The sequence below is a fragment of the Variovorax rhizosphaerae genome (assembly GCF_037889975.1).
Lineage (GTDB): Bacteria > Pseudomonadota > Gammaproteobacteria > Burkholderiales > Burkholderiaceae_C > Variovorax > Variovorax rhizosphaerae.
On record NZ_JBBKZT010000017.1, the window covers coordinates 1 to 57,671 of the forward strand.

General features: G+C 64.5%; 48 protein-coding genes (1 of these 48 running past the window's edge). 26 read left to right on the forward strand and 22 right to left on the reverse strand.

Translation table 11 applies throughout. From position 1 onward, the window contains the following. A partial coding sequence (locus WKW82_RS29110; protein ID WP_340346166.1) for a Bug family tripartite tricarboxylate transporter substrate binding protein occupies window positions 1-454 on the forward strand: 454 nt, incomplete at its 5' end. Between the two features lie 119 nt (window positions 455-573). On the opposite strand, the gene WKW82_RS29115 is transcribed toward WKW82_RS29110, so the two are convergent. Beyond that, on the reverse strand, window positions 574-1,785 hold the full coding sequence (locus WKW82_RS29115) for an ABC transporter substrate-binding protein (RefSeq protein ID WP_340346167.1): 1,212 nt from the start codon (window positions 1,783-1,785) through the stop codon (window positions 574-576). Window positions 1,786-1,992: 207 nt separating this feature from the next. Here WKW82_RS29115 and WKW82_RS29120 point away from each other — a divergent pair, with 207 nt between their 5' ends. Beyond that, window positions 1,993-2,379, forward strand: coding sequence for a DUF2255 family protein (locus WKW82_RS29120; protein WP_340346168.1), 387 nt, complete (start codon window positions 1,993-1,995; stop codon window positions 2,377-2,379). Here WKW82_RS29120 and WKW82_RS29125 read toward each other — a convergent pair. Continuing rightward, the gene (locus WKW82_RS29125; RefSeq protein ID WP_340346169.1) at window positions 2,367-3,146 is read right to left on the reverse strand and encodes an SDR family NAD(P)-dependent oxidoreductase; all 780 of its coding nucleotides are present in this window, start codon (window positions 3,144-3,146) and stop codon (window positions 2,367-2,369) included. The genes WKW82_RS29120 and WKW82_RS29125 overlap by 13 nt on opposite strands. Before the next feature lie 247 nt (window positions 3,147-3,393). Between WKW82_RS29125 and WKW82_RS29130 the strand changes: the two genes are divergently transcribed. From WKW82_RS29130 to WKW82_RS29145, 4 genes are all read left to right on the forward strand, one after another. After that, a complete protein-coding gene (locus WKW82_RS29130) occupies window positions 3,394-5,142 on the forward strand; it encodes a carboxylesterase/lipase family protein (RefSeq protein WP_340346171.1) in 1,749 nt (582 codons plus the stop codon). 202 nt (window positions 5,143-5,344) lie between these two features. Further along, window positions 5,345-6,613: an IS21 family transposase gene (istA, locus tag WKW82_RS29135; protein WP_340346173.1), complete on the forward strand. Its 1,269-nt coding sequence runs from the start codon at window positions 5,345-5,347 to the stop codon at window positions 6,611-6,613. Beyond that, on the forward strand, window positions 6,613-7,431 hold the full coding sequence (istB, locus tag WKW82_RS29140; RefSeq protein WP_340346174.1) for an IS21-like element helper ATPase IstB: 819 nt from the start codon (window positions 6,613-6,615) through the stop codon (window positions 7,429-7,431). The genes istA and istB overlap by 1 nt, the downstream gene beginning before the upstream one ends. A gap of 681 nt (window positions 7,432-8,112) precedes the next feature. Then, the gene (locus WKW82_RS29145) at window positions 8,113-12,066 is read left to right on the forward strand and encodes a DUF4365 domain-containing protein (RefSeq protein ID WP_340346175.1); all 3,954 of its coding nucleotides are present in this window, start codon (window positions 8,113-8,115) and stop codon (window positions 12,064-12,066) included. A 66-nt stretch (window positions 12,067-12,132) separates the two neighbouring features. Here the strand turns inward: WKW82_RS29145 and WKW82_RS29150 are convergent, their stop codons facing one another. The 5 genes from WKW82_RS29150 to WKW82_RS29170 all read right to left on the reverse strand — a co-directional run bounded on the left by WKW82_RS29150 (window position 12,133) and on the right by WKW82_RS29170 (window position 18,935). Next, window positions 12,133-13,887, reverse strand: coding sequence for a hypothetical protein (locus WKW82_RS29150; protein ID WP_340346176.1), 1,755 nt, complete (start codon window positions 13,885-13,887; stop codon window positions 12,133-12,135). Beyond that, a complete protein-coding gene (locus WKW82_RS29155; RefSeq protein ID WP_340346177.1) occupies window positions 13,797-14,987 on the reverse strand; it encodes a hypothetical protein in 1,191 nt (396 codons plus the stop codon). Before WKW82_RS29155 ends, WKW82_RS29150 begins: the two co-directional genes overlap by 91 nt. Before the next feature lie 57 nt (window positions 14,988-15,044). After that, window positions 15,045-16,478: an NACHT domain-containing protein gene (locus WKW82_RS29160; protein ID WP_340346178.1), complete on the reverse strand. Its 1,434-nt coding sequence runs from the start codon at window positions 16,476-16,478 to the stop codon at window positions 15,045-15,047. A gap of 136 nt (window positions 16,479-16,614) precedes the next feature. Beyond that, a complete protein-coding gene (locus tag WKW82_RS29165) occupies window positions 16,615-17,628 on the reverse strand; it encodes a Bug family tripartite tricarboxylate transporter substrate binding protein (protein WP_340346180.1) in 1,014 nt (337 codons plus the stop codon). 5 nt (window positions 17,629-17,633) lie between these two features. Continuing rightward, the gene (locus WKW82_RS29170; protein WP_340346181.1) at window positions 17,634-18,935 is read right to left on the reverse strand and encodes a Bug family tripartite tricarboxylate transporter substrate binding protein; all 1,302 of its coding nucleotides are present in this window, start codon (window positions 18,933-18,935) and stop codon (window positions 17,634-17,636) included. 102 nt (window positions 18,936-19,037) lie between these two features. On the opposite strand from WKW82_RS29170, the gene WKW82_RS29175 reads away from it, so the two are divergent. The 5 genes from WKW82_RS29175 (at window position 19,038) to WKW82_RS29195 (ending at window position 24,943) form a co-directional block, all read left to right on the forward strand. After that, window positions 19,038-20,858, forward strand: a complete 1,821-nt coding sequence (locus WKW82_RS29175; RefSeq protein ID WP_340346182.1) for an NAD(P)-dependent oxidoreductase — start codon at window positions 19,038-19,040, stop codon at window positions 20,856-20,858. A gap of 21 nt (window positions 20,859-20,879) precedes the next feature. Continuing rightward, window positions 20,880-21,566, forward strand: a complete 687-nt coding sequence (locus tag WKW82_RS29180) for a 2,3-bisphosphoglycerate-dependent phosphoglycerate mutase (RefSeq protein WP_340346183.1) — start codon at window positions 20,880-20,882, stop codon at window positions 21,564-21,566. Window positions 21,567-21,601: 35 nt separating this feature from the next. Next, window positions 21,602-22,351 carry an alpha/beta fold hydrolase gene (locus WKW82_RS29185; protein WP_340346184.1) on the forward strand — a complete coding sequence of 250 codons (750 nt, stop codon included), beginning with the start codon at window positions 21,602-21,604 and terminating at the stop codon, window positions 22,349-22,351. Window positions 22,352-22,426: 75 nt separating this feature from the next. Next, window positions 22,427-23,614, forward strand: a complete 1,188-nt coding sequence (locus tag WKW82_RS29190; protein WP_340346186.1) for an ABC transporter substrate-binding protein — start codon at window positions 22,427-22,429, stop codon at window positions 23,612-23,614. 306 nt (window positions 23,615-23,920) lie between these two features. Then, window positions 23,921-24,943 (forward strand): Bug family tripartite tricarboxylate transporter substrate binding protein, encoded by a 1,023-nt coding sequence (locus WKW82_RS29195; RefSeq protein WP_340346187.1) that lies wholly within the window; start codon window positions 23,921-23,923, stop codon window positions 24,941-24,943. A gap of 49 nt (window positions 24,944-24,992) precedes the next feature. Here the strand turns inward: WKW82_RS29195 and WKW82_RS29200 are convergent, their stop codons facing one another. The 9 genes from WKW82_RS29200 to WKW82_RS29240 all read right to left on the reverse strand — a co-directional run bounded on the left by WKW82_RS29200 (window position 24,993) and on the right by WKW82_RS29240 (window position 35,096). Further along, a complete protein-coding gene (locus WKW82_RS29200; RefSeq protein ID WP_340346189.1) occupies window positions 24,993-25,982 on the reverse strand; it encodes an aldo/keto reductase in 990 nt (329 codons plus the stop codon). 39 nt (window positions 25,983-26,021) lie between these two features. Then, a complete protein-coding gene (locus WKW82_RS29205; RefSeq protein WP_340346191.1) occupies window positions 26,022-27,464 on the reverse strand; it encodes an NAD-dependent succinate-semialdehyde dehydrogenase in 1,443 nt (480 codons plus the stop codon). Beyond that, window positions 27,457-29,103, reverse strand: coding sequence for a GMC family oxidoreductase (locus WKW82_RS29210; protein ID WP_340346192.1), 1,647 nt, complete (start codon window positions 29,101-29,103; stop codon window positions 27,457-27,459). Before WKW82_RS29210 ends, WKW82_RS29205 begins: the two co-directional genes overlap by 8 nt. Window positions 29,104-29,123: 20 nt before the next feature. Further along, window positions 29,124-30,308 carry an ABC transporter substrate-binding protein gene (locus WKW82_RS29215; protein ID WP_340346193.1) on the reverse strand — a complete coding sequence of 395 codons (1,185 nt, stop codon included), beginning with the start codon at window positions 30,306-30,308 and terminating at the stop codon, window positions 29,124-29,126. Between the two features lie 8 nt (window positions 30,309-30,316). Then, on the reverse strand, window positions 30,317-31,234 hold the full coding sequence (locus WKW82_RS29220) for an SMP-30/gluconolactonase/LRE family protein (RefSeq protein WP_340346194.1): 918 nt from the start codon (window positions 31,232-31,234) through the stop codon (window positions 30,317-30,319). Between the two features lie 43 nt (window positions 31,235-31,277). Further along, on the reverse strand, window positions 31,278-32,354 hold the full coding sequence (locus WKW82_RS29225) for an amidohydrolase family protein (protein ID WP_340346195.1): 1,077 nt from the start codon (window positions 32,352-32,354) through the stop codon (window positions 31,278-31,280). Beyond that, on the reverse strand, window positions 32,355-33,680 hold the full coding sequence (locus WKW82_RS29230) for an NAD(P)-binding domain-containing protein (protein ID WP_340346196.1): 1,326 nt from the start codon (window positions 33,678-33,680) through the stop codon (window positions 32,355-32,357). A gap of 10 nt (window positions 33,681-33,690) precedes the next feature. Next, window positions 33,691-34,020, reverse strand: coding sequence for a carboxymuconolactone decarboxylase family protein (locus WKW82_RS29235; protein ID WP_340346197.1), 330 nt, complete (start codon window positions 34,018-34,020; stop codon window positions 33,691-33,693). Window positions 34,021-34,094: 74 nt separating this feature from the next. Then, on the reverse strand, window positions 34,095-35,096 hold the full coding sequence (locus tag WKW82_RS29240) for a Bug family tripartite tricarboxylate transporter substrate binding protein (protein ID WP_340346199.1): 1,002 nt from the start codon (window positions 35,094-35,096) through the stop codon (window positions 34,095-34,097). Between the two features lie 474 nt (window positions 35,097-35,570). Here WKW82_RS29240 and WKW82_RS29245 point away from each other — a divergent pair, with 474 nt between their 5' ends. From WKW82_RS29245 to WKW82_RS29255, 3 genes are read left to right on the forward strand one after another with little or no spacing between them, the layout of a single operon-like run. Further along, window positions 35,571-37,049 carry an aldehyde dehydrogenase gene (locus tag WKW82_RS29245; RefSeq protein ID WP_340346200.1) on the forward strand — a complete coding sequence of 493 codons (1,479 nt, stop codon included), beginning with the start codon at window positions 35,571-35,573 and terminating at the stop codon, window positions 37,047-37,049. Then, window positions 37,049-37,687 (forward strand): glutathione S-transferase N-terminal domain-containing protein, encoded by a 639-nt coding sequence (locus tag WKW82_RS29250; RefSeq protein ID WP_340346201.1) that lies wholly within the window; start codon window positions 37,049-37,051, stop codon window positions 37,685-37,687. Before WKW82_RS29245 ends, WKW82_RS29250 begins: the two co-directional genes overlap by 1 nt. Window positions 37,688-37,710: 23 nt before the next feature. After that, window positions 37,711-38,898 (forward strand): MFS transporter, encoded by a 1,188-nt coding sequence (locus WKW82_RS29255; protein WP_340346202.1) that lies wholly within the window; start codon window positions 37,711-37,713, stop codon window positions 38,896-38,898. Window positions 38,899-38,985: 87 nt separating this feature from the next. Here the strand turns inward: WKW82_RS29255 and WKW82_RS29260 are convergent, their stop codons facing one another. Next, entirely contained in the window at window positions 38,986-39,840 is an 855-nt protein-coding gene (locus WKW82_RS29260; RefSeq protein ID WP_340346204.1) for a shikimate dehydrogenase family protein, read from the reverse strand. Between the two features lie 326 nt (window positions 39,841-40,166). Here WKW82_RS29260 and WKW82_RS29265 point away from each other — a divergent pair, with 326 nt between their 5' ends. Continuing rightward, window positions 40,167-41,138 carry a Bug family tripartite tricarboxylate transporter substrate binding protein gene (locus tag WKW82_RS29265; RefSeq protein ID WP_340346205.1) on the forward strand — a complete coding sequence of 324 codons (972 nt, stop codon included), beginning with the start codon at window positions 40,167-40,169 and terminating at the stop codon, window positions 41,136-41,138. Between the two features lie 38 nt (window positions 41,139-41,176). Here WKW82_RS29265 and WKW82_RS29270 read toward each other — a convergent pair whose 3' ends face one another. The 5 genes from WKW82_RS29270 to WKW82_RS29290 all read right to left on the reverse strand — a co-directional run bounded on the left by WKW82_RS29270 (window position 41,177) and on the right by WKW82_RS29290 (window position 46,830). Continuing rightward, window positions 41,177-42,787 carry a GMC family oxidoreductase gene (locus tag WKW82_RS29270; protein WP_340346206.1) on the reverse strand — a complete coding sequence of 537 codons (1,611 nt, stop codon included), beginning with the start codon at window positions 42,785-42,787 and terminating at the stop codon, window positions 41,177-41,179. 69 nt (window positions 42,788-42,856) lie between these two features. Further along, on the reverse strand, window positions 42,857-43,855 hold the full coding sequence (locus tag WKW82_RS29275) for a Bug family tripartite tricarboxylate transporter substrate binding protein (RefSeq protein WP_340346207.1): 999 nt from the start codon (window positions 43,853-43,855) through the stop codon (window positions 42,857-42,859). 41 nt (window positions 43,856-43,896) lie between these two features. Then, window positions 43,897-44,706 (reverse strand): alpha/beta fold hydrolase, encoded by an 810-nt coding sequence (locus tag WKW82_RS29280; protein ID WP_340346208.1) that lies wholly within the window; start codon window positions 44,704-44,706, stop codon window positions 43,897-43,899. 87 nt (window positions 44,707-44,793) lie between these two features. Then, the gene (locus WKW82_RS29285) at window positions 44,794-45,804 is read right to left on the reverse strand and encodes a Bug family tripartite tricarboxylate transporter substrate binding protein (RefSeq protein ID WP_340346209.1); all 1,011 of its coding nucleotides are present in this window, start codon (window positions 45,802-45,804) and stop codon (window positions 44,794-44,796) included. Window positions 45,805-45,927: 123 nt separating this feature from the next. Beyond that, entirely contained in the window at window positions 45,928-46,830 is a 903-nt protein-coding gene (locus WKW82_RS29290) for an NAD(P)-dependent oxidoreductase (protein ID WP_340346211.1), read from the reverse strand. 427 nt (window positions 46,831-47,257) lie between these two features. Between WKW82_RS29290 and WKW82_RS29295 the strand changes: the two genes are divergently transcribed. From WKW82_RS29295 to WKW82_RS29345, 11 genes are all read left to right on the forward strand, one after another. Continuing rightward, window positions 47,258-48,220 (forward strand): LysR substrate-binding domain-containing protein, encoded by a 963-nt coding sequence (locus WKW82_RS29295; protein ID WP_340346213.1) that lies wholly within the window; start codon window positions 47,258-47,260, stop codon window positions 48,218-48,220. Between the two features lie 237 nt (window positions 48,221-48,457). After that, window positions 48,458-49,330 carry an SMP-30/gluconolactonase/LRE family protein gene (locus WKW82_RS29300; RefSeq protein WP_340346214.1) on the forward strand — a complete coding sequence of 291 codons (873 nt, stop codon included), beginning with the start codon at window positions 48,458-48,460 and terminating at the stop codon, window positions 49,328-49,330. A gap of 83 nt (window positions 49,331-49,413) precedes the next feature. After that, a complete protein-coding gene (locus WKW82_RS29305) occupies window positions 49,414-50,604 on the forward strand; it encodes an ABC transporter substrate-binding protein (protein ID WP_340346215.1) in 1,191 nt (396 codons plus the stop codon). A 55-nt stretch (window positions 50,605-50,659) separates the two neighbouring features. Continuing rightward, window positions 50,660-51,520, forward strand: coding sequence for a branched-chain amino acid ABC transporter permease (locus WKW82_RS29310; protein ID WP_340346216.1), 861 nt, complete (start codon window positions 50,660-50,662; stop codon window positions 51,518-51,520). Window positions 51,521-51,546: 26 nt separating this feature from the next. Beyond that, the gene (locus tag WKW82_RS29315; RefSeq protein ID WP_340346217.1) at window positions 51,547-52,521 is read left to right on the forward strand and encodes a branched-chain amino acid ABC transporter permease; all 975 of its coding nucleotides are present in this window, start codon (window positions 51,547-51,549) and stop codon (window positions 52,519-52,521) included. Between the two features lie 2 nt (window positions 52,522-52,523). After that, entirely contained in the window at window positions 52,524-53,360 is an 837-nt protein-coding gene (locus WKW82_RS29320) for an ABC transporter ATP-binding protein (RefSeq protein WP_340346218.1), read from the forward strand. Between the two features lie 2 nt (window positions 53,361-53,362). Then, window positions 53,363-54,097, forward strand: a complete 735-nt coding sequence (locus tag WKW82_RS29325) for an ABC transporter ATP-binding protein (RefSeq protein WP_340346220.1) — start codon at window positions 53,363-53,365, stop codon at window positions 54,095-54,097. Between the two features lie 49 nt (window positions 54,098-54,146). Beyond that, the gene (locus tag WKW82_RS29330) at window positions 54,147-54,473 is read left to right on the forward strand and encodes an NIPSNAP family protein (RefSeq protein ID WP_340346221.1); all 327 of its coding nucleotides are present in this window, start codon (window positions 54,147-54,149) and stop codon (window positions 54,471-54,473) included. Window positions 54,474-54,608: 135 nt separating this feature from the next. Next, complete coding sequence (locus WKW82_RS29335; RefSeq protein WP_340346223.1) at window positions 54,609-56,438, forward strand: NAD(P)-dependent oxidoreductase; 1,830 nt, start codon at window positions 54,609-54,611, stop codon at window positions 56,436-56,438. A 1-nt stretch (window position 56,439) separates the two neighbouring features. Continuing rightward, the gene (locus tag WKW82_RS29340) at window positions 56,440-57,498 is read left to right on the forward strand and encodes an amidohydrolase family protein (RefSeq protein WP_340346225.1); all 1,059 of its coding nucleotides are present in this window, start codon (window positions 56,440-56,442) and stop codon (window positions 57,496-57,498) included. A 32-nt stretch (window positions 57,499-57,530) separates the two neighbouring features. Continuing rightward, window positions 57,531-57,671, forward strand: the start of a protein-coding gene (locus WKW82_RS29345) for an amidohydrolase family protein (protein ID WP_340346227.1). The gene runs 936 nt beyond the window's last position; only the first 141 of its 1,077 coding nucleotides appear in the window; it begins with the start codon at window positions 57,531-57,533; the stop codon falls past the right edge of the window.

The following is a 57,671-nucleotide window of genomic DNA, read 5'->3' on the forward strand; positions in this document are numbered from 1 at the left end:
GACCGGCACCAGCATGCAGCACGTGGTCTACAAGGAGACCTCGCAGCTCTATACCGCGGTCGCCACCGGCGAGTTGCCGGTCACGCTGGGCACGGCCGGCACGACCGGGCCCATGTACAAGGCCGGCAAGGTTCGCTTCCTGGCTTCGGGTTCGCCCCAGCGCCTGGTCGCCTATCCCGACGTGCCGACCGTGGCCGAGGCCGGCGGCCCCAAGGACTACGAAGTCAGCGGCTGGAATGTCATCGCCACACCGAAGGGCCTGCCGCCGGCCGTCAGGGACAAGATCCGCCAGGACATCGCCGAAGCCGTGGCCAGCACCGACGTGCAGGATCGCTATGCGACCTTGGGCTATGTCTCGCTGTCGCTGGATCGCCCCAAGATCGAAGCGTTCATCCAGGCCGAGTCCAAGCGCTATGAAGCCATCATCAAGCGCGCCAAGATCGAAATGCAATGACGAAAGTAGCGTAGGCAGATCGTTGGCGGCACGGTCCGAGACGCCGGCATGCCGTCATCGGTTCCCGATCCGACCGCCATGAGGTGCGCCACGCAATAGGGGAGTTCGCGCGTACCGCACTAGCTCTTCGATACAAGCGGACAGGTGCTCGCCGACAGAGGCTGGAAGGCCTCGTCGCCCGCGATGGTGCGCTTGATCCTGATGATGTCCCACTCGCTCTTCGACTCGGCCGGAGACTTGACTTGGGCCAGGTACATGTCGTGCACCATGCGGCCATCAGCCCGGATCTTTCCGTTGCTGGCGAAGAAGTCCTTTACCGGCGTCTGGCGCATCTGCTTGACGACGGCATCCGCCGCATCGGTCTTCTGATTGTCGATGGCCTTGAGGTAGTGCATCGTCGCGGAATAGGCGCCGGCCTGGATCATCGTCGGCATCGCCTTGTGGACCTCGAAGAATCGCTTCGAGAAGTCGCGCGTCTCCTGGTTCATGTCCCAGTAGAAGCCCGTGGTGAAGAGCATGCCCTGCGCCGCCTTCAGGCCGAGCCCTTTGACATCGGTGTCGAACACCAGCAGGGTCGCCAGCGTCTGGTTCTTCGTGATGGCGAACTCGGCAGCCTGCCGCACGGCGTTCTGCGTGTCCTTGCCGGCGTTCGCAAGGCCCACGACCTTGGCCTTGGAGGCCTGCGCCTGCAGCAGGAACGACGCGAAGTCCGACGCGTTGAGAGGATGCTTCGACGTGCCCAGCACCTTGCCGCCCATGGCCTGGACCACATTGGTCGTGTCCTTCTCCAGAGAATGGCCGAACGCATAGTCCGCCGTGATGAAGTACCAGGACGTACCACCCTCCTCCATCACGGCGCGTGCCGTCCCGGTGGCCAGCGCGAAGGTGTCGTAGACCCAGTGAATGCCGTAGGGAGAGCATTCCTTGTTGGTCAGCGCCGTGGACGCGGAGCCGGCGAAGATGATCGGCTTCTTCTTGTCCGCGGCGATCTTCTGCATCGCGATGGCGGCCGCCGAATCCGTCGACTCGATGACGAGGTCGACCTTGTCCACGTCGAACCATTCGCGGGCCTTCGATGCGGCGATGTCCACCTTGTTCTGGTAGTCGGCGCTGACCACTTCGATCGGCTTGCCTTGCACCTTGCCGCCAAAGTCCTTGACCGCGAGCTCGACCGCGCGCACGGCCCCACGCCCTCCGTTGGCAGAGTACACGCCGCTCATGTCAACGATGACGCCGATCTTCACGACGTCGTCAGAGATCTGTGCGGCGGCGGGGCCGCAGGCTGCTGCGATGGCGGTCGCGAGCGCTGTGAGTCGAAGTCCGAGCTTCATGGTCTTGTCCTTGATTTGATGGTGTCCGATGGCTGTCTCGACGACAGATCGGCAATATGCGTGCCACTCGAGACTCGAGCGCGCGCAGCGTTCGCATTGGTGAAGCTGGCTCATGGGTTCATCCCGAATACGACACCCATCGGCGAGCCGGGAGGACCCATACTGGTTCGCAACATCGCGATGGAGCAAGCCGTGCCTCAATGGACCTTGAATGAACTTCAAGCGCTGTCGGTCGCCGACGATCTGCGCATCTCACCTTTTCGCGAGGACGGCGCCACCTACGGCACGCCGACATGGATCTGGTCCGTGGTGTTGGGTGATGCGTTGTACGTGCGCGCCTACCATGGCCAGGCCTCGCGCTGGCACCATGCAGCGATGCAGCAGAAGGCCGGGCGTATCAGCGCAGCAGGCATGACGCGCTCAGTGCGGTTCGACCCTGTCGATGGCACCGTCCTCGATGCGATCGACAACGCTTATCGCGCCAAGTACGCCGGCAGCCGCTACCTGGAGTCGATGATCGGCGCGCGAGCGCGATGGGCCACCGTGCAGATCACCCCCAGCGAAGAGCGAGACGTCGGAGGTCAGCTCTTGTAGATGGTGGCGCCACCATCCACTGCCAGCTCTGCGCCAGTGACGAAGGACGACGCATCGCTGGCCAGGAACAGGGCCGCGGTCGCGACCTCGTCAGGTCTTCCGAGGCGCTTGAACAGTTGCCGGTCGAGCGACGACTTCTTCTCCGCTTCCGTACGACCTTGCTGGCGGTAGCCGATGCGCACGGTGTCGACCGGGCCGGGCGAGAGGATGTTGACACGCACGCCCTGGGCCGCGTGGTCTACAGCCATCACGCGACCCAGTTGAAGCAGCGCGGCTTTGGTCGAGGCATACGACACTCGACCCGGCGAGGCGACATGGGCATTCATCGACGAGACGTGGATCACCGATCCCCCACCAGCCTCGATCATTGAGGGCAGGACGGCGCGCGACATCAGGAACGAACCGGTCAGGTTGACGCGGTGCACCCTCTCCCACTCCGCCAGGTCGATCTCGAGGATGCTGCCACTGCGGTCGAGTGCTGCGATGCTGTTGACCAGCACCGTCGGCCTGCCCAGCTCCGCCACCACGCGCTGCACGGCCGCCACCGTCTGTTCCTCCGAGCTGACGTCGCAGGTGAGGGCAATCGCACGGCCACCCTCGGCCTCGATGGCGGCCGCCGTCGCATTGACGCGCTCTGTGTCGAGGTCGACGCAGGCGACGCTGGCCCCGACGTTCGCGAAGAGCTTGCAGATCGCTGCTCCGATGCCTCCGCTCCCGCCCGTGACCACCGCGACGCGATTGTCCAGGCGGAAAATCTTCTCGTCCATCTGCGCTCCTTCAGCGTTTGAGTCTTGCATTCCAGTTCTGTTGCGCATCGAGGATGCAAGGGCAGTGCCACGGTTGTCGTCCCTCAGAAAGTCACTGCCGCGGTGTATCGACGTCGTTGCCGAGGACACGTGTCTTCGTCAAACACAGCACACGCCTTTCGACGGGCGCAAATCGAGTGGCACGGAACCTGCCCTTTTCGCCTCCTCGCGCCAACGGGCCGAGGCAATCCATAAGAACGGCGACAACATGATTTCTTCAAGAGGCACCCTAGTTCCGCGCGAACCGATCCACAAGACGAGGCTTGTCCGCAGCGCATCGACAGTCGCGTTGCTGGCGCTGACGGCCCTCAGCAGCAGCCTCGCTGCCGCTGCAAGCCCTGGCCAAGACAGCGCTGCCGCTCCCGTCGTCACGACCGCGGACGGCGCCGTGCGCGGCGTGACGGAAAACGGGGTCAACGTCTATCGCGGGATTCCGTACGCCGCGCCCCCGGTCGGCGACCTGAGGTGGATGCCGCCGCAACCTGCGCAGCCTTGGCGCGGTGTGCGCGAGGCATCGAGGCCGACGGCCAGTTGTGCGCAAGTCACCACGCTCGGTCCGTTCGCGGGCCCGGCGAGCATCCAGGAGGATTGCCTCTACCTCAACGTCTACTCGACCGGCAAAAGCGTGGGCAAAGGCCCGAAGCCCGTCATCGTGTGGATCCATGGCGGAGGAAACTTCACCGGTGCCGCGAAGGACTATGACGCGACCCGACTGGCCACCGGCGGCCCGGATGGCGTCGACACGATCGTCGTCACCTTCAACTACCGCCTGGGCCTGCTGGGCACCTTCTCGCATCCCGCGCTCAATGCCGAGGGCCACCCCTGGGGCAACTACCAGACGCTCGATCAGCAGGCCGTCTTGCGCTGGGTTCAGCGCAACATCGCGCGCTTTGGCGGGGATCCCTCCAAGGTGGCGCTCGGTGGCCAATCGGCGGGTGCCTATGACGTGGGTGCCAACGTGATCTCTCCCGCGGCCAAGGGCCTGTTCAACCGCGCGATCCTGCAGAGCTCGCCGGCCTTCTTCGCCTGGACTACGACGGCCGCCGCTGCGCTGACGGCTGGCACCGGATTCGCCGCAGCGGCCGGATGCACGGGCACGGATGCCGAGACGGCGAAGTGCCTTCGCAGGCTGCCGGCTGCGCGCATCCTCCAGTTGCAAGGCACGCCGAATGCCGGTGGCCCCTACGTGGTCGGCCGCCCGTTTGTCGACGGAACGATCGTGCCCATGCAACCCGAGGAGGCATGGACGTCCGGGAACTTCAACCGCATGCCTGTCATGGGCGGCTCCGTGCGGGACGAAGTGACCTTCTTCACGGGGATCAACGAGTACTTCTCGGGACCGCCCCTCGCACCGATCTCCGTCGCGCAATACCCGGCGTTGATCGCGCCCGGCGCGTTCTGCATCTTTTGCAATGCGGCTCGCAAGATGCCCGAGGGCATCGCGGAGAAGTATCCGTTGTCGGATCACGGCGTTGACCCGATGACCGCCTACCAGCGCATCAGCACCGACGGGGCCAAGTGCACCGAGCTTCACGTCCTGCAACGGTTGTCATCGCAAGTCCCGACGTATGCCTACGACTTCGCCTATCGCAACGCGCCCTTCTACATGCCGAAGATGCCCGGCTACAAGCCGGGCGCGTCACACACGATCGACATCCAGTTCCTGTTCGCCGGCTTCCATGGCGGCGAACTGGGCGTCAACCTGGATCAGGAGTCCGGCATGCCGCGCGGTCTCAATGCCGACGAAATGAAGCTGTCCGACCAGCTGATCGCGGCCTGGACGCATTTCGCGGACACGGGCAATCCCAATGGGAGCGGCGACGCGCCCTGGCCGCGCTTCGCGGGCGGCAGCGACGCGCGCTACTTGATCCAGGACATTCCGTTGTCGACAAAGACGGTGTCGGAATTCCGTAGCGGCTACAAGTGTGATTTCTTTGATCCGCAGTTGAAGTACTGAGCTTGGGGCATGCAACGACAAGGCGGAGCTAGGACCGACACAACAAGGGGGCGCCGCGACCGGATACCAGCCTGTGAGGCGACACGACAAACTGACCCCCTGACGACATGAGGAATTGCCCCCCTCATGCCAGGAGGCCAAGATGGAAGTCGACGTGTTCGAGCAAGCTCCACGATCCGAACGGATCGATTGGAGACAGGCGATGCAGGCACCGGAGGATGTGGAGGCGATGCTCAAGCTGGCGTCGCTCGGATGGGGTGCCAAGCGCATTGCCAGTGAGCTGGGTTGCAGTCGCAATACGGTGCGGCGCTACCTTCGCCAAGGTGGCTGGCAGCCTTACGAGTCTCCCGAGCGTCCTGGCCGGCTGGACGCACATGCCGAGTGGCTCGCCGCCCAGTTCCGCCAGCACCGAGGCAACTGCGATGTCGTGCGTCAGGAACTGGCTCGGGTCCATGGCGTCGAGGTCAGCCTGCGCACCGTCGAACGCTCGGTGGCGCATCTGCGGCGAGAAGTCCTGGCGCAGAGCGTGGCGACTGTGCGTTACGAGACGCCCCCAGGCCATCAATTGCAGATCGACTTCGGCACGGTGCGCGTGCCCGTGGCCGACGAGCCCCTGAAGATCCATTTGTTCGTTGCAACGCTGGGCTATTCGCGGCGCACCTTCGTCGCGATGTTCCTGCACGAGCGCCAGTCGGCGTGGCTGCAGGGACTGGAAGGGGCCTTCCGGCACTTCGGAGGCACGACGCAGGAAGTGCTCGTGGACAACGCCCGGGCGCTGGTCAACGAGCACGATGTGAAGACCCGAGAGGTGCGCTTCAACGACCGCTTCCACGCCTTCTGCCGGTATTGGAAGGTGACCCCGCGGGCCTGCGCACCTTATCGGGCCCAGACCAAGGGGAAGGACGAACGCGGAGTCGGCTACGTCAAGCGCAATGCCATTGCCGGCCATCGCTTCACGTCGACTGAACACCTGGAGGCTCACCTTGCGCGCTGGATGCGGGAGGTGGCCGATGTGCGCGTGCACGGCACAACCGCAGAGCCACCGGTACAGCGCTTCGAACGCGATGAGCGGCACACGCTCATGCCGATCGCGGCAAGGGCCCCGTTCCTGCAGGTGCGCGAACTGACGCGGCGCGTGCACAGCGACGCCTGCATCGAACTCGACACCAACCGCTACAGCGTGCCGTGGAAGTTCATCGGCGAGAGCGTGACTGTCGTCGTGGCCGAGCGCCAGGTGCACGTCCACTACGCTGGCCAGGAGATCGCATGCCACGCGCAGAACACTGATCGACGCATGACCGTGATCGATCGCGCGCACCTGGTCGGTATCGTTGGCTCGAACCTGGTGGGCGTCAGCTGGCTTGGCAGGCCATCGGTGGATCACTCGCTCCCACCAATCCAGACACCGGTGCCGGCCGAGTTGTTGAGACCCCTTGCCGAGTACGAGAGTGCGCTGGGAGGGCGCTGGTAATGGCCGCCGCCAAGAAGGCCAAGGCGCCAGCGCTGGAGGTGTCTGGTGACCTGGAGCCCATGCTCACGCGATTGAAGTTGACGGCCATCCGCGATCAGCTTGATACGCTGCTGGACCAGGCAGGCCGCGCGGAATTGAACCTGCGCGAGGCGCTGTCCATGCTGTGCGCGGCGGAAGTCGCGCGCAAGGACGAGCGACGAATCCAGATGGGCATGTCGATCGCCAAGTTCCCATGCGTGCGCACCTTGGAAGGCTTCGAATACGAGGCGCAGCCGTCGGTCGACCCCAAGCAGATCCGGGAGCTTGCAACCTCGCGCTGGATCGGCAATGGCGATAGCCTGCTGTTGCTCGGACCACCGGGCGTGGGCAAGACGCATTTGGCCGTGGCACTCGGGCGTGAGGCCATCGTGCGCGGTTACTCCACTCTGTTTGTGCCAGCCACGGCGCTGGTCACTCAACTCGCGCGTGCGCACGTCGACGGCAGGCTCGAAGAGAAACTCGTGCACTTCACCAAACCCAAGTTGCTGGTGGTTGATGAGCTGGGGTACCTGCCGTTCGAGGCGAACGCGGCACACCTGTTCTTCCAGCTGGTCAGCCGGCGCTACGAGCGCGGCTCAATGCTGGTGACCAGCAACCGCTCAGTCGCCGAGTGGGGAACGGTGTTTGGCGACGCGGTGGTGGCCACCGCCATCCTCGATCGCCTGCTGCACCACAGCCACGTGATCACCATACGCGGCGACAGCTACCGGCTCAGATCGAAGCGCCGCGCTGGCCTGGTTAACCAGGCCAGCGCGAAAGACGCACTCACGACAGATTGATCAACAACCCCGGGGGTCAGTTCTTCATGTCGCCAGGGGGGCAGTTCCTGATGTCGCTTGACAAGCCGGCCAGAACCGCACTTTCATTTTGGATGCCGGAAGTGGCCGCTCTACGCCGGTTGTGCACTGGCCGTAAGTCGAGATCTCGCCCTTCATCGCCGCCTCTATTCCGTGGGTCTATCCTATGTTGGCCAGATGAGTCGCGATCTTCGGAAGTCTTTGCACATGCACTTCTTGCAAGACTGGTGTGACGGTTGAGCGTCTAACAGCGAATGCCTTGTTGAGTGGGTCTAGTCGGCATGGTGCCTCACGGGGCTGATATGACGAAGGCAGGGCGCATCACATCACGCTCCTAATCATGAACGGTCCACTGGATCTCTCGGCGACGTGCCGTTCTGGCTACAGGCTTGTTGCCTTCCGCGGTGGCCCACCTGCCTTTCTCAATGGATGGGGAGGCAATTGCTACGCATGCGGGTCAATGAGTGGAAGGTGCCTGCGCTGCAAACGCCTACCGTCATGCTGAGGCGTACCAGGTTTCAATTCTTCAAACCGAGCATTCGAGCACTGGCACCGGGGCCCGTCGGGCAGCGCCGAAAGGGTCCGTCGGCGTGCTCTAGTAGAGTGATGCTACGCGTCTCAGAACCAAGCGCAACGCAAGAACATTAGTGACGGAGAGAGCCAATGCCAGACCTGGGACTACCGAAAACGAGCGACGCCCAGGACATCGGTGCGAACGCCGTGAAGTGCATGCACGTGAACCTGCCAACCAACTGGCGGCCACCTCAAAGCATGGAAGGCACAGACGACTTCGGATTCGACTTTCACGTTCAGTTTGTCGAAGACCACCAGGCCAAAGAAGTCTTCCGCGTTCAGCTCAAGGGGACCACCGATCCGAAGAAGAACGCCAGCGGGGAATACATTTCAATTGAGCTGTCCGCCTCGACGCTTCGCTACTACGCGGGTGTCGCCGAACCGATCTTGCTCGTTCTTTGCGACTTGAGCGTCGATTCAAACCCGAAACGCTGCCCTGCGTACTACGTATGGCTGCGCGAGGAGCTGTTGCGCGTCGGCATTCAGGCCATCCCGCCGGATCAGAAGGGTGTGACGTTGCGCGTGCCCACCAGCAACAAGCTCGACGACGACGCGGACTTGCGCGAAGACGTCCGCAGAGCCAATGCACTCGCGGAAGTGGGCCACGCGCTCGATGTCGGAATCGCGAAGATCGGCCCTAACCTAAATGACAGCAAGCGGCTTGCTCTCGCCCAAGGCGTTGGCGGCGCGGTGGAAGGCCGCAGCCTTGCCTTTGTTGAAGCGCTCGCAGCGCCTCCTAAGGGATTCTGGATCGAGCCACCGCGAGGCACCATTGACTGGCACCTTTGGTCGGCCCGAAAACGTCTCGACTCGGGGCAGCTCACCAAAGCACGGACGGAGCTCGACGCGGCCGCTTCGATGTTGAGTGACGCTGCGGCGCTCGCGGTCGCCGAATATTGGTTGCTACGCGGCAGGCTCGCGACTGCCGAGGACGACAGCTCCACAGCTACCTCCGCCTTCAAGACAGCCGCCGAGACACACAGCGATCCGCGTTTCTTGTCCGCATGGGCGGAAAGCGAACTGCGTCGGCGCTACCACCCCGACAAGGACGACGACTACTCTGACGTTGTCGCCACACTTCCTGGCGACGATCCCTCCATCCTTTCCGTCAAGGCCAGACTGCTTGCGGCGAGCGGCAAATACGACGACGCCATGCGCGTCGTCGAATCCTTCGACGGTCCAGATAGCCTCGCCGCTCGGGCCGTGATCGAGACGATGTTCTCGAAGATTGAGAACGCCTTGGCTGCCTGCGAGAGCGGTTTGGCAAGGAGTGATGCTCCGGACTCGACGCGTCACTTGTTTCAAATCCTGAAAGCCCGAGCGCGCTTCAATCTCGCATTGCAGGGCACCCCGGTGCCGAACGGCGATCTAGTTTCGCCTGCGGGGCCCAAGGGCATCGATGCTTCTCTGTTGCGCGAAGCATGGACCGACATCCAAGTGGCCGTGGAGATCATGGACGAGTCGAATTGGTCGAGCAACGCAGATTTTGTCGTGGACATCTGGATCGCAGCGGCGGCGATGCTGGGCATACAGAGAGAAATTCTTCCCGCGCTGGTGACAGCCGCCGCCAAAAGGCCGCATACGGAGTCGGTCCAAAGTGCCTGCGCCTCGCTTGCCGCGCAGTGCGGCGAGTTTGAGACTGCGTTGGCGGCGAACTCCAGGTTGCCAGACGGAAGCACCAAGTTCCTGCGGGAGATCGCGTTCTTGCACGAGAAGCGGGCGCACACCGAATGCGTCTTCGCGATGGAGCTCCGCGAGAAGGATTTCGACCCCAAGCATCAACTCTTCGCAGACGCGATAGCGTGCGCAGCGCTTTCCGCCGCTATTTTGGTTCGATCGGAACTGGTTGATCATTGGTCCTCGCTGCTCGATCAACTCGGGCTCGAAGCGGAGCGGGCTGCGCTCGACTACCGGATCGCCGAGTTGACCAAGCCCTTCGATCGGGGAGTAGCGCTTAAGAAGCTCGAAGGCAAGGATCAGGAGTTGGCGCACCCGCTGCCGACGACGATCAGGCTTCTGGAGGCCTACGACCCGCACACGTCAACAGACGAGGCGCAGCGGCTACTTGACGTTGCTCGCCGCCTGCTGGAGAAGAACCGGCTTTTTCCTGCGCTCGCGCTACGCATTGCCTCACCCATGATGGTTTTGAATGATTGGAATGGGCTCGTCGCGCTTGGAGCCGAGGCGGAACGCGAGTTTGGATCGAATTCGCGTATTGACGCGCTCAAGGCATTCGCCCTAGATCACCTCGGCGAAGCCGAAGCGGCTAAACAAATTCTCGAACGGCTTCTGGACGATGGAACAGCCGATACCTTCGCCCTGAACACCTACGTCAACATTGTCGTTAGGTGGGGACAGGACGACAAAGCCATAACTGCTGTCGAGAAGCTGCTCGCCCGTTCGACTGATCAGAGGCAACAGCTCGAATGCTTCCAGCTCCTCTTCAAGCTGGTACAGAAGAGGGACTCCAGTAGCCCTCGGTTGGTCGATCTCGCCCAGCGGGTGGGGCAACTGGCGAATCAGCAGAACGAGATCGAAGAAGGCGTGTTCCTGTCCATGATGATGCTGGCGACGGCATCTGGAACGGCCAAACTCTCTAGCGAGCATTCAGAGGCCATATCCTCCCGGATGCAGGCTTTTTTCAAACGGTTTCCCGAGTCACGCGTGTTCAAAAGTGTCGAGGTTCCGCACGACGTCGACGGCGACGAACTTCTCACGGGGCTCAAGCGGGCCCTGGGAATCACTGAGGACAGGGAGCGATTCTTGTCACGCGCGGAGCGCCTGCTTCAGCAAGGACTCCTTCCGCTTCCGTACTCCTGGCGGCCGACTCACTTGCTGTCGAACGTGCATGACCTTGTCTACCTTTGGGAGCTAACGAAGAAGTCTGGCATCGATGACCGCAAGTATCATCTATCGATGGCGGGCGCCGATTGGGTGGCTAAGCCAGTCGAGGAGGTTCGAAAGCGAACACCCCTCATCGACCTCGTCACGTTCCTGCTACTGCGCGATCTAGGTCTTCTCGACAAGGTTTTCGAGTTCTTCGGGAAAGTGGCTGTCGCGCAAAGCACGATCGAGTTGCTAGAGGAATTGACTCAGCCGCTTGGGGGAAGTCTTTTTCCTTTAGTGGCTACTTCGCTGCAGTCCGACCTGCGCGCGCGTAGCGCCCTGTTGCTCCAGCCCAGGGCCGAGTTTCAAGTCGCCAACCCGCCATTCTCACGAGACTCACATGAAACCAAGGCGCTGGCGGCGGACGCGCGATACCAGCTGTATTCGGATGACGCCAGCTTTCGCACGTGGTGCCTCGAAGGCCGAGAAGCCGGAATCTGCACGCTCGATGTTCTGTACAGCCTGACGGCCGCGAAGCTCATCACGGGAGAGGATGCCGCGCGCAAGGTCGCCCAACTATGCCGGTGGCGTGTCGGCCTGCAGGTCACGCTCAACGATCAGCTCGCTTTGCTCCCGGCGGAGCTCGGGACCGCCTCGAACATCGAAGAAGGAGTCGGCGTGCTCCACGCGGCACAGGACTTCATGGCCGTGGCGAACGCGATCTGGGACTTTCGTCTGGACCTCAATCGCACCATGCGACACGTGAGCGAAGTTGCGCGCGAACTGGTCGCTAGCGCGCAGATTCCCGAAATAGTGATTGGCTCCTTTGTCGGTGTCTGGTATGTAAAAGCCAAGCTGCGCAAAGATGCCCCGCACCCCGCAAGGAACATGCTGCCGAAACTCCTCTTGCTAACCGCAAATATTCGACCCATGCAAGTTTTGGAGGCCGCGCGATTGTGGATGGTCTTCATCGACCTATTCGCATTTGAGGTCGGCGACTCCTTTACTGAAAGCAGCGTTGGGGCTCTGGTTCGCCAAGTCGCGGAAGAGGCCGCGGATTCAGATGCACTCTTGAATCGACAAGGGATTCGGGGCACGCTCTTGCACGACCGGCTCCGAATTGGGCTTGCTCAAAGCCCCGCTTCGACAGAATTTGATCGCTCCTACGCGACACGAAGGCGCTTGAACGCGGCTGCCGGCACTACGGGTCGTCCTTGAGCGTCTTGATCTCATGAGACCCTGATCGCCACGCCCCCCCGAGCGTTGCCATACGCACGTTGAGCTTCAGGCCGAAGACCTTGTCTTGCCCAAACGTTTCGAGGCCTTCTTGACACCCGACTCATTCGGCAACCGAGGCGTCAGGTCCAAGACGCGCGCCATGACCCGTGCGTCGCCACCGAGCCTCTGTTGCGCGAGCTGCGCGGCCTCCGTCAGCATCTCTTGAAGCTGGTGCTGGTCCATTGACTCGCCGGTGTCTGGATGGTCCCACCGCTTGTCCGGGTTCGCCACTGTAACCAACAGGCAGCCCGTCCTCGCGTTACGGGCGGCCATGTACTTCCAGACCAACTGCGTCTCAATGGTGTCTCTCAGCTGCCTGCCCGACCTCGGCTTCTCACCGACCTTGAGCTCGATCGATGCCTGATAGCGTGAAAGCGCGCGAAACCTGATGTCAGTCTCCTTTCCATCGACGGTGACTGCTTCCTGGTCCACGGTGTACGCACCCTTGGACATTAGGTCGAGTTCGTGAGCAATTGCAGGACGAAGCGTGATTTCATCGGACACCTTGGCCCAAGCAGCTTTGGGGCTCGCATCAATTCCCATTAGGTCCTGCAGGTCGTCCAGCCTGTCACTGAGCAGATGCGCCATGTCGGTGCTCGTCATCGGCGCGAGTTCGCCGCCTTGGAAAAGCCTCGCGAGCTCGTCCATGGAGATCACGCTGGCGTCGGTCTCTTCCGCCAAGCGTTCATGTGCCAAGGCCGCAATGCGATCCTTGGCGTGGGCGAATAGCGGATCTGCGGACAGCGCCAGTTTCGCTTGATAAGCCTGCGCGCCCACCGCTTGGATCAGAGCATCGAACACCAGACGTCGACCGCTCTCCGCGTTGTCTCGGGGGCCCGGAGAATACGAGCCCTCGTGTCTTTCATCGGACTCCGGCACGACATGTCGATAGATCTCCTGGTTCAGGCGCAGCAGTGTCTCCGGCGCGAGCGTCGTGCTCCAGCTCGCGCCACCTTCGGCGCGTCGCTCGCTGAACAGGCAGCCGACCGCCTTGACGGCGGCACCTTTGCGCTCGACCGGTAGTCCCTTCAGCCCACGCAAAAGTAGCTCGGCACCACGCAGTGGATTGAGCAGCATCAACACGGGCAACCAGAGGAACAGGAACGGCCCCTGCCCTGCCGAGATGGCCTCGCGCGTGGCGAGTTCCATCAGACACCATTTCGATGAAGGACTGCCATGGGCAAGCAGCGTGCGCACGACTTGGTCAAGCTTCGCTTCGGTCACGGCGTTATGACGGGCGCGCATCAGCGTCCTGCCAGGGCCTCTGAGCCACACGACCAGACGGCGTTCCAGTACCCGGGCGATTTCGAAGCGGCCATATCGCAGGCTCTGCAAAAGCATCGAGTGCCAGCCGCCATCACCGCCCTTGGCATTGAGCTCGCTTTCAATTTCACCGCCAAGCACGCGCTCGACGACCTGAGGGTGGGCAACCGCTAGAGCTGCGAGCCAATCTGGCAAGCCGTTCAGTTCCACAAGCGCGTACCGGACTGCAAGCTCAGCCTCACTTGCCGTGACTGAGCGCGTCCACCGCGGATCCTCTGCTTCGGCGTACAGCCCCATCAAGCCGAACGTCCACACCACCAGGTAGGTGTTCTTCTCTTTGCGCTCGGACGGCAGCGTGGGCCGCATGTCCCGCCAGTACGCCATGAGGCTTCGGCGCACCGCATCCGTCACCGGTCCGCCAAAAGACCGCTCAAGGAATTCACGGTCCCAGCGTACGTTTTCGTTGCCGCGCGACCGCTTGCTGAGGACTGTTGACAAATTCCAGATGGTGCGTCTGACGCGACCGGGCGCCAAAGCCAGCGCAGGTCGTTCTGCAAGCTCCTTCCAGAAGGCAGCCCATTTAGCCCGGTAGCCGGCTTGCTTGAGGACGTCGCGCTCAGACCGCTTGCGCTCTTGCGCTCTTGCTCCCGCGCTTCCAGAATCTCGCGCGTCGGCACACTCGGGTTGACCAGTTCATCCAACTCTGACAAGAGCGCAGGCGAGTCATTCACCGCGACTCGCGCTAGATCGATCTCAGCCGGAACGTCCCTTCGCATCAAGTAGGTTGTCATTCGCAGCAGCAGGGACCGGCGCGCCTGGTCCATCGTGACATCGGCCAAGTCACGTAGCAGCCATGCTCCATCCTTCTCGATGCTGTAGCGCAGTGGCCCCCGGGAAATCAGGCGACCGAACAGCGCCTGCGTTGATCGCCGCGGCTCCAGACGGGCGACGCACACGAAGTCAGCGTAGAAGACGGCTCGACGCTCATCCGCCGGCAATTGGTCAATCAATTCTCCAAGCTTGTGTTTGCGCTCATTGTCCAGTGATGAGTACTCAGCCGCCCTGTAGCCAAGTACCGCAGCTTCGATTAGCTCGGGCGCCCGACTCCCCTCCTGAAGAAGGCGAACGCTCAGGCCCCGCAGGATGTAGGAGGCTTGTAGGCGCCCTTTTTGGTCGTTGAGGCTGTCCAGTTCCTTGTCCACGACTACTAGGCTGTGGGTCAGCGCGAGCAGCCCGGGAAGCAAGCGCTCCAATCGGTCTCGGTTGACTGATACGCGTTCGATCATGGCGGCCATGCCGCTTGGGAAGAAGTCGTCCCGGACAGCGGCGCTCGGCGCGGCAGTCAGCAGTCGAACAAGCTGGTCTTCCGTGACGTTGTTCGGGTAGAAATTCTGAGCGACCCACCTCACAATGCGCCGGCCCCAGCCCGCCTGGGATGAGGCCAGCGCTTCGATCAGTTCATCGATGCGGTAGTCGTCCAACTCGACCAGCGCGTTCAAGGCCTCGAAACGCTCGCGGTCTTCGCAGGCCTTGTTCTCGGCGACTGCCATCGCCAGATCGGCACACTGCTTGTATCGACCGACCGCAATCAGTTGCAAGAGGATCTGGCGGACTTCCGGGTTCTCGATACCCGCCGACCAAGCGTCGAGTACAACCTAATGCAGCGGCTTGCGAGCCAGCCGTTCCAGCTGAAGGGCCGGCATCTCCAGGCCACGCCATTGCCCGGCGCCGTGAAGTTGCACGTACGCTCGGAGCGCCTGAGCGCACTGATCGTCACTTAGCGCCTCGGGGTCGCCATACAACAGCAGCGTGCTGGGTTCGACCTTCAACACCGTGTCGAAGATCTCTGGACGCATCTTCGCAAGCCAACCGGCCACTGGCCTCATGGATGGCTTCGGCAGTAGTGCTTCTGTATCGGAGAGGCTGAACAGCATTCGCTTGGCCGCAGACACGGCAAGCGCCCCAGAACTGACCAAGTGATCGATTTCGGTAGCGGCCAAGTACTCGAGCACCGACCTGTGATGAAAGCGAACCCGGCCGTAGCCACCTTCCACGAAGATCGGCCGCTGCAGCAGCGTATCCATCTCGCTGGGCGTAAAGTCTGAAAGTAGGTCGTCCGGCACGAGGGGAGCGTCGCCCGAGCCTTCAACATCTGCGCCGGCGCTGCATCGGATCGTGAGGCGACGACCGAGCATGGCGGCGAGCGCCAGGCGCTGGACGCCGATTCGCGCCTTGTTCAAGGTCAGCTCTGCCGGCTCCTTGCGCTTGGGGCGCGCGCGCAGCCTCGCCTTGATGTGACTCTTCAGCTGATCACAGTGCGAGCGAATCTTGCCGAAGTCCCGCCAGCTATCGCACAGTTCGATCAGATCCTGCGGGCGGCGCGCGAAGTCTTCTGCGTGTCGGGCGCGGATTTCAGCCAGCAAATGATCAGGGTTGGTGACGCCTTGGCCTCGAGCAAACTCAACGATCTCCTCATCAGAAAACGACAGAAGCGTCACTTCCCGGAACGGGGGTGACCGACGCTTGTCTTCGTCGGTCGGCCCCTGCAGCGCCATGCGGACGAATGACTCTCCGTGCCGTTCTTCGATCGCAGTCTGGGGCACCGGCAGCACGTCCGCAAATGCCCGTCGGTCAATGTCGACGGGGCGCGAGGTCACAACGACCGTTGCTCGACCCAGTGCGCCTTCCATATCCTCGTGCACGCGCTTGAGCGCATTGCGAAAATCCCCATGCGTGAGTTGCAGCTCGTCTATTGAGTCAAAGAAGAAGTAGCCGACCTGTGACGAAGACGCCCGCCACTCGTCGAACCGCTTCTTCAACCCCTCACCGAACAGCGACGACCGGATGCCGTTGGCGGCCACCGCCTCCAGCCGCAGGAAGAAAGCCGCCTCACCACGCTGGAAGAGGTCCTCAGCCTGCGCATCGCACTCATGCGTCTTACCTGCTCCGGCTTCAGCGACCAGCAGCACGCGCTGGGACTCCAGTAGGGTGGACCATCCGATGGTCTTGCCGAGGTAAACGTTGCCACGGCTGTCGATGGATGCTTCTGATGACGCGTCGCTGGCGTTTACGCCAAATTTACGTTCCATCGCCTCAGTTTAAGCATGATCCCCGCTACTCGTTAGGTGGGTCGACCTCTTCAGGGCCCATGCGGTTGGCCTCCGGCTGGGGCCAGCGGGCTCGTTCGCGAGACCATGTCGCAGCGACGATCAGCCAGTTCAACGCCTAGTCCATCACGATGCCCTTGTCCTTCAACAGCTTCCCCCAACGCTGGTACTCGGAACTCACGAACTTTGGAAAGGCCTCGGGGTTGGCCATCGGGCTCGTGTCGACAGCACTCTTGCGAAACTGCGCCTGCACATCGGTGCGGGCGAGCACCTTGAGCATCGCAGCATTCAGCTGGTCGATCACGCTCTTCGGCGTCTTCGCGGGAACGAAGATGCCTTGCCAGCTCACCATGACGAAGCCCGGTATGTCCTCGACGGCGGCCCGCACGTCGGGCAGCACGTCCAGCCGCTTTTCCGAGCTGACGGCGATGATGGTCAGCGTCCCCTCCTGGTGAAACGGAATGAAGGATGCAACATCCGAGGTGCAACCATCGATGTGCCCGGCTATCGTGTCGACGATCGACGGCGCGGTGCCCTTGTAGGGGACGTGCAGGATGTTGGCGCCGGTCGCCTGGATCAGGGCCTCGATCATCAGGTGCAGCTGACCGCCAGTGCCTGACCCCGAAGCGATGCTGATTTGGCGGCGTTTCGACAGCGCGACCAGATCGTTGAGGTTCTTGACGCCCAACTTCGGGTTGACGGCGAAGGACAGGGGCGTGGTCCCCACACGGATCACCGGGACGAAGTCGGTCAGCGGATCGAAGGGAGGCTTCCTCATGGCCTGGGGCGCAACGATCAAGGGCGTCGCGGTGGTATAGAGCACCGTCGCGCCATCCGGTCGCGAGGTCGCGACGTACGCCGAGTTGGTCACGCCCCCTGCGCCCGCCTTGTTCTCGACCACCACGGAATTGCCGAGAGCTTCGGCCAAGGGCTGCGCGACGATGCGGGCGTAGGTGTCGAGGCCACCACCTGCGGGTGCACCGACCATCAAGCGCACGACCCGCGCGGGATACGCTTGCGCCGAGGCAAGAGCAGGCAACAGCAAGCCGCCTCCGAGCGCAAGCAGGTCTCGGCGCGAGAGTCCAGGCGCGTGCGACGCACCGCTTTCGGTTTGAATGAACTTGGCAGGCATGTCCGCTACTCCGTCGTCACGATGTGCGTTTCACGAATGAGCTTCCCCCATCGCGCATAGTCGTCCGCCACGAACTTCTGAAACGCTTCGGGGGACGCCAGGGTATTGGGCGAGACCGACGTCGCCTTGAGCTGGGCACGGACATCCTCGCGGGCCATGATCTGCACGATGGCGGCATTGACCTTGTCGATCACGGCGCGCGGCGTCTTTGCGGGTGCCATCACGCCGTACCAGCTCATGGCGACAAAGCCAGGAATGTCCTCGCCTACCGTGGGCACGTCGGGCAGGAACTCCGCGCGCTTGGGGCTCGTGACGGCCACCGGCACGAGTCGCTTTTCCTTGAACATCGGCACGAGTGGGGGAAAGTCGGCGACGAGGCCATCGACATGGCCCGCCACCGCATCAGCCAGCGCGGGCCCACCACCCTTGTAAGGCACATGGATGATGTTGTTCTTCGACGCGAGGTTAAGCGATTCGATCACCAGGTGCGTGAGGCCGCCGGCACCTGCCGATGCGAGCGTGATCTTCTTCGTCTGCGAAAGCTTCAGCAGATCCTTGACGTTGTTCACGCCGAGCGCCGGGCGAACCGCGAGCAGCAGCGGAGTCTCGCCAACCAGGTTGATCGGCACGAAGTCAGTCAGCACGTTGTACGGTGCCTTCGGCATCGCCTGAGGCGATGCGGTCATCGAACTGGCCGGCGCGAAAAGCAGCGTATAGCCATCGGGCGCCGATCGGGCCACGAAGTCGCTGCCGATTGTCCCGCTCGCGCCCGCCTTGTTGTCGACGATGACGGTGGTGTTGAGGGCCTCACCCAATCGAGGCGCGATGGCGCGGGCGGTGTAGTCGACCCCGCCTCCAGGCGAGTAGGCGACGACCAGGCGAATCGGCTTCGAGGGATAGTCCTCCGCGTGGCCTGGGCCTGCCCAACAGAGCGCGGAGGCGACCGCCGCGAACAGCGCCCTTCGACGCAAGACGCTGGCGGGATCACGCGGGAAAGAGAGGCAGGGGTTCATTCGGTTGTCTCGTTGTTTCTTGCACAGGGCTGTCAATGGAGCGTCCATCCGCAACGGCCATGCCAACGCCGGCGCGCGCGGCTTGAACGCGGTCCGGGTCGATGCGCCACGCTCGCGCGGCCATTCGCGCACCATCCCGTCTGCACAGTTGCGTTTCTCAGGTGACTCGATACACGTGTCCGCCGGGCAGACGTTGATGTCGTTGCCGCGGACAGTCGGCCGCTCAATGGACTGCACACGACGCAGCCTGGCATCACTCCGCCGACGCGGAACAACGCTGAGCGCCGACGCCACCCCACCGTGTGGCACCACATTTGCGTTGGCCTCGTTTGAACAGCACGCCGATTCGTCTCACGAAGGCGCTGCGGATAGAAACCTGGAGACTGGAGCATCGAAATGAAGATCGGATTCATCGGGCTGGGAGCGATGGGAAGCGCCCTTGCACACCAACTGCAGCAAGCGCACCCACTCGTCGTCTGGGACAGCAACGCCGCCGCGCTGAAGTCGTTTGCCAAGGCCGACGTCACCGCGGCCAAGAGTGCGACTGACTTGGCGCGCCAATGCGAGGTCATCTTCCTTTGCCTGCCCCGAACGTGCGACGTCCAGCAGGCCCTCTACGGCACCGATGGCCTCGCCGAAGGCCTTTCAGCCGGCAAGCTTGTGATCGACCAGACCAGCGGCATGCCGGGGGAAACGCGGGCGCTCGAAAGCGCCCTGAGCGTACGAGGCGTGGCCCTGATCGACGCGCCGGTCTCGGGGACGCCCGAGGTAGTGGCCCAAGGCAAGGCAACGGTGATGGCATCCGGCTCCGATGAGGCCTTTCAGCGAGCGCTTCCGTTGCTGCGGGCGATCAGCCCGACGGTCATTCGCTGTGGCACGCGTGTCGGCGACGCGCAGGCCATGAAGCTGGTGAACAACGCGATGAACGCGGGCAGCCGGCTCTCGACGCTCGAGGTAGTGGCCATGGGCACGAAGATGGGCCTGACGCTGGAATCGATGACCGACATCCTCAACAAGGGTTCGGGGCGCAACCACACCTCGGAGCGCATGCTGACGGCGCTGGTGCAAGGCAAGGCGTCCACCGACGTGGCGCTGCCGCTGATGCTCAAGGACCTGAACCAGGTCGCCGCGCTGGGCGTCGAATGCAATGTGCCGATGCAGATCTCCAATGTCGTTCGCGGCTTGCTGCAGATCGGCGTCAACACGCTCGGCGATACCGCACGGCTCGAAGATGTGGTCGGCCTGATCGGGTCGATGGCCGCGACGCGACTCGCTCCAGCCCCGGATACATCCTCGCCACAACAGGCGACTGGCACCGCCGCAACGCGAGAGCCGGTCGTGGGCTATGTCGGCCTGGGTGTGATGGGCGGTGCGCTCGCGCGCCGGCTGCTGCTTTCGCGCAAGCTGCACGTCTTCGACGTGCGGCCTGAGTTGGCGCGCGAACTCGAAGCGCAAGGGGCGGTGGTCGAGCCCGACCTGCCGTCACTCGCACGCGCCTGCGACGTGATCATGGTCTGCGTGCCGACCTCCTCAGTGGTGCGCAAGCTCATCTTCGACAAGGGCGGACTGGCCGAAGGACTCTCCGCAGGCAAGATCATCGTCGACCAGACCACGGGCGATCCGACCGAGGCACGCCGAATCGCCGAAGACCTCAAATCGCTGGGCGTTCCGTTGGTCGACGCACCCGTCGCCGGCGGGCCGCGCGGCGCGGACGCGGGCACGATCGCGATCTATTACGGCGGGCCCGCCGACGTCTTCGGCCCCGTGCGGGCGGTGCTCGAGTCGATCAGCCCCAACGTCGTCTATTGCGGCGAAACGGGCAACGGGCACGTCGCCAAGCTCGTCAACGCGTCGATCGCCGCGACCAATCGACTCATCACCTACGAGTGCGCTGCGCTCGGTGCCAAGTACGGGCTTGCGGTGCCGTGCATGGCCAAGGTCATCAACCAGAGCTCGGGCCGGAACGCGGGCTCGGAGCGCATCCTCCCGGTCCTGGCCACGCATGGCAAGTCGGCCAACTTCCAGTTGGAGCTGATGGTCAAGGACCTGCGCCTCGGCGCGCGCATGGCCATGGACGGTGGCGCGCCGATGGTCATTGCCGGCGTCATCCGCAACCTGTTCGAGACCGGGGTGCATCGACTCGGACGCTCGGCCAACCTGGACGACATGGCGCATCTGTTCGAGGAAATGGCGAGCTTCAAGTTCGATGCGGCCTGAGGCTGGAAGCCGTGGCCTGCGATGACGAAGATCGTCCTGCTGCGTCATGGCGAGTCCGAGTGGAACCAGGACGACCGCTTCGCGGGTTGGGTCGACGTGGCATTGACGCCCCGGGGTGTGGACCAGGCCCGGCATGCGGGCCTCTCGATGCAGGCATCGGGGCTGGACTTCGATCGCGTCTACACCAGCGTGCTGCGGCGAACGACACAGACCGCCTGGCATTGCCTTGACGCCATGGATCGCACCTGGCTGCCGGCCGAGCGCTCCTGGCAACTCAACGAGCGGCACTACGGCGCGCTGCAAGGACTGAACAAGAGCGACACCACGCAACGTTTCGGCGAGGCGCAGGTGCGGCAGTGGCGAAGGAGCTATGCCACGAGGCCACCACCCCAATCAGCCGACGCGATGCGTCTGCTGGCCGAGGATCGGCGCTACGCCGGCATCGACGTTCCGGCTTCCGAGTCTCTGGCGGACACCGTGGTCCGTGTGGCGGCCTACTGGAACGCTGTCGTGCGGCCGGCGGCGGCAAGTGGCGCTCGGGCCCTGGTGATTGCGCACGGCACCTCGTTGCGGGCCTTGATCAAGATCCTCTGCGACGTGAGCGAAGCCACCATCGTCCGCATCGAGATTCCGAACGGCGTGCCGCTGGTCATCGACCTCGATGCAGCACTCCCCAGACTCTTGCCGGCGCCCCTGCGCCCGGCATGACCATCGATTCTCCCTACTGCGTGAAGACCTGAGCCATGAACCTGTCCATCCCCACAACGCGCAACGCACGCGAGCGCCGCATCTATGTCCTCGTGCACGGCGCCTGGTTCGGCGCCTCGGTGTGGAGGCCGGTCGCCGACGCACTGCGCGCGACGGGCCAGACGGTCTACACGCCATCCCTCACGGGACTGGGGGATCGGCGGCACCTGCTGCGCCCCGGCATCAATCTCGACACGCATGCCGACGACGTCTTGAATCTCATCCTGCAGGAAGACCTCGCACAGGTGGTGCTCGTCGGATGGAGCTACGGCGGCATGGTCATCTCCGATGTCCTTGCAAGGATTCCGGAGCGGATCGCCTCGATGGTCTACCTCGATGCATTCGCACCGGAGCGCGGCAAGGCCCAGATGAACTACGCCAATCGAAATGGCAGCTACGAGGCCATGGTGCAACTTGCCGTGCAGGGCCTAGACGTACCGCCCATGTCGCTGGAAGCATTGGCCGTGGCGGATCCGGCAGTCATCGAATACGCCGCTTCTCGCGTTTCGCCCCATCCCGTCATGACCATGCTGCAGGCGTCGAAGGCGCTGCCCGAAAGGCCAGCCGGCATCCACCACACCTATGTCCTCGCAGGCGGCTATACGCACCTGTCTTCAACCTTCGTGCCCTTCCACCGGATGTTCCAGGACGACGAGCGCGCCACGGCGCTGATCCTCGACACGAGCCACGTGATGATGCTCACCGACCCGAGAGGCACCTTCGAGATCCTGGCCGACGCGGCCTGAGAAAGTCACCGGCAATCCTGCCCGCGCCCGGCGCAAACGCGCCCATTCACAAGCACAAGAACTGGAAACATGGAAATGCACAAGCGTTCGTTCGTCCGTCGTCTCACGACCATCGGTGCCTTCTCGCTCGGCCTGGCTGGGGCCGCACAGGTGCTGGCGCAAGAGACCATCCGCATCGGCTGGCTGTCATCCCTGACCGGGCCACTCTCGACCGGTGCCATCGCGGAAAACAAGGGTGTCGAGTTCGCCGTCGATCAGCTCAACAAGGCAGGCGGCATCAGCGGCCGCAAGCTCGAACTTCTCACGCGTGACACGGCAGGCGACCCCACCAAGGCCGTGAACTTCGCCAACCAGCTGGTCTTCCAGGACAAGGTCCACTTCATTCTCGGCCCGGTGAACTCCGGAGAAGCCTTGCCGACCGTGCCGATCGTCGCCCGCGCCGGCGTGCCCAACCTTCTCATCACCGCACTCGAGTCGCAGACGGATCCGGTCAAGTATCCGCGCGCGTTCCGGACCATCTTCGTCAACGAACAATGGCTTCGTGCGAGCCACAACTATGCGATCAACGTGCTGAAGGCGAAGAAGATCGCGATCATCGGCGACACCTCGGGCTACGGCACCGCCACCGTCAAGCAGTCCACCGAGATGCTGGCGGCCATCGGCATCACCCCCGTCTATACCGTGCTGGTCGACTCCAACCGCACCAGCCTTACCGACGAGATGGCGAAGGCGAAGGCTGCCGGTGCCGAGATCGTGATGCCCTGGACAGCCTCGACCGGCCTGCTGGCACGCATCCTCAACGCGCGCGGCGACATGCAATGGGATGTTCCGGTTCTTGGGCATGTCGGCATCATGTCGACGGCCATGAAGGCCTTGCTGAACAAGCCGGAGTACTGGGAGAAGGCCTACGCGGTCGGCCTGAAGAACATGACCTACGGCGCCGATGGCAAGCTGCCTGAGAGCACACGCCAGCTCATGGAAGCGATACGGCCCACGCTGGGCGGCGGGACCATCGACTTCTCCTTTGGCTGGATCGCGACGGGCTACGACCTGGTCAAGGTGATCGAGCATGCGGTCAAGACGGCCGGTTCGACCGACCCCGCCGCGATCCAGAAGGCGCTGGAGGGCACGCGCGACTTCAAGGGCTACTACGCGACCTACACCTGGGGACCGAGCATCCGCAACGGCTTCCAGGACAGCGACCTCGTGGTCAACGTCGCCAACAGCTTCAAGGACGGGAGCTACCAGCGCGCGCCGCAATAGCCGGGCGCTGCCGCGAGGCGCAGCCGGACAGGCCCCCCCGGTCAGGCGATGTGCGTGAGGACGTCATACCTGTACCCGCCGCATACACGAAGAACATTTCTTCTCGAACTCGGTCCGTGGAAACGTGGCTGGGCTCGATGGGGCCACCGTTGTCACCCGGGTTTGCACGGATCCTTGTCTGGCTCGGCGTTTGCACTGTCACCGTATCAGCGACGGCTGCCAAGTCATGTCGATCGCTGGCACGTCGACGCGACGCCATCGCGAATTCACACTCCAACGGGGACCCCTATGTTCAATGTCAAATCAGTGCATGTCGCCAACGAAGCGCTCGAGGGCCTGTTCGACCAGGACGGGCCGCTGCTGCAACGCCGTCAATGGCTCACTTTCGCCGCCGCTGCGGCCGTCATGGCGTCACCGGGCCTGGCGCGAGCGCAACAGTTCCCATCGAAGCCAATCCGGCTGCTTAATGGCTTCGCAGCAGGCGGGGGTAGCGACAATGTCGTCCGTCTGGTGACGCCAGCACTGGCGGCCGAGTTGAAGGCTACTCTGGTCGTGGAGAACAAGACAGGCGCAAGCGGCATGATCGCCGTGGACTACGTGGTCAAGGCGCCCCCGGACGGCTACACGCTCCTGATGACCCCGGGCAGTTCGGTGATGATCGCCCCGCAGGCCGCTCCTAAGCCAACGTTCGACGCGTTGACGGACCTCGTCCCGATCAACACGCTCGGCGGTTCACCATTGGTCATCAGCGCGCACCCCAGCCTCAAGGTGCGCACGCTGAAGGAACTCATTGCGCTCTCGCGCACTCGCCCGATCTCGATTGCCTCGGCGGGTACAGGCACCATGACGCATCTTGTGATCGAGTTGCTCATCAAGGCGACGGGGGACACCTTCACCCATGTCTCCTACAAGGGTAGCGCCCCCGGGATCGTCGATGCGATCGGTGGACATGTCGACGCCATCGTTTCCGATATTTCGTCGGCGATGCAGCATTTCAGCGATGGCCGGCTGATCCCATTGGCCGTGACCAGCGAGCAGCGCTTCGACCTCCTCCCCAACGTGCCCACGGCCAACGACACATTGCCCGGGGTCACCGGCATGAATTGGACCTGCGCCTTCGCGCCGGCGAAGACCCCCCAGGCCATCGTGGACCAGATCAGCGCAGCCATGGTCAAGGTCGTCGCCCGCGACGACATTCGCGCCAGCCTGAAGCAGAACGGCCTGATTCCCATCACCTACCGGGACCCGGAAGCCTTCCGGAAGTTCGTTGTCGAGGAGTACACCCGATGGGGCAAGCTGATACGAGAGAGAAACATCGTGGCCAGCTGACGGCCTGAAGACGCGGGCGTGACAGGCAACCCAGTCACGCCCGGTCGGCTCAGCGGTCGACCTGCTGCTGCAGGTACGCCGGATAGCGATCACCCTGCACGACAACGCCGTCGAGCGCAAGCTGGATCCCCTGCAGGTCGGCGCTCGAGAGGCGGACGGACGCAGCGCCCAGGTTCTCTTCCAGCCGATGCAGTCTGGTCGTGCCCGGGATCGGCGCGATACACGGTTGTTGGGCCAGCAACCAGGCGAGCGCAATCTGCGCAACGGTCGCGCCCTTTTGCTGCGCGATCCGGCCGATCAATTCCACCAGCGACTGGTTCGCAGCGCGCGCCTCGGTGCTGAAGCGAGGAATGCCGTTGCGGCGGTCGCTGGGGTCGAACTGGGTCTGTGCGTCGATGGCGCCGGTGAGAAAGCCCTTGCCGAGCGGGCTGAACGGGACGAAGCCGATGCCGAGTTCCTCCAGCACAGGCAGCAAATCGCTCTCGGGCTCGCGCCACCACAAGGAGTATTCGCTCTGCAGCGCCACCACGGGCTGGACCGCATGCGCACGACGAATCGTGGAGACGCCGGCCTCGGACAGGCCGAAGTGCAGCACCTTGCCCTCGCGGATCAAGTCCTTGACCGCGCCCGCGACGTCCTCGATCGGCACGTTCGGGTCCACGCGATGCTGGTAGTAGAGGTCGATCACGTCGGTCTTCAGGCGTCTGAGCGATCCTTCGGCAGCGGCACGGATTTGTTCAGGGCGGCTGTTGAGGCCCGCCTCGACGCCTTGTGCATCGAACTGGTAGCCGAACTTGGTGGCGATGACCGCGCGGTCGCGGAATGGCGCCAGCGCCTCACCCAGAAACTCCTCGTTGGTGAACGGGCCGTACACCTCCGCCGTGTCGAAGAAAGTGACACCGCGATCGAAGGCGGCGCGGATCAGCTTGACCGCCTCCTGCTTGTCGAGCGCGGGCCCGCGGCCATAGTTCAACCCCATGCAGCCGAAGCCAAGGGCCGAGACCTCGAGCCCACCGTTGCCGAGTTTCCGCTTTTCCATTTGCTGTTCCATTTCTTGCTGGCAGCGAGTGCCGGGTGGTCAACCGGCTCGAAACACCGCCTTGACGTTCATGTGTTCCATCAGTCCCTCGTAGCCCATGGCCGCGCCGATGCCGCTGTCGCGCACGCCGGCGAAAGGCATCTCCGGCACGCTGGGCGTGAAGGTGTTCAGGCCCAGGATGCCGACGCGCAGGCCTTCCTGGATGCGGCGCGCGCCTTCGATCGTCGACGTGAACGCATAACCCGCCAGTCCGTACTCGGTCGAATTCGCTGCGCGCAGCGCGTCGTCCAGGCTGGCGACCGGCTGGAACGCTGCCACGGGACCGAAGGGCTCCTCTCGCATCAGCCGGGCTTCTGCGGACACGTCCGCCAGCACCGTCGGTTGCCAGAAGTACCCGGCGCCACTGCGGCCCGCTCCGCCGGTGAGGATGCGGCCGCCGTGCGTCAGTGCGTCATGCGTCAGCTCTTCCATCGCCGATACGCGCCGGCCTTGGGCCAGCGGCCCCATGTCGGTCGCGCTGTCGGCGCCGTTACCGACCGTGAGCGCCTTCGCACGCTGGACGAAGGCATCGACGGTTCGCTGGTACACGCGCTCATGCACGAAGAAGCGGCTCGGCGAGGTACAGATCTGCCCGGCGTTGCGGTACTTGCTCGCGACCGCGGCTTCGACGAAGGCATCGATGTCGGCGTCGTCCATCACGATGACCGGCGCGTGGCCGCCGAGCTCGAAGGTGACCTTCTTGAGCGCGGCGCCGGCCAGCGTTGCCAGGTGGCGACCGACGCTGGTCGATCCGGTGAAGGTGATCTTGCGGATGTGCGGAGATGCGATCAGGCGCTCCGACACCTGCGCCGGATGGCCGAACAAGACTTGAAGCGCAGCGGGCGGCACACCCGCGGCGTGGAACATGCGGGCCAGCGCCAGCACGGCGCTGGGACACTCCTCGGCGGGCTTGATCACCACCGAGCAGCCGGCCGCAAGCGCGTGGCCGATCTTGCGCGCCGCCAACGAGATCGGGTAGTTCCACGCCGAGAACGCGGCCACAGGGCCCACGGGGTCCAGCAGGACCAGCTGTTCCATGTTGCTGAAGCGGGAAGGCACGACGCGTCCATACACCCGCTTGCCTTCTTCGCCGAGCCACTGCACGAGGTCGGCCGAGCCCAGCACTTCCCCGCGGGCTTCCTTCAGTGTTTTGCCCTGTTCCGATGTCAGCAAGGAGGCCAGGCGCTCGACGTCACTGCGCATCGCCAGGGCGACGACCGAGAGGATGTTCGCGCGCTCCAGGGGTGTGCGGCGGCGCCATTCCTCGAAACCGGCTTGTGCCGTTTCGGCAGCCAGGTCGATGTCCGCCACGCTGGCCAGCGTGAGCTCGCCAATCGTCTCGCCGGTCGCCGGATTGACGATGGGGCGGCGCTCGCGGCCTTCTCCGGTGACATCCTGGCCGTTGATCAACAGGGGGACTTGATAGATGTGGTTGTCACGCATTCGTGGGTTCCATTTGAGAGACGGGTGGCGCAGCGGTCGACCAGGCCGGCGTCTTGCGCAGGATGAGATCCGCGGCCTTCTCGGCGATCATCACGGTCGGCGCATGGGTGTTGCCGGAAGTGACGTGCGGCATGATCGAGGCGTCGGCGATGCGCAAGCCACTGATGCCATGCACCCGCAGCTGGCTGTCCACCACGGCGCGTCCGTCAGTGCCCATGCGGCAGGAGCCCACCGGGTGATAGGTCGTGCCGCCGGTACGGCGCGCGTAGTCCAGCAACTGCTCGTCCGTCGTCAGCTCAGGGCCCGGCATGACCTCTTCGCGGCCATAGGCATCGAAGGCATTCGCGAAGAGAAGCCGTCGGGCCCAGCGCAACCCCGCCACCACGCATTGCTGGTCGACAGGCGCCCGCAAGTAGCCGGGCGAGATCGCCGGCGCGTCCTCGGGGCGCGGCGAGATCGTGCGGATATGACCGCGACTTTCGGGACGCATCTGCCAGATCCCCATCGACATGCCGGGCTTCGATTCGAGGACGAACTTGCCGCCGAGCTCGAAGCTCGCGGGGATGAACGAGATCTGGAGGTCCGGGATGTCGAGATCGGGCGAACTCTTCAGGTAGCCGGTGACGAACGATGGCGAGGCCGTGAGGATGCCCTTGCCGCGTGCCATGTAGTCGAAGACTTCGGCCACCAGGCGCAGCCCCCTGCCCTGCTGGTTCAACGTGGTCATGCCGCGCAGACGGCGAACGAGCTTGGAGGTGTAGTGGTCTTGCATGCCGTGCCCGACACCGGGCAAGTGATGCCTGACCGCGATGCCGGCCGCCTGAAGCTCCTCGCCATGGCCGATGCCAGAGAGGTTCAGCAGGTGCGGCGTGTTCACGGTGCCGCCACAGACGATGACTTCCCTGCGGGCCTGCGCGGTCTTCTTCACGCCGCCAACGCGGTAGCTGACCCCGCGGGCGCGGCGGCTGTCGTCGAGCTCGATCGCGCACGCCAGCGCGGAGGTTTCGATGGTCAGGTTCTGGCGGTTCATGACCGGTCGCAGATAGGCCGTGGCGGCGGTCTCGCGGAACCTGCCGTCGCGCGTCTGTTGGGCCTGGCTCACCCCGGCGCGATAGTCGCTGTTGTAGTCCTTCAGAACCGGCAAACCGACCTCGTTGGCGGCACGCAGGAAGTCTCGTGCGACGGGGTGCAACTCGGCGTAGTCGGACACCACGATCGGACCGTCGCGGCCGCGCTTGGCAGGGTCGCCGTTCGCATAGCTTTCGGAGCGCATGAAGAAGGGACGCACGTCGTCAAATGACCATCCCTCGCAGCCTTCGCGGGCCCAGCGGTCGTAGTCGTAAGGCAAGCCCCATGACTGCACCAGGCCGTTGATGGCACCGCTGCCGCCCAGCACCTTGCCGCGCGGGTAGTCGAAGCTGCGCCCGCCGAGCCCCACCTGGGGCTCGATCTTGTAGCCCCAACTCGAATGGCCGGACTTGAGCACGCGAAAGAAGCCCGCCGGCACGCGCACGTAGGGATGCCGATCCGACTTGCCCGCCTCCAGCAGCAGCACGGTCGCGCCGCTGTCCACCAGCCGTCGCGCCACGACCGAGCCGGCCGCGCCCGCGCCCACCACCACATAGTCAAACTCGTTCAAGCTCATTTCCTCCAGGCCAGCTACTGCGGCGCCAGCTGATAGCTGCCGTCCTTGAAGCTGTTGGCCCTGTTCATGACGAGTCCGCTCTCCTGGAAGCCGTTGCGCTCGGTCGCGCTCCAGCTGTAGTCGGCGTAGTAGCCCTTGAAGTTGCGCGTGTTCTCGAGCGCCTTCTGGATCGCGGCGGGGTCGGTCGAGCCGGCCGTCTTGACGGCGTGCTGGATGATTTGCACAAAGTCATAGGCATGTGCGACCCACCAGAAGGTGAAGTCGATCTGGCCGCCGCCGAGCTTGGGCCGGATCGCTTCCATGAGGCGCTGCGTGCGCTCCGGCAACTTGCCGTCGGCTCCGTAGGTCATGTTCCGGAAGCCCACCGCGTAGGTCTTCTCCCAGTACTCGGGCTTGTTCAGCAGGCCCTTGATGGCCGTCGTCATGATGGCCGAGTGGCCGACCATCGGGACGTCCCACCCCATGTCGCCACGCGCATTGAGGATGCGCGCCAGCAGACCGGTCGATGCCGTCCATGGCATGACGATGTCTGCGCCGGCCTCCCTCGCCTTTGTCATCTCGTCGGTGACGCTGGTGCGGTTGGGATCGACGAGCACGGTGAACACCGGCGTGATCCCGAGCGCCGCAAGCATGGCCGTGGATTTCTTGACCGTTGCCGTACCAAAACCCGTGGTGTCGCCGATGAGGGCGATCTTCTTGCGCTTCAGGACGTTGACCGCATAGTCGTGGCTCACCCGCAGCCATTGCTCGTTCGTGAAGATGACGCGAAAGGCGCGCGGAGACTTCACCGGATCGGTGAGCTCGTCCAGCGCGCCGATCACGAGGTTGGGCACACCCGCGCGCGCGACGATGGGAATCGTGGCCAGCGCCTCGCCCGAATTGACCGGCCCGACGATGAAGTCCACCTTGTCCTGGTGCACCAGCTGGTTGGCGAAGTTGACCGCCTTGGTGGGATCGCCTGCCGTGTCACGCGTGAGAAGTTCGAGCTTGCGGCCGTTGATGCCGCCCGCCTGGTTCATCTCGTCGACCGCGAAGCGCAGGCCTTCGTTCTCCGCAATGGCGGCGGTGGAGAGCGGACCGGTCAGCGACGACAGCCAGCCGATGCGGATCGGCTCCTGCGCGAAGCTGTGGTTCGCGATCGCCCCGAGGGCCAGCGCACCGAAGGTTGCCGCGAGGCGAAGAAGTGAACGCACGTTCATGGTGGATTTCAAGAGGAAGCGTGAAGGCGAAGACCGGGGCGCGGCCACGGCATCTCGACCAGTCGGCCCGTCGTGCCGAGCGTGACCCAGGCGGTCCGCATTTCGGCGCCGCCGAAGCAGAGGTTGGTGGTGTAGGGGTCCGGCAGCGGGACGTGCTCGACCAGCTCACCGTCGGGCGACAACACCGTGATGCCACCATTCAACAGCGTGGCCACGCAGATGTTCCCGCCGGCCTCCACCGCGAGCGAATCGAAGAACTGGTAGCCCGGCAGGCCTGCGAGCAGCCTGCCGCCGTGCGGCGCCGGGGATCGAGGTGTACCGGCCAACTGGCCCGGCCGCGCGATGTCGAAGGACCAGAGGCGGCAGGTGGGCGTCTCGGCGACATACAGGACGCTGCCATCCGGCGACAAGCCGATGCCATTCGGCGTCATCAAGGGATGGATCATCTCACGGCACTCGCTGCCGTCGATCCGGGCGTAGCAGACCGCGCCGAAGTCCTGTTCTCGTGATCGCCGCTTGCCGCTGTCCGTGAACCAGAAGCCACCTTCCGAGTCGAAGACCAGGTCGTTGGGGCCCTTCAGCGGCGCCTTGTCGCTGTTGCGATAGAGCACCGTGAGTTCTCCCGTGGCCAGGTCGACGCGCTCGATCCGGCCGCCCGAGTAGTCGGCCGGCTGCGGTCCCGGACGCACGCTGCCGTCCGCATGCTTGAGCCACTCGAAGCCGCCCGAGTTGCAGATGTAGCAGGCGCCGTCCGGGCCGATGGCCGCGCCATTGGGGCTGGCGCCTGGACTGGCGACGACCTGCCTGGTGCCATCGGGCCGCAGACGTGTCAACAGGCCAGCCGAGATCTCGACCAGCAGCACCGAGCCGTCGCTCAACCAGACCGGCCCCTCGGGAAAGCCAAGTCCCTCCGCAAGAATCTTCATCGCGTCCCCGGCTGCAAGCCTTGCGACTGCCAACGGCAAGCACTCATGGCAAGCGATAGAGACGGCGCGCAGTGCCGCCGAGGATCAGCTTCTTGTCCTCCAGCGAGCAGCCGGCGATGACGCGCTTGAACATGTTCCAGAGCGTGCCGTACGGCATGCCGGCCTTGTCCACCGGGAAGTTGGAGGACGCCATGCAGCGCCCGGCTCCAAACAGTTCGATGCAGGGCTCCAGATACGGCCGCCAGAGCTGCGCGAGTTGCTCGGACGTGGGTGGCCTCTCGGCCTTGGTGAAGTCGAAATTGCCCAAGCACATCAGGAGGCCGCCCATCTTGATCGAGACGTTGGGACAGGTGGCGAGTTCCTTCATGCCTGCCAGCCAGAGGGCATGGACCTCGGCTTCCTTCCCCGCATACGACGAATGCCCGAGCGGACTGCCCGTATGGACCACCACAATCGTCGCGTCCGGGTGGGCTCGCGCAAGCGCGGTGACCTGCGGCAACTGCGTGTGAAAGATGCTGGCGTCGAAGGTCAGGCCCATCGACGTCAGCACGTCGATGCCCTCGCCGAATGACTTTTCCAGGTAGAGCCCGGTGCGATCCGCGCCGACCGGCCCGTTGACTGCCGGATCGGCGTCCCATTTGCCGCGCTGGCGAACGCCGCGGAAGCGGCCGTTGGCGGCTTCGACGTGTGCCTCGATCGTTTCACGCGTCCGCTCCCCGAGCGTCAGGTCCGCGTAGCCAACGATCGCAGCAGCGGCTGCGCAAGACGTGTACTTGCCGCTCGCGGCCATCGCGGCCTGGCCGACCGCGAACTCGGTCTCGCCCACCCAGCGCAGATGCTCGGGTCCGCTCGCGCGATACATCGCATGGCATTCGATGAACACTGTCGCGTCGATGGTGTGGCCCGACGCCGCGACGTCCAGCGCGAATTCCGGCACGAAGTACTTGTAGCCCGTCTTGTGATCCCACAGGTGCATGTGCGGATCGACGATCGCCAGCTCTGGCTCGATCGCCGCTTCCCCCGGGGCGCGGGCCAGCCACGCCTCATCCGGCGCGCGCGTGGCGGTGAAGACCGAGGCGGCCTGCGCGGCGACCGGTGCGTGCGCTTCAGTCGCCGTCACTCAGGCGCCTTCGAATTCAACGCCCGCCATCGATTCGTAGAGCTTGGCCATCGAATCGATGCTGGCTTGGGAACCGAGCTTGCGTGCGCCGATCTCGTACAGGCTGCCAGCCGCATTGGCAATCAACATCGGAGCGCCCTGCTCGATGGCCAGCTGGCTGGCGAGCTTGAGATCGTCCACCATCGCTTGCAGCTTCACTGGTGAGCTTTCCTTCGCCGGGGACAGCAAGGGCAGGACCCGCTCGGAGGCGGCGCTCCATCCCGTGCTCTTGTTGATCACCATGTCGACGTCGGACAGCTTGAGCCCATACGCAACCGCGATCGAAGCCGCCTCGTAGGTCAGGAGCAGGTTGCACGCCGCCACGGCGTTCTGGATGAGATGGAGTTCCTTCTCCCCCGCCACGCTTGCAGCCGGATGGGCGCCTTCCGCATCGTCCGCCGGCGCGACGATGTGCGTGTCCGCCATCGATTCGATCAAGTTCATGACACGGTCGAACTGCACATCCTTGCCGAGCGTGCTGACGCCGATCTGCAGCAGGCCGCGCACGCTGTTCGCGAGCGTCGTCGGCACACCGCAGACCTTGCCGAGCTGGATCGACTGGTTGATGTCCTTGAGCATCAGTGCCATGGCGAAGTTGGAAACGGCCGCCTTGCCATCGACGATGCTTTGCAACGTGACCTTGGTCGTGCGATTGCAGGCCGAACCGCTGTTGATCGCGCCGGTGATGGCTGCGAGCGAAAGACCCAGCTTCCTGCCGAGCGCCACGACCTCGAGGGCCGCGAGCCGGCAGCCCGCGCTCAGGAGGTTGTTGACCAGCTTCATCGCCTGGCCGTCACCCACCCGCTCGCCGCATCGGAACACATTGGAGCTGATGGTGTTGAGCACCGGCAGCGCGCGGTCGTACTGGGCCTGCGGGCCCGAGGCCATAATCGTGATCGTGCCCGCGGCCGCGCCGACGACGCCACCCGACACCGGTGCGTCGATCATCTCGATGCCGCGTTTGGCCAGCACCTTGGCAATCGCCACCGTCTCGCCCGGCACGCCGCTGGTCTGGTCGACCACCAGCTTGCCCGCGGACAGGCCTTCAGCCAGACCGCCGGGGCTGAACATGAGCTTGTGCACGTCCGACGTGCGCGGCAGGCACAGCAGGATGATGTCGCACTGCCGCGCGAGTTCGGCGGCCGTGGGCGCAACGGTCGCGCCGAGCTCCTTGAATGCGGCGCAGGATGCGCTGTTGAGGTCCCAGACCGTGAGGGGGTACTTGCCCACGAGGTGGCGCGCCAGTGCGCCGCCCATGGAACCCAAGCCGATGTATCCGATGTTCATGGTCAGCTCCTTACTTCCCTTCGGCTTCGAACAGCGGCAGCGCAGCCCGTCCCGCCGCCAGGCCGGCCGGCCAGCCGGCGTAGAAGGTCACGTGCACGATGAGTCCCCGCAGCTCGTCGAGGGTGATGCCGGCTTCCAGGCCGCGCGACATCCAGGCCTTCATCTCATCGACCTTGCCGCCAGCGGCCAGTACGCCCAGGGTGACGAGGATGCGGTCGCGATGGGCCAGTTCCTTCTGCTTCCAGACGTCGCCGAGCAGAACGTCCTTGCGAAGGCGTGCCAGTTCGGGCACCTGTTCGTAGATGCGGGCGGATTCGGAAGATGCGGTGGGCAAAGCCATGAAAAACTCCTGGTAGTTGTGTCGGGGACGGTTCCATCTGGAACCTGTTGGGGTCATTGCGGCAATTGCGCGCATCAGTCCTTGATGACGATGCCGCGCTCCTTGATCAACTTGCCGAAGCGCTGGTAGTCGGTCGCGACCAGTTTCTGGAACGCTGCGGGATCCGGCTGTGCATAGACGGTGGCGCCGCTCTTGATGAACTGCTTGCGCACGTCGTCGCGGGCAATCATCTTCATGAGGCCTGCGTTGAGCGTGTCGATGATGGGCTTGGGCGTCTTCGCGGGCGCGAACAGACCCGTCCAGCTCACCATGACGAGGCCGGGCACATCCTCCTGCAGCGTCGGCACGTTGGGCAGCACGTCCATCCGCTTTTCCGAAGCGATGCCCAGCATCAGCAACTTGCCGTCGTTGTGAAAGGGCAGGAACGAACCGACATCAGACACGGTGGCGTCGATGTGACCGGCGATGGTGTCGGTGATCGTGGGACCGCTGCCCTTGTAGGGCACGACGACGAAATTGCCTCCGGTCGACTGGATCAGGCTCTCGACCAGCAGATGCAGCGTGCCGCCCAGGCCGGAGGTGCCGACCGTCACCGGGCGCGTGCGGGACAGCGCCACGAGATCCTTGACCCGCTTGACGCCGAGCCCGGGATTGACTGCCAGCGCCATCGGCGATTCGGCCACCATGTTGACCGCTGTGAGATCCTTCAGCGCGTTGAAGGATTGCCGTCCCATCGCCTGCGGCGCGATGATGATCGGCGTGGCCGTGCCGACCAGCAGGGTGTAGCCGTCCGGGGGGGCACCTGCCACGTACTCCGAGGCGATGACGCCAGTGGCGCCCGGCTTGTTTTCGACGACGACCGGCACGCCGAGCGCATCCGCGAGGCCAGCGGAGATCATGCGCGCGCCGAAGTCGGTGGAGCCGCCGGGGACGAAGCCGACGATGATCCGGATCGGCTTCGCGGGATACGCCTGCGCAAACGCGACGTCACCGCAAAGGCCCGCCACAAGGCCTGCGCCGAGGCCCAGCACGTTGCGACGTGTGATGCGGGACGGATACGACTCACGAACGATCATTTGTCTCCTTTGCATGGCTCAGAGGATTCTGGAAATGCCCGATGTGATCCCGGACTCTTGCGCCTTGATGAACACGCTTGTGATCATGGAATGTGCAAACCCCATGCCAGTCCTCAGAGCGGTGTCGCAACGCTGCTGTTTCCTCTGAGGAGGCCCTTGCTACTTCGCAAGCGCAACGTTCTTGCGCCCTGCCCATGTCCGCTGCAACGACACGACCGTCCCCGTCGTGCACACATGTCCTCGGCTTGGGCGGAGCGAGTTCGGCGCCTCACCCGGCCCGTGCAGCAGCGTGCAGGGGTGTGCAAGCCCATCCGTGAAGCCACTCGGCCGGATGTTCCAGTCACCGCCTTCGCACTGGCATGCGCATTGCAATCTGCAGACCAAGCGATCACCGCTCGCAACGTCGCCCGACATTGATGCCAGCACCGCCGTCGTCGATCCGCACCTTCCAACCAACAGCTCGGAAACACAACCATGACAAACGCGTACAAGCTCTACATTGACGGGAATTGGGTGGCCGAAGCCAACCAGGAAGTCTTTCCCTCGATCAACCCCTACACGCGCGAGCCATGGGCGATGGTCCCTCAGGCCACCGACGCCCAGGTGGCGGAGGCCATCTCCGCCGCGCGGCGCGCGTTCGACAACCACTGGAGCAAGACCTCCGGCCTTGAGCGCGCCAGACTCCTGAATCGCCTGGCGGACCTGCTGCAGGCCGATGCGGATCGCATGAGCGTGCTCGAGAGCACCGACAACGGCAAGGTGATCCGCGAGACTCGCTCGCAACAGCTCTTCGCGGCGCGTGCCTACCGCTTCTACGCAGGCTACGCCGACAAGCTGTGGGGCCAGAGCATGCCGCTCGATGAACGCGACGTGCTGAACTACACGCGCCGCGAACCCGTCGGCGTGGTGGTGGCGATCACCGCATGGAATTCGCCGATGCACCTGTTGTCGAACAAGCTCGCACCGGCCATCGCGGCCGGCAACTGCATCGTGATCAAGCCATCGGAACAGGCTTCGTGCACGACGCTCGAGTTCGCCAAGCTGATCGAGCAGGCAGGCTTTCCTCCGGGCGTCGTCAATGTGGTCACGGGCGACTATCGTGTGGGCAAGGCCTTGCTGAACAGTGGGCGCGTGGACCACGTGACCTTCACGGGCAGCCCGGGCGTGGGGCGCGAAATCTCCGCAGCGGCCGGTCGCCTGCTGGTACCGGTCACGATGGAGCTCGGTGGCAAGTCGCCCAACATCATCTTCGAGGATGCCGACATCAAGAAGGCGACGATCGGCGCGCTGGCCGGCATCTTCGGTGGCACCGGCCAGTCCTGCATCGCAGGCTCCCGGTTGCTGGTGCAGCGCAAGGTCTATGCGGAAGTCTCGGAGACGCTCGTCGCACGCGCGAAGAGCATAAAGATGGGCAATCCGATCGACCCGAAGACCGAGATGGGCACGGCAGCGAACCAGCCGCAGTTCGAACGGATCATGCAGTCCATCGATGGCGCGATGAAGGATGGCGCCCAGTTGCTCACCGGCGGCAAGGCGGCTTCGGGCCCGGACCTAGGACGCGGCTTCTTCGTCGAGCCGACGATCTTCGGCGAGGTCAACAACTCGATGAGCGTGGCGCAGGAAGAGATCTTCGGGCCGGTGCTGTCGATCATTCCCTTCGAGACGGAAGAAGAGGCCATCGCGATCGGCAACGACACCAAGTACGGACTCGCGGCAGGCATCTGGACAACCGACGTCTCGCGCGCCCTGCGGGTCTCGCGCGAGATCCACGCCGGCATGGTCTGGGTCAACACCTACCGCGCGGCGGCGGCGCAGGCGCCATTCGGCGGCGTCAAGGACAGCGGATCCGGCCGTGAACGTGGCGAGGAAGTGCTGGACGCCTTCACGACGACCAAGAACGTCATGATCAATTTCTCCAACGAAGAGCGCGATCCGTTCGCGATGAAGCTCTGATGTCGGACAGCAAGCTGGCCGTGGCTCCGAAGATGAAGCTCAAGTTCGGGCCCAACTCGCCCTATGTGCGCAAGGTGCTGATCCTCGCGATCGAACTCGGGCTCGAGGAACGCATCGGGAGAGAGCTGGTGAACCTGTCGCCCTACGAGCCCGATGCCAGTGTCATCGCGATCAATCCGCTCGGGAAGATCCCGGCCTTCGTCACCGACGACGGCATGCCGCTCTTCGACTCCAGCGTGGTGTGCGAATACCTCAGCACGCTGGCCGGCGACACCGCCTGGTATCCCACCGCCGGTAACGCGCGCTGGCACGCGTTGCGGTGCAACGCTTTGGCCAACGGGATGCTCGAGGCCGCACAGCTGGTGCGTCTCGAACAGGTCCGCCCCGAAGCCTTTCGCTACGACAAATGGGTGCAGGCACAGACGGCCAAGGTGCTTCGCGGGATCGCGTTTCTCGAGGGAAAGCTTCCAGCCGAGGCGGACGTCGGCGCGATCGCCGTGGCCTGCGCACTGGGCTGGCTGGACTTCCGCTTCGGCGATCTTGCATGGCGCGAGTCCGCGCCGCGACTGGCCGCATGGTTTGAAGTCTTTGGCCGGCGCGAGAGCTTTGCATCGACGCGCCATCCGGGCCAGAAATAGGCCACGCGAAGGTGGACGCCCCTGTGCTTCCTGAGAGCGGCGAGAGGGCGCGTCGCGCCCAGTTGGCGCGGATCATCACCGGTCACGTGTGCCTGCATGCATCGATGACGGGGTCGCGCATGGCTGCGCCGCTGCTGGCGCTAAACCAGGGGCATGGCAAGGCTGCTGTCGGCCTGCTGGTGGCGTTGTTCGCGTTGACGCAGATCTTCTTGTCCCTGCCTGCCGGTCGCTACGCCGATCGGCACGGACTCCGGCGGCCGGTCGGGCTTGCCGTGATCGCTTCTTCGGTGGGCGTCGGACTTGCCGCGATCTGGCCGACCTACCCCGTGCTGTGCCTCACGGCATTGCTGTGCGGCGGTGCCGTCGGCGCTGCGACCATTGCCGTGCAGCGCCACGTCGGCCGGATGGCAACGTCGACCGCCGAGCGCCGGCAGGCCTTCTCGTGGCTGGCGATTGCGCCCGCCGCCTCCAACTTCCTCGGCCCTTTCGCAAGCGGCCTGGTGATCGACCTCGCGCGGTACCAGGCTGCGTTCGTGCTGCTGGCCTGCATGCCGCTTGTCGGCTGGACTTTGCTGCGCAGTGCGCGCGAGCTTCCAGAGGAGCCCGTGGCTTCGAGAGGCGGCGCCGCGTGGGATCTGCTGCTTGGCCCGGGCATGCGCCGCCTTCTCCTGATGAACTGGTTCATGACCGCCTCATGGGACCTGCATGGCTTCATGGTGCCAGTGCTCGGCCATGAGCGTGGGCTCCAGGCCTCGGCCATCGGCAGCATCCTCGGTGGCTTCGCGCTCGCCGCTGCCTGCGTCCGCATCGTGATGCCGCTGTTCGCCGGCCGCCTGCAGGAATGGGTGCTGATCACCGGCGCCACGGCCGCGGCCGGCGTGCTGTTCCTGCTCTATCCGCTGACCTCGACGGCACTCGAGATGGGCATCTGTTCCGCAGCCCTGGGCTTCGTCCTGAGCGTCGTGCAACCCACGGTCATGAGCATGCTCCACCAGATCACGCCGCGCGAGCGGCATGGTGAGGCGCTGGCCGTGCGGCTCATCATGGTCAACGCATCCAGCGTGGGCATGCCCTTGCTGTTCGGCATGGCAGGGTTCCTCACCGGCGTGACCGGCGTGTTCCTGACCATGGGCGTGATCCTGGCCTGCGGCAGCCGCCTCGGACTGGGCTTGCGTGGCCTCGGCGACGACCAAGACGAGTCCGGACACTAGCCGGCTCGCGAAGCCCTGCACGCACATTCGGCCTGCAAAGCAATCGTCTCGGCGACGACTCAGGCCTTGGTACGACGCCGTGGTTGGTCAGTCGCCCGCTTCGAACAACGCGCGCACGCCGGAGAGATCGTCCTGCACTGCGGCCGCAACTTTGCCGAGCCCGAAGAACGTCAGGTACTCGGGCACCTGCTGGATCAGCATCTCGAAGCCCGGATAGGCCGCCACGTCGCGCGCATGGCAGGCCTGCAGCAGCGGCGTCGGCTGGTTCTTCATGAGGATGTCGACGACGCAGGCACCGCTGTCGAGGCGCGCGACATCGAAGGCCGGTGGATCGCTCGCATTCAGGCCGAGCGGCGTGGCGTTGATGACCAGGTCGTAGCCTGCGGGGTCGGACGATGAAGCGGCGACCACGTCGCAATCGAAAGCTGCGCTCAGTCCCTCCGCAATGCCGGTGGCCCGCTTGACGTCGCGTGCCGCTAACGCGATACGAGCGGCGCCCCGGGCCGCCAGCGTCGCCGCGATCGCGACGCCCGCGCCGCCGACGCCCACGATGAGCACCTTGCGCCCAGCCACCGGAACGCCCCAGAGGTCCAGTCCCTTGGCAAAGCCGATGCCATCGAACAGGGCGCCCTCGATCGAACCATCGGAATTGCGGCGCACCGCATTCACCGCGTTGGCCGCACGGCCTAGCGCATCGCAATGGTCGAGCATCTGCACCATCGCCGTCTTGTGCGGAATCGTCAGCCAGAGACCGTCAATGTTGCCCGCCTTGAGGACCGAGCGGGCAAAGGACTCGAAGTCGGCTGGAGCTACGCGGGCCGGCACCAGAACCGCGTCGACGCCGTGCCGCTCGAAGAGATGGTTGAAGACCTGCGGCGCCCGAACCTGAGCCACCGGGTCGCCAAGGATCAGGAATACGCGTGTGCTGCCACCGATTTTCATGTGCAAGAGCCCTGTAAGTAGAAGGAACCTGCAATCTAGTTGGCGCTCTGGCACCGTACAAGGCAGGCTGATCGATCAGCGAACGTGCTGCGACGATAGGTGCTTGTTTCGAGGGTATCCCAGGCTCATGTCGATCTCATTGCGGGCCACGCCCATGCCAACGTGATACTGGCGCAGATGGCGCAGTGATATGCGATGTGTCGACGCCGAACGCAATGCGTGCACTCGACAACGACAGTTCTCAGACCTGCGCCCCCCATTCTTCATGGCATGTGCTTTGCAGACCAGGACTCCAGCCCTTCAACAATCGCTGGAACACCGATCTCATGAAACGTCGTCACGCAGTAGCCGCCCTCTCCTTCACGTTGCTCGCCTTGACACAGGCCGCCGCAGCACAGGGTTATCCAAGCAAGCCCATCCGTCTTGTCGTCCCCTTTGCGGCGGGTGGTCCGACGGACACGCTGGCGCGCGGATTTGCCGTACAGCTGGGAGAGACATTGAAGCAACAGGTGTTCGTGGAGAACAAGGGAGGCGCGGGCGGAAACCTCGGCGTCGACGTCGTGGCCAAGGCTGCGCCCGACGGCTACACGATTGCGCTCGGCACCAACGGCCCCTTGGCCGGCAACCTGGCGCTGTTCAAGAGCATGCCGTATGACCCCGCAAAAGACCTCGCGCCCATCGCTCGCATCGCGATCGTGCCCAACGTGATTGCAGTCAACCCCTCGGTCCCCGCCAAGAGCATGGGTGAGCTGGTCGCCCTGCTCAAGGCCCATCCCGACGAATACAGTTTCGCGTCCGGAGGCAACGGGACCACCTCTCATCTCGGTGGCGAGTACCTGAAGCTCATGACGGGAACGCGCATGACACATGTGCCCTACAAGGGCGATGCTCCAGGCCTGGTCGACACCATCGGAGGCCAGATCCCGATCATCATCGCGAGCCTTGCCGCCACAGTCCCGTACGTGCAATCGGGCAAGCTGCGCGCACTGGCGGTCACCTCCCGCAATCGCGTGCACGCGCTCCAGGACGTCCCGACGGTTGCCGAGACGGTGGTTCCCAACTTCGACTTCGCGGCCTGGTACGGCCTCGTGGCTCCCGCCGGCACACCCCGCGAGATCGTGCAGAAGCTGAGTGCGGCGAGCTTGCAGGTCGTCGCTTCCAAACAGATGACGGACCGGCTTGCCACGCTCGGTGGCGTGCCCGCGCCAATGGGTGCGGACGAGTTCACCGCCTACATCAAGACAGAGATTCCGCGGTGGGGGCAGATCATCAAGCAGACCGGCGCCAAGGCCGATTGAGAAGAGGGGGCGACGGGGTCGGGTCGCCCCCTCGTCAGCTAGACGTCGGCGAGAACCATGTCGGCGCATTTTTCGCCGATCATCATGCAGGGGATGCTGGTGTTGCCCGAGATGATCGTCGGCATGATCGACGCATCCGCAATGCGCAGTCCGGCAATGCCACGCACGCGCAGGCGCGCGTCAACGACGGACATCGTGTCGTCGCCCATCTTGCATGTGCCGACGATGTGCTGCGTGATCGTGCCTGTGTTGCGGATGTACTCGAGGATCTCCTCGTCGCTCTGCACCTTGGGACCCGGCTCCACTTCCTCGGCGACCAGGCCTCGGAGCGGCGGCGCGTTCGCGACCTCTCGCGCACGGCGCACCGCCAGCACTGCGGTCTTGCGCTCGTTCTCCGTGCCAAGGAAGCGATAGTTGATGACCGGCGGCGCCGCCGGATCTGCCGATCGGATGTGGATGCTGCCAGTGCTCTCGGTGCGCTGCAGGTGGGCATACATCGAGAAGCCCTCGGTTGCCGAAATCCGCCGCGTCTTGCCGCCGCGCAACTCGAGGATGTAGGGGCTGACCACCATCATGATGTCCGGGTTCTCCGCCTTCGGACTCGATCGGGCAAACACCCGCATGGTCCCGTGGCCCTGGGCAATGAAGCCCTTGCGGAAGATCGCGTAGCGCAGCATCTCGAGCCACAGGCGCCAGCCATGGCCCTTCTTTGCGAGCGAAATGTTGGGCGTGTTGAAGCGCCAGCTCATGAGCGCGGCGTAGTGGTCGCGCAGGTTCTCGCCAACACCCTTCAGTTCATGCACGACCTTGATGCCGTGCTTCTGGAGAATCTCGGGGTTGCCGATGCCCGACAGCTCGAGCAGCTTGGGTGAGTTGGCAGCGCCGCAGGACATGATGACTTCGCGCCTGGCGCGGACTTCTTGGTTCTTGCCCTGGCGACGGAAGCGCACGCCCACGCAGCGCTTGCCTTCGAGGATCAGCGAGGTGGCTTCGGAGCCTTGGAGGATCGTCAGGTTGGCACGGCCACGCGCGGGGTGCAGGTACTGCGTTGCGGTGCTGTGGCGCAAGCCCCGGTGCGAGGTCTGCTGGGCCATCGCCACGCCCTCCTGCGAGGCACCGCTGTAGTCCGCATTGAACGGGATGTTCACGGCCTTCGCCGCCTGGATGAACATGTCGTAGAAGGGCGCTACCTTCGAGGCCTCGATCACGTTGATCGGTCCGGATCGGCCACGGTAGTCGTCGGATCCGAGCCGGGTGCGCTCGATCTTCTTGAAGTACGGCAACACCTCCTCGTAGCTCCATCCCGACCCACCGAGCCCCGCCCAAGTGTCGTAGTCGATGCGCTGCCCACGGTTGTAGACGATGGCATTGATCGCCGTGCTGCCGCCCAGCAGCTTGCCGCGCGGAACGTAGATCGGGCGATTGCCGTGGCTCTCGTGCGGCTCCGACTGGTAGCGCCAGTTCACCGCGGGGTTGTCGATCATGTAGACCACACCCACCGGCGGACGCGTCCAGATGTAGTGCGCGCCCTTCTCGCCCGCCTCCAGGCACAGCACTGAGTGCTTGCCGCTTTCGCTGAGTCGGTTGGCCAGCACGCCGCCGGAGGCGCCCGAGCCGATCACGATGAAATCGTAGGTTTCTGAGTGCATGGCTTCTGGTGTGTCTCTGAGTCTCGAATGCAGGGAAATGCCGCTACGGACGTCTTCCGGGCGCGGCTCTCACTGGGTGGTTGCGACGATGTTTCGATCACGGATCAGCTTGCCCCAGCGCGCGTAGTCGTCGGCCACGAAGGTGCGGAATGCGGCAGGAGACGCGAGCGTCTTCGGCAGCACGGCGGCGTCCTTCAGGTGCGTGCGTACGTCCTCGCGGGCCATCGCCTTCACGAGCGCAGCGTTGATCTTTTCGATGATGTCGCGCGGTGTCTTGGCCGGGGCGAACACGCCATACCAGCTCAGCGCCACAAAGCCGGGAATGTCTTCAGCCACCGTCTGCACGTTGGGCAGGAATTCGACCCGCTTCTCGCTCGTGACACCGACCGGAACGAGACGCTTGTCCTTGAACATCTGCAGCACCGGCGGGAAGTCCGCGAGCGTTCCGTCCACGTGGCCGGCCATCGTGTCGACGATGGCGGGACTGCCGCCCTTGTAGGCCACGTGTGTGATGTTGCCCTTGGCGGCCTGGCTCAGCATCTCGATCGTGAGATGCGACATGCCGCCCGCACCGCCCGACGCCAGGTTGACCGTGCGCTTGCGCGACAACGCCAACAAGTCCTTGACGTTGTGAACGCCCAGGTTTGGATTCATGGCGATGACCAGCGGCGATTCACCAACCATGTTGATCGGTGCCAGGTCGTTGAGGACGTCGAACGGGGGCTTCGCCATCGTCTGCGGCGCCGTCGTGATGGCACTCCCGGGCGCATAGAGCAGCGTGTAGCCATCTGGTGCGGACTTGGCGACGAAGTCACCGGACAAGGTACCGCTGGCGCCGGCCTTGTTCTCGACCACAACAATGGTGTTCAGCGCCTCGCCGAGCGCCGGTGCAATGGTGCGCGCCGTGAAGTCGACGCCACCGCCTGGCAGGTATCCGACCAGAAGGCGAATCGGCTTCGATGGATAGGGCTGGGCGTGGGCCTGGAGGCCCCACGCTGAGGCGGTCAAGGCGAGCACCACGGAGCAGCCAAACCGGGTGGAGCGCAGGAATGAAGAACGAGCGGTCATGGATGACTTCTTTGGATGGAGGGCACGCACCGTTTGCCGCTTCATGGCGCGCCAAAGCGCCAGCGCAGGAAGGCCATGATGTCGGCCACGCAGCGTTCGGGAACAGCATCGGTCAAGTGATGAGGCAGGCCGGCGTAGTCGACCAGCTGGGCGTCGGGGATGCGCTCCGCCATCATCTCGTAGGCGCTCTCGTTGCCGATGTTCGCGGCGCCCGGACGCGCGATCAGCGTGGGGCAGCGAATCTCGCCGAGGCGATCCGACCAGTCAAGGCTGCTCATGAGCAGCACCATGCGGCCACCGAAGTTCATCTCGAGCTTGTCGGCCTCGTCGAGGAACCACTCCACGTGCTTCGGATCGAGCTGGTCTACCGGCAGGCGACTGGAGATGTTCTGGGCAAGCCAGTTGCGCAGGCCGATCTTCTCGACCTCCTTGATCCACACGGGCCACATGCTCTGCTTGAGGCCGGGAGTCGAGCTGAACAGCAGCAGGCTCTTGACCCGCTCGGGATGGCTCAACGCGGTGTTCTGGGCGATGTAGCCGCCAGCCGAGGTGCCGGCCATGTGGGCGCTTTCGCAACCGACCTGGTCGAGCAGCTCGGTCACGTCCTTGACCAGGCGTTCCATGTTCAGGGGGCTGTCGGCGCCCGGGACTTGGGAGGCACCGTGGCCGCGCATGTCCATGCGAAGCACGCGGTAGTGCGGCGACAGGCGGGGAACCCATTCGAAGTAGCGCTTGGCGCTGCCCATGGCCGGATGAAGCAGCAGGATGGTGTCCGGCTTGACCCAGGGTCGGGTCGAATCGTCCACGTAATACGCGAGTTCGATGCCGTCGCTGGTCTTGAATTTATGCATTTGTCTGTGCCTCTGCTCGTTGATTGAATCGAAATGTCTTGCTGCCCCGCTGCGACTCATCTGCACGAAGAATCCGGGGCCATGCGCTCACTCGTCGCTGACGATGTCGAGCTCCTTGATCACCCGGCCCCAGCGCGTGAAGTCTGCGGCGAGGAACGCCTGGAAGTCGCGTGGAGAAGCCATCGTGGACGGGATGAAGCCCGCCTTGCGCAACTGCGCCTTGACGTCTTCGTGCGCCGCCACGCTCACCAGCGCCGCATTGATCCTGGCAACGACTGGCGTGGGCGTGGCGCCGGGTGCCAGCACACCCGCCCAACTGGTCGCGCCAAGGCCGGGAATGGTCTCGTTGGCAGTCGGCACGTCCGGCAGGAACTCGAAACGCTTCTCGCTCGTGACCGCCACCGCGACCAGCCGCCGCTCCTGGATGAACGGCAGCAGTGGGGCCAGGTCCGCCACGACGCCCTGGACATGCCTGGCCAGCATGTCGTTGATGCCTGGACCCGAGCCCTTGTAGGGGACGTGCACCACGCGGCCGCCGGCTGCGCGATTCAGCAACTCGATGGCCACGTGCGTCATGCCGCCGGTGCCGGCCGAGGCTAGCGAGAGCCTCTTGGCGCGCGCGACAGCGATCAAGTCCGCAAGTGTCTTGATGCCAGTGGCAGGATTGACCGCGATGACCTGTGTCGTCAGCCCGACGGTATTGACCGCGACAAGCTCCGACAGCGGCTTGAAGGTGGACGACCTGAGCGTCTGCGGCGTGATGATCACGGGGCTCTGCGAGCCCATCAGCAAGGTGGTGCCGTCCGGCGTGGAACGGGCGACAAAGGCGCTGGCAAGCGTGCCACTCGCTCCCGCGCGGTTCTCCACGACGACAGTGCTGCCCAGTGCTTCGGACAAGCGAGGCGCGATCAGACGTGCGATCAGGTCAGCCGAGCCGCCCGGTGCGAAGCCGACGATGAGCTTGACCGGCCGGCCGACCTCCTGCGCACGGCCCAAGGTCGGCACAAGGCCGCCGAGGGCGAGCGCGAGCAGGTGGCGCCGCGACAAGGCGGCGGGTTCTGCTTCGCACTGGGTGCGGCGCGCTGAGCGAGAGGGCAAGGTTGTCTCCGGAATGTTGTGGTCAAGATTCGTTGCGAGCCGCATGCGGTCGGTGGTATGCAATGTCGCCCGTGTCGCGCACTCTGCAAACTACCGATTTGCGATGGAACCCATCGCGCGGACTTATGGAGAGATTCCGCGCTCGTTCAGCGCCGCGACGAACTGGTAGATGCGCGACAGGTCCTCTCCGCCATGACCGGCCTTCGCCGCGGCCTCCCACAGCTCGCTCGCTGCGCGCGCCACGCTGTGCTCGACGCCGAGCACCCGTGCCTGCTCCACGGCCAGCACGACGTCCTTGTGGGCGATGGCGAGCTTTCCTCCGGTGTCGAAGGCCCCGGTGAGAATCTGGGTCTTGAAGGTCTCCTCGGTCGCGCGACTTCGTCCCGTCGAGACGTTGATCACCTCGATGGCGGTGGCCTCGTCGATGCCGGCCTTGCGCGCCATCAGCACCATTTCCACGGCAAGGCTGAGATTCGCCGCATTGAGCATGTTGTTGGCCAGCTTCAGGATCTGCGCTTGGCCGGGCTGCTCACCGATATGGAAAAGCCGGTCGCAGAGACCGCGCAGCGCCGGTTCGGCGGCTTCGAAGTGAACGCGCGGCGCTGCCACGAAGCAGGTGAGCCGGCCATTGGCCGCGCCAATGCGACCGCCGCTCACGGGTGCATCGAGCAGTGCGATCGCCTTCTCGCCGAGCGCGGAAGCGATCCTTCGCGTCATGTCGACGCCGATGGTGGACATCTCGACGTACTGGCGGACGCTGTTGCCGTGGATGACGCCGTCGGCGCCGAGCGCAACGCGCTCACTGACCTCGGGAGACGGCAGGCAGGCCAGCACGACCTCGGCACGGCAAGCCACGTCCCTGGGCGAGCCGGCGGCCTGGGCGCCCTTCTCGACGAGTCGCGCGATGGCGCCGGCTTCGACATCGTAGGCGACGAGATCGAGCCCGGATTGCAGAAGGCGGTCCGCGAGTGCGCCGCCCATGGCGCCCAGACCGATCATGCCGACACGCATGCGTGGACTGCTCATGACTCACCCCCGGATGCGGCGCATCCTGGGCGCCGATGCAGATCGGCGGAACGGCTCGGAGGCATGACAGCGTATGGTGGCGTGAGATCGTTGGGCATGGGCAGATGCTTTCCTGGTAGGGGTACAGCCGCCGCTTGCGGCCTGCGACGCTAACGTCCGCAATTGGCATGCCGACAAGGCGATCCGCGATACCGCGCGACGGCGCTATCCGTATCAGGATGCCTTGTGCAGCAGCAAATCGACCCGGTGCATCGCGATGCAGCGCAGCGCTCCACCATCGTGGCGCGTGTTCGCCGCGCCGACGGTCGTGTCGTCGGCAGAGACAGCCACCGGCTGTGCAATCACCTTGCAATGTCGCCGTCGGTCTCGACTGCTAAAGTCATCTTTTCGCGATGCAGGTCGCACGGATACACGGTCGGAGTCGAGTATGGATATGCGGCAGTTGCGGTACTTCGTGCAGATCGTCGAGAGCGGCAGTCTGTCCAAGGCATCGCGCCAGTTGTTCATCGCGCAGCCGGCGCTCAGCCAGCGGATGGCACAACTCGAGGAAGAAGTCGGCAAGTCGCTGCTGGTGCGTTCGGTGCGGGGCGTCGTGCCCACGCAGAACGGAGAAGCCCTCTATCACCACGCCAAGTTCGTCCTGCTCCAGCTCGACGAGGCGGTGCTGATCGCGCGGCGCGAGTATTCCGACGTGCGAGGACGCGTGACCGTCGGCATGGCCTCCTCCACTGCCTCGATGGTCGGCTTGCCCCTGCTGCGGGAACTGAAGGAAAAGTACCCGGGCATCCTGCTCAATGTGCTGACCGCGCGGCCCGGGCTGCTCGAGGAAAAGGCCAAGCGCGGCGAGCTCGACGTGGCCATCCTGTTCGGCAAGGTATCGGGCAACGACATGACTTTCGAGCCCTTGCTGGAGGAAGACGTGTTTGTCATCCTGCCGCAAGACAGCAAGCTCGTCCCGGCACGAAAGACCTCACTCACCCTTGTCGAGGCCGCCGCGTTGCCGATGGTGCTCTCCGCCCCGACCAACAACCACCGGCGCAAGTTCATGCTCGAACTGGAACGCGCCAATCTCGAAGCCAATGTCGTGGCCGAGATCGATTCGCTGTCGCTGGTCATGCGCTACGTGGCCGAGGGCGGTGGGGCGACCATCCAGGTCGTCGCCGCCACGCAGGCGCAGCCCCTGCCGCAGGGGTGGCGATGCCTGCCCATCGTGGATGCGCCCATCAGTCGCACGAACTACCTCTATGCGCTGCCCGTGCAGAAGCTCTCGGCCAGCATCTCGCTCGTTCGAAGCGAACTCAAGCGCCTCGTGCATCGCCTGGTCGACGACGGCACCTGGCTGCATGCGCGTCTGCTGGGCGCTCCGGAAGAGCCAAACCACCACGGTTGAATCGGCAACGGATCGGGCGGTCTCCATAAGCTGCCGCGATGGATAAGCTCGGAAAACAGTATTTTTAGCGGCGCGTCTCCGTTCCTAAACTGCTAATCACGCAAACCAGCCCTCGTGAGCTGGAGCGATGCGAACCACGAGGTTCGGTCCGACAGACCACCAGGAGACGGCAGATGATTCAGCGCGACAGAGACGCGTTACGGGCAACGGAAGCCCACCAGTCCCAGGGTGCGACCCATGATTGACTACACGGTCATCAGCGCGCACCGCGACCGTCTCGGCGAGGTGCCGGTCTGGTGCGAGCGCACCGCCAGTCTCTGGTGGATCGACGTCATCCAATCGGCCCTGCACCACCTCGACACCACTACCGGCAAGGTCACGACAGTGACGACTACCGGCGGCCGCATTGGCAGCATCGCACTGCGGGAACAAGGCGGTTTGCTCCTGGCCAACGCCGAAGGCATCGACTTCTTCGATCCGGCCAGCGGCACCCAGCAGCCGTTCACGGGCTACGGCCGCCTCGGCCCGTCGCAGCGCTTCAACGATGGTCGCGTCGACCGGCAGGGCCGCTTCTGGGTCGGCACGATGCACGAGGAATTTCTCCCGCAGGGCACGCTCTTCAGGGTCGATACAGATGGCACGCTCACCGAGATCTTCGGCGACATCATCGTGCCGAACGGCATTGCCTTCAGCCCCGACAGCCGCACGCTCTACTTCGCCGACACGCGCCGCTTCACGATGTGGTCCTTCGACTTCGACGCCGCGAACGGTACGGTATCGAACCGCACGGTGTTCTCGGAGACCAAGGGCAAGCCGGGGCGACCCGACGGCTCCGCGGTCGACAGCGAGGGCTTCATCTGGAACGCCGAATACGCGGGCGGCCAGGTGGTGCGCTACGCGCCCGACGGCCGCATCGACCGCACCATCGCACTGCCATTGAGCCACCCCACCAGCGTCTGCTTCGGTGGTCCCGACCTCGAAACGCTGTTCATCACTTCGGGCAGCTACACGCTGAACCCCGAACAGCTTGCGGCCGAGCCGCTGGCTGGCGCGGTGATCGCCATCCATGCCGGCGTCAAGGGACTGCCGGAATCCCGCTTCGGCGGCTGACGCCCCACCCACCCGTGCCACGACGCCGTGAGCTTCCAGGCTCACGGCGGAAGGCGCTCGAACAAATCAACCCGGAGACAGACATGAACAGACGCTCTTCCCTTCGAACGGCCGCCTTCCTGGGCGCCCTGGCCCTCGGCGCCATGGTCGGCCGCCCCGCACTTGCACAAGAGCCCATCCGCATCGGCTGGCTCTCGTCACTGAGCGGCCCACTCTCGACGCCGGCGATTGCCGAGAACCATGGCGTCCAGTTCGCCGTGGACGAGTTGAACAAGCGAGGCGGCATCAACGGCCGCAAGCTCGAACTGATCACGCGCGACACCGCAGGCGATCCCACCAAGGCGGTCAACTTCGCGAACCAGCTCGCTCACCAGGACAAAGTCCAGTTCATCCTTGGCCCGCTCAATTCCGGCGAGGCGCTTCCCACCGTGCCGATCGTCGCTCGCGCCGGCCTGCCGAACCTCCTCGTCACTGCGCTCGAGGAGCTGACAGACCCGGTCAAGTACCCGCGCGCGTTCCGCGTCATCTTCACCAACGAACAGTGGATCCGCGTGAGCCAGAACTATGCGATCAACGTCCTGAAGCGCAAGAAGATCGCCATCATCGGCGACACCACCGGCTACGGCACGGCGACTGTGAAGAAGTCCACCGAGATGCTCGCGGCGATGGGCATCAAGCCGGTCTACACCGTGCTGATCGATCCCAACCGCACGACCCTGAACGACGAGATGACCAAGGCCAAGGAAGCCGGCGCCGACATCGTCATGCCATGGACCTCTTCCACGGGATTGCTGGCCCGCATCCTCAACGCGCGTGGCGACATGCAGTGGGATGTGCCCGTCATCGGCCACTCGGCCATCATGACACTGGCCATCAAGGGCCTCTTGAACAAGCCCGAGTACTGGGAGAAGACCTACGCGGTCGGCTTCAAGAACATGACCTACGGACCCGACGGCAAACTGCCCGAGCGCACCCAGAAGCTGATGGAAGCCATGCGCCCGCGCCTGGGGGGTGGCCAGATCGACTTCTCGTTCTGGTGGGCCGCGGTCGGCAACGACCTCGTCGGTCTCATCGAGCACGCTGTGAAGACCGCGGGCTCCACCGATCCCGCAGCGATCCAGAAGGCGCTGGAGAACACGAGCGAGTTCAAGGGCTACTACGCGACCTACAGCTGGCATTCGAAGGAGCGCAACGGGTTCCAGGACAGCGACATGGTCATGAACGTGGCCAACAGCTTCAAGGACGGCAGCTACAAGCTGGCGCCTGACCAATGAGGCCGTCTGCTCTCATGTCTGCCCTGCGCTACGCCGAGGTCCGAGGAGCCGTCACATGCTGACCGTCCTGATCACGGGGCTGGCCACCGGTGCGCTCTATGTCGCCGCTGCGCTCGCCTACAACGTCATGTATTCGACGTCCAAGGTGCTGAGCGTGACCACCGGTCACGTCTTCATGGTGAGCTGCGTCGCCGGCGCCTTCTTCATCGGCGAACTCAAGCTGCCGATGATCGTCGGCTTCCTGGGCGCGGTGGCGGCCGGCATCGCCTTCGGCCTGCTGACCGAGATCGTGGCGATCCGTCGCGTGCTCGCGCGCTCCGATGAGCACCTGTGGCTGCTCAGCACGCTCGCGCTGGCGACCATCATCCAGCAGTCGATCGGCCTGTGGTGGGGCACCGAACCAAAGCCTTTCCCGCGCCTGTTCGAACAGGAATTCACGTCGGGGCTTCTGGACCAGAAGTACTGGCTCCCCATCGTCGCGGTCGGCCTCATGGCGGTCTGCATGGAGCTCTTCTACCGCCGAACGCTGTTCGGCAAGATCTTCCTGGCCGTCTCCGAAGACCCCTTCGCGGCACGGGCGCGCGGCATCTCTACCGACCGCATCCGTGCAGTCTCCTATGCGATCGCAGGACTGATCGGTGGCGTGGCCGGCTTCGCGGCGGGACAGCTGACCTTCGCCTTCTTCGCGCTGGGCCTGTCACTGACTCTCAACGGCTTCATCGCCCTCGCGGTGGGCGGACTCGGCAGCAATCTAGGCGCCATCGTCGGTGGCATCACCCTCGGGCTGCTCAACGCAACGGCCACCTACTTCTTCGGCGGCGAATACCAGCAAACCGTGGCAATCGGCCTGCTCATGGTGTTCCTGCTTCTCAAGCCCGAAGGTCTCTTCGGCAACAAGATGGTGCGACACGTATGAATCCGCGCTTTCAATCTCCTGCCCTGATGCTTGCGCTGCTTGCGCTCGTCACCCTTCCCTTCTGGGCGCGCGACCCCTACCAGATCCATCTGGCCGCGCTGATCGCAAGCTACTGGATCCTCGTGGCGGGCCTGAATCTCGTCATCGGTTATACGGGGCTGCTGTCGGTCGGCCATGTGGGCCTGCTCGCAATCGGTGCCTACACCTTCGCGATCTTGAGCGGGCGCCACGAAATGAACCCGTTCCTGGCCATCGCGGTGGCCGGTGCGCTGGGCGGCGGCATTGGCTTCGTCCTGGGCTTGCCATCGCTGCGCCTACCCGGCTTCTACTTCGCGATGGCCACAATGGCCTTCTCGATGATGGTCTCGGAATTCACGCTCGCCCAGCAGGGTTTGACCGGCGGCGGAACGGGACTTTCGGTGCCCACCTTTCCGAAGCCCTTCGACACGCCCAACGGCTTCTACTGGATGCTGGTCGGCGTCGCAGGGCTGGTCACCTGGCTGACCTGGAACGTGGCGCGCCTGATGTGGGGCAAAGCCCTGATCGCCATTCGCGACAGCGAGGTAGCGGCGGCATCCGTCGGCGTGCCGATCTACAACCTCAAGCTGAAGGTCTTCGCCTTCAGCGGTGTGGTGGCAGGGGTTGCGGGGGCGCTCTTCGCGTCGCTGCAAAGCTACATAACGCCCGACACCTTCCACTTCGAGTTGGGGCTGTTCTTCTTCATCTGCATCGTGATCGGCGGCCGCGGCGCCATCCTGGGACCGCTGCTCGGGACGATCGTCCTGACGGCCTTGCCGGAGATGGTCGCGCCCCTCGCCAAGTTCGGGCAGTTCTTCTACGGCGCCTTGCTGCTCATCGTCGTGCTGCTGCTGCCCGAGGGCATCGGCAATGCGTTCAAGGTGGTGCGGGAACGGTTGCGGCCGAAGGTGATCACCAAACAGGTCGTCGCGCCTGACCTGCGCCGGCTGGCCAACGCCGTCCGGCACGTGGAGGTCGCATGACAATGGCCGCCATCGAAAACGTGCCAGTCCCCGTGCATCGTGCACCCGCGGCGCAGCCCACCAGCGCTTCCACGAGCACCGCCCTGGGCGAGCTCCGCGCCGAGGGCGTCACCAAGCGCTTCGGCGGCGTGACCGCTGTCAACAAGGTGTCGCTGACCCTGCAACCCGGTGAGATCCACGGCCTCATCGGCACCAATGGGAGCGGCAAGACCACGATGCTCAACCTGCTGTCGGGCTATTACCCGGTGGATGAAGGCAGCATCTCCCTCGGCGGACAGACGCTGACGCAGGCATCGGTGCAGCGTCGGCCGCATGTCGGCATTGCGCGCACTTTCCAGAAGCCGCGGCTGCTCGGCACCCTGAGCGTGCTCGACAACGCCATGCTGGGCGGCTGGAAGGACACGGGCGCAGGATTCCTGTCCACTGCCTTCGCCCTCGGCCGCGCACGGCGGGAGGACCGGATGCTGCGCGAGCGCGCTTCCGAGTTGTTGCACGGCATCGGCCTCGGGCATCTGATGCATCGCAAGGCCAACTTGCTGGACCATGCGGAGCAGCGCTTCCTCGAGATCGCGCGCGGCCTCACGATGCAACCGCGCTTCATCCTGATGGACGAGCCCGCCGGCGGCCTGACCGAACATGAGATCGACCAGTTGGCGCAGATCATCACGACCTTGCGCGACTGCCGGGTCGGTGTGCTCATCGTCGAGCATCACACGGACTTCGTGTTCCGGATCAGCCACCGGGTGACGACCTTGAACCTCGGACAGATGCTCAAGGAAGGCACACCCGAAGAAGTCCGCAACGACCCGGAAGTCATCCGCGTCTACCTGGGAGCATGAGCATGCAAGAACCGAAGAGAACGAGTTCGCCGGTGTTGCTCGAGGTCAAGGGCCTGGAGGTCGCCTACGGCAAGGCCAAGGTGATCCACGGCATCGACTTCCAGGTGCGCCAGGGCGAGTTCGTGGTGCTGCTGGGGCGCAACGGCGCGGGCAAGAGTACGACGCTCCATGCGCTGTGCGGCCTGATCCCCAAGCAGGCGGGAAGCGTGCGCTTCAAGGACCGTGACATCAGCCGTCTGGAGCCGCGTGCGATCGTCAGGGAGGGCATCGTGAACGTGCTCGAGGGGCATCGGGTCTTCACGGGACTGACCGTGGAGGACAACCTGCTGATCGGGACCTATGCCAAGAAGAGCGGCGGGGACAAGTCCAAGCTCGAACGGATCTACGACCTGTTTCCCGAAATCGGCGAACGGCGCCATCAGTTGGCTTCCCGATTGAGCGGTGGCCAGCAACAGATCCTGGCGGTCGGCCAGGGAATCATTGCCGACCCGCAACTGCTGATCCTCGATGAACCGTCGGGCGGGCTTGCGCCGATCGTGGTCGACCGGATCCTGAAAGTCGCCAAGGAGCTGTGCCGTTCGGGCATCGCCATCCTGCTGGTGGAGCAACTCGTGCGCGAGGCGCTCAAGTTCGCCGACTACTGCTACCTGGTGGAGACCGGCCGCATCGGCGGCCAGGGCACCTCCGACGAGGTGCGCTCGGGTGAACTCATCCAGCGAATCTACCTCGGCAGCTGAATCGACGCGCGGCCGCGCCGCGCAACAATTTTCCTTTGGAGCAAATTCAATGATCTACGAACTGCGCGTCTACCGCGTGTCGCCGGGCCGCATGCAGGAAGTGCTGGACCGATTCGAAAACATCGTCTTCCGCTACTGGAAGAAGTACGACATCCGTCCCGCGGGCTTCTGGACCACCGTGATCGGCGAATGCCACCTCGACCTGCACCAGATCCTGGTGTGGGAGTCGCTGGCCGATCGCGAGAAGAAATGGGGCGCCATCATGGGCGATACCGAGTTCAAGTCCGAGATGGCGACGACCGAGAAGAACGGCGTGCTGGTTGCCTCGGTCACCAACACGATCATGGCCCCGACGCGCTTCTCCACGATGCAGTGACGCGCAGGTCGTCGGCCTCATGCCGGCGCAGCGCCAACCTCGATCTGTCGGAACACGCGGCAGTCCCCTCCCCTCATGGTCACTCAGTACACAGTGCATTGCCCACTCGCTGAGGCTGACCCGAATCGAATTGACATGAACATCGGATACATCGGCTTGGGTTCCATGGGCGGCGCACTGGCGCGCCACCTCGTGGGCAAGTACCCCCTCACGGTCTGGGATCTCAACAGCGCATCCTGCGCCGCATTCAAGGAACTCGGCGCGACCGTTGCGCCCACGGCCGCCGAACTCGCGCGGCAGTGCGACATCATCCTGCTGTGCCTGCCGCGCACGTCGGACGTGCACAAGCTCATGTTCAGCCCCGGCGGTCTGGCTGAAGGCCTGTCCGCGGGGAAGCTGGTGGTCGACCAGACCAGCGGCGTGCCAGGCGAGACGGTGGCCATCGCCAAGGTGCTGGCCGAGCGCGGCATCGAGATGATCGACGCACCGGTGTCGGGCGGCGTCGTGGGAGCGGCCGCGGGCACGATCACGATCATGGCCTCGGGCCCGCAAGCCCAGTACGACCGCGCGCTGCCGGTGCTCAGCACCATCAGCTCCAACGTGTTCCGATGCGGCGAGCGCGTGGGAGATGGCCAGGCGATGAAGCTGGTCAACAACCTCCTGAGCGCGGGCTGCCGCCTCGCGACGCTGGAGATCGTCGCCATGGGCAAGAAACAAGGGCTGTCGCTGGCCACGATGGTCAACGTCATCAACAAGGCGTCGGGGCGCAACCGCACAACCAAGGTCACGTTGCAAGGCATGGTGGACGGCAATCCGGCCGTCGCGAACTTCGCCATGGCGCTGATGCTCAAGGACGTGAGCCAGTCGGCCGACCTGGGCATGGCCTGCGGCGTGCCCACCACCATGGCCAACATCGTGCGTGGCCTGCTGCAGATCGGCGTGAACACCCTGGGCAAGGACGCCCAGTTCGACAGGGTCATGGAACTCATGGAATCGATGGCCGAGACGTCGATCGCCGACGCACCCGGCTCCCAGCCGGTGCAGCCATCCGCAACCACTTCCGACGCAGACGCCAAGGCGCTGCGTGTGGGCTACGTGGGCTTGGGCGCGATGGGTGGGGCGCTGGTGCGCCGCCTGCTGCTCTCGCGCCCGGTGAGCGTCTACGACGTCTCTGCCGAGACCGCGGGCACGTTCGCGGCCGACGGAGCCGAGACCGTCAGCGACCTGTCCTCGCTTGCACGGTCCTGCGATGTGATCTTCATCTGCGTGCCGACCTCCACCGTCGTGCGCGAAGTCCTGTTCGGCAAGGGGGGCCTCGCCGAGGGACTGTCCGCCGGCAAGATCGTGGTCGACCAGACCACGGGCGACCCGTCTATTACACGCGCCATCGAAGCCGACCTGGCCAAGCTCGGTGTTCCGCTGATCGACGCGCCGGTCTCGGGCGGGCCGGCCGGCGCGACGGCGGGCACCGTCGCCATCATGTGCGGCGGCCAGGCCGATGCCTTCGCCAAGGTGCGCCCGGTGTTCGAGCAGATCAGCCCGAACATCGTCCATTGCGGCGCCAGCGGCAACGGGCACGCGACCAAGCTGGTTCACAACGCGCTGGCCGCCTGCAACCAATTGCTGGTCTATGAGGCGGCGTCCATCGCGGTCAAGTATGGGCTCAGGCTGTCGGACGTCGCCACCTTGATCAACAAGAGCACCGGCTTCAGCGGTGCGTCCGAGCGGATCCTGCCTGCGCTGTCGGAGCGCAAGGCCACGGTCAACTTCCAGTTGCAACTCATGGTCAAGGACCTGAAGCTCGTCGCGAAGATGGCGTCGGACTGCGGCGCACCGGTGCTCTTCTCCAGCACGGCCTGTGCCTTGTTCGAGATGGGTTCGAAGAAGTTCGGCGGCACGACGAACATGGATGCCATGGCGCAACTCTACGAGTCCTTCGCCGACTTCACGTTCGTGGGTGCGTGAGATGACCGCTTCCACCCCACCGACGATCTTCGGACGCAGCACGACACCCGACGAGAGCTGGCTCGCCAAGGCCACGCCGGAGGCGGCGCTCGAGCCGGATCTTCCGATCATCGATGCCCACCTTCACGCCTGGCACCGCGGGGATCACCGATACCTCATCGAGGACTACGCCCGCGACCTCGCCGCCTCGGGCCACAACGTCATCGCCACGATCGCCGAGGAAGCGGGCGGCTTCTATCGCGCAGATGGCCCGGCGCACCTGAAATGCGTCGGCGAGACGGAGTTCTTCGTCGGCCAGGCGGCGATGGCGGCCAGCGGCAAGTACACCTCGGCCCGCGTGGCCGCCGGCATCGTCGCCTTCGCCGATCTCTCGCTCGGTGATCGAACACGCGAGACTTTGGCCGCGCATGTCGCGGCGGGCAACGGCCGGGTCAAGGGCATCCGCCAGAACGGCAAGTGGGATCCGGATCCGGTGGTTCGAGGCAACGGCGCGCCGGGTCGCCCGGGCCTCTATCTCGATCCGGCTTTCGGAGAAGGACTCGACACGTTGACCTCGTTCGGACTCGCGTTCGACGCGAGCATCTACCACCCGCAGCTGCCCGAGGTGGCGACACTCGCGCGAGCGCATCCCGATGCCCGCATCGTCGTCATCCACTCGGGCACGCCGGTGGGATTCGGCAGCTACGCCGGCAAGGACGACGAGGTCCACGCGACTTGGCTCGCGGGCATGAAGGAATTGGCTAGCTGCCCAAACGTGCACATCAAGCTGGGCGGCCTGCTGATCTTCCTGGCGCGATTCGACTTCACCAAGCTCGCCAAGCCCCCGACGTCGATCGAACTCGCCGCCATGTGGCGGCCCTACATCGAGCCTTGCATCGAGCTCTTCGGCGCCGAGCGCTGCATGGCGACCGCGAACTTCCCCGTGGACAAGGCTGGTGTCCCCTACGGCACCGTCTGGAACATGTTCAAGCGAGTCACCGAAGGATGCTCCGCCGACGAAAAGCGCCTGATCTACGGCGACACGGCGCGCCGTGTCTACAACCTGGATCTGGCGCCATGAATCCGGCAAACGCAGACCCAGATAAGAACGCCATGGAAACTGGCAAACCGAGACGCGGCATGACGCCGCTGCACTTCGTCGACGACGAATGGCTCGCGCTGCGGACCGAGGACGTCCTGGAGCCCGAGCGTCCGATCGTCGATGCACACCATCACATCTGGGAGGGCCACCAG

What these genes read in the sequence shown, in the direction of transcription:
- WKW82_RS29115 (WP_340346167.1), bottom strand. Translation starts at nt 1,785, where the DNA reads ATGAAGCTCGGACTTCGACTCACAGCGCTCGCGACCGCCATCGCAGCA.
- WKW82_RS29125 (WP_340346169.1), bottom strand. Translation starts at nt 3,146, where the DNA reads ATGGACGAGAAGATTTTCCGCCTGGACAATCGCGTCGCGGTGGTCACG.
- WKW82_RS29130 (WP_340346171.1), top strand. Translation starts at nt 3,394, where the DNA reads ATGATTTCTTCAAGAGGCACCCTAGTTCCGCGCGAACCGATCCACAAG.
- istA (WP_340346173.1), top strand. Translation starts at nt 5,345, where the DNA reads ATGCAGGCACCGGAGGATGTGGAGGCGATGCTCAAGCTGGCGTCGCTC.
- istB (WP_340346174.1), top strand. Translation starts at nt 6,613, where the DNA reads ATGGCCGCCGCCAAGAAGGCCAAGGCGCCAGCGCTGGAGGTGTCTGGT.
- WKW82_RS29145 (WP_340346175.1), top strand. Translation starts at nt 8,113, where the DNA reads ATGCCAGACCTGGGACTACCGAAAACGAGCGACGCCCAGGACATCGGT.
- WKW82_RS29160 (WP_340346178.1), bottom strand. Translation starts at nt 16,478, where the DNA reads ATGGAACGTAAATTTGGCGTAAACGCCAGCGACGCGTCATCAGAAGCA.
- WKW82_RS29165 (WP_340346180.1), bottom strand. Translation starts at nt 17,628, where the DNA reads ATGCCTGCCAAGTTCATTCAAACCGAAAGCGGTGCGTCGCACGCGCCT.
- WKW82_RS29175 (WP_340346182.1), top strand. Translation starts at nt 19,038, where the DNA reads ATGAAGATCGGATTCATCGGGCTGGGAGCGATGGGAAGCGCCCTTGCA.
- WKW82_RS29180 (WP_340346183.1), top strand. Translation starts at nt 20,880, where the DNA reads ATGACGAAGATCGTCCTGCTGCGTCATGGCGAGTCCGAGTGGAACCAG.
- WKW82_RS29185 (WP_340346184.1), top strand. Translation starts at nt 21,602, where the DNA reads ATGAACCTGTCCATCCCCACAACGCGCAACGCACGCGAGCGCCGCATC.
- WKW82_RS29190 (WP_340346186.1), top strand. Translation starts at nt 22,427, where the DNA reads ATGCACAAGCGTTCGTTCGTCCGTCGTCTCACGACCATCGGTGCCTTC.
- WKW82_RS29200 (WP_340346189.1), bottom strand. Translation starts at nt 25,982, where the DNA reads ATGGAAAAGCGGAAACTCGGCAACGGTGGGCTCGAGGTCTCGGCCCTT.
- WKW82_RS29205 (WP_340346191.1), bottom strand. Translation starts at nt 27,464, where the DNA reads ATGCGTGACAACCACATCTATCAAGTCCCCCTGTTGATCAACGGCCAG.
- WKW82_RS29215 (WP_340346193.1), bottom strand. Translation starts at nt 30,308, where the DNA reads ATGAACGTGCGTTCACTTCTTCGCCTCGCGGCAACCTTCGGTGCGCTG.
- WKW82_RS29220 (WP_340346194.1), bottom strand. Translation starts at nt 31,234, where the DNA reads ATGAAGATTCTTGCGGAGGGACTTGGCTTTCCCGAGGGGCCGGTCTGG.
- WKW82_RS29230 (WP_340346196.1), bottom strand. Translation starts at nt 33,680, where the DNA reads ATGAACATCGGATACATCGGCTTGGGTTCCATGGGCGGCGCACTGGCG.
- WKW82_RS29235 (WP_340346197.1), bottom strand. Translation starts at nt 34,020, where the DNA reads ATGGCTTTGCCCACCGCATCTTCCGAATCCGCCCGCATCTACGAACAG.
- WKW82_RS29240 (WP_340346199.1), bottom strand. Translation starts at nt 35,096, where the DNA reads ATGATCGTTCGTGAGTCGTATCCGTCCCGCATCACACGTCGCAACGTG.
- WKW82_RS29245 (WP_340346200.1), top strand. Translation starts at nt 35,571, where the DNA reads ATGACAAACGCGTACAAGCTCTACATTGACGGGAATTGGGTGGCCGAA.
- WKW82_RS29250 (WP_340346201.1), top strand. Translation starts at nt 37,049, where the DNA reads ATGTCGGACAGCAAGCTGGCCGTGGCTCCGAAGATGAAGCTCAAGTTC.
- WKW82_RS29260 (WP_340346204.1), bottom strand. Translation starts at nt 39,840, where the DNA reads ATGAAAATCGGTGGCAGCACACGCGTATTCCTGATCCTTGGCGACCCG.
- WKW82_RS29265 (WP_340346205.1), top strand. Translation starts at nt 40,167, where the DNA reads ATGAAACGTCGTCACGCAGTAGCCGCCCTCTCCTTCACGTTGCTCGCC.
- WKW82_RS29270 (WP_340346206.1), bottom strand. Translation starts at nt 42,787, where the DNA reads ATGCACTCAGAAACCTACGATTTCATCGTGATCGGCTCGGGCGCCTCC.
- WKW82_RS29275 (WP_340346207.1), bottom strand. Translation starts at nt 43,855, where the DNA reads ATGACCGCTCGTTCTTCATTCCTGCGCTCCACCCGGTTTGGCTGCTCC.
- WKW82_RS29280 (WP_340346208.1), bottom strand. Translation starts at nt 44,706, where the DNA reads ATGCATAAATTCAAGACCAGCGACGGCATCGAACTCGCGTATTACGTG.
- WKW82_RS29290 (WP_340346211.1), bottom strand. Translation starts at nt 46,830, where the DNA reads ATGAGCAGTCCACGCATGCGTGTCGGCATGATCGGTCTGGGCGCCATG.
- WKW82_RS29295 (WP_340346213.1), top strand. Translation starts at nt 47,258, where the DNA reads ATGGATATGCGGCAGTTGCGGTACTTCGTGCAGATCGTCGAGAGCGGC.
- WKW82_RS29300 (WP_340346214.1), top strand. Translation starts at nt 48,458, where the DNA reads ATGATTGACTACACGGTCATCAGCGCGCACCGCGACCGTCTCGGCGAG.
- WKW82_RS29305 (WP_340346215.1), top strand. Translation starts at nt 49,414, where the DNA reads ATGAACAGACGCTCTTCCCTTCGAACGGCCGCCTTCCTGGGCGCCCTG.
- WKW82_RS29310 (WP_340346216.1), top strand. Translation starts at nt 50,660, where the DNA reads ATGCTGACCGTCCTGATCACGGGGCTGGCCACCGGTGCGCTCTATGTC.
- WKW82_RS29315 (WP_340346217.1), top strand. Translation starts at nt 51,547, where the DNA reads ATGCTTGCGCTGCTTGCGCTCGTCACCCTTCCCTTCTGGGCGCGCGAC.
- WKW82_RS29320 (WP_340346218.1), top strand. Translation starts at nt 52,524, where the DNA reads ATGGCCGCCATCGAAAACGTGCCAGTCCCCGTGCATCGTGCACCCGCG.
- WKW82_RS29325 (WP_340346220.1), top strand. Translation starts at nt 53,363, where the DNA reads ATGCAAGAACCGAAGAGAACGAGTTCGCCGGTGTTGCTCGAGGTCAAG.
- WKW82_RS29330 (WP_340346221.1), top strand. Translation starts at nt 54,147, where the DNA reads ATGATCTACGAACTGCGCGTCTACCGCGTGTCGCCGGGCCGCATGCAG.
- WKW82_RS29335 (WP_340346223.1), top strand. Translation starts at nt 54,609, where the DNA reads ATGAACATCGGATACATCGGCTTGGGTTCCATGGGCGGCGCACTGGCG.
- WKW82_RS29340 (WP_340346225.1), top strand. Translation starts at nt 56,440, where the DNA reads ATGACCGCTTCCACCCCACCGACGATCTTCGGACGCAGCACGACACCC.